General features: G+C 38.7%; 50 protein-coding genes (2 of these 50 cut by a window edge). 10 read left to right on the top strand and 40 right to left on the bottom strand.

What is annotated here, in order from left to right:
* Positions 1-98, top strand: partial view of an HdeD family acid-resistance protein gene (locus H8744_RS12790; protein WP_262435204.1) — the 3' portion only. Its footprint begins 475 nt before the window's first position; 98 of the gene's 573 nt are visible here — the last part of the coding sequence; its start codon lies off the left edge, out of view; the stop codon is at positions 96-98.
* 184 nt (positions 99-282) lie between these two features.
* Here the strand turns inward: H8744_RS12790 and H8744_RS12785 are convergent, their stop codons facing one another.
* Positions 283-885, bottom strand: a complete 603-nt coding sequence (locus tag H8744_RS12785) for a master DNA invertase Mpi family serine-type recombinase (protein ID WP_262435203.1) — start codon at positions 883-885, stop codon at positions 283-285.
* 551 nt (positions 886-1,436) lie between these two features.
* Here H8744_RS12785 and H8744_RS12780 point away from each other — a divergent pair.
* Entirely contained in the window at positions 1,437-3,332 is a 1,896-nt protein-coding gene (locus H8744_RS12780; RefSeq protein WP_262435202.1) for a fimbrillin family protein, read from the top strand.
* Positions 3,333-3,338: 6 nt separating this feature from the next.
* Entirely contained in the window at positions 3,339-5,222 is a 1,884-nt protein-coding gene (locus tag H8744_RS12775) for a fimbrillin family protein (RefSeq protein WP_262435201.1), read from the top strand.
* Positions 5,223-5,306: 84 nt separating this feature from the next.
* Here H8744_RS12775 and H8744_RS12770 read toward each other — a convergent pair whose 3' ends face one another.
* From H8744_RS12770 to H8744_RS12680, 19 genes are all read right to left on the bottom strand, one after another.
* Complete coding sequence (locus tag H8744_RS12770) at positions 5,307-6,260, bottom strand: MraY family glycosyltransferase (RefSeq protein WP_262435200.1); 954 nt, start codon at positions 6,258-6,260, stop codon at positions 5,307-5,309.
* 138 nt (positions 6,261-6,398) lie between these two features.
* Complete coding sequence (locus H8744_RS12765; protein ID WP_262435199.1) at positions 6,399-7,373, bottom strand: NAD-dependent epimerase/dehydratase family protein; 975 nt, start codon at positions 7,371-7,373, stop codon at positions 6,399-6,401.
* Positions 7,370-8,506, bottom strand: a complete 1,137-nt coding sequence (locus H8744_RS12760; RefSeq protein WP_262435198.1) for a glycosyltransferase family 4 protein — start codon at positions 8,504-8,506, stop codon at positions 7,370-7,372. The genes H8744_RS12765 and H8744_RS12760 overlap by 4 nt, the downstream gene beginning before the upstream one ends.
* A gap of 4 nt (positions 8,507-8,510) precedes the next feature.
* Positions 8,511-9,776, bottom strand: coding sequence for a nucleotide sugar dehydrogenase (locus H8744_RS12755; protein WP_262435197.1), 1,266 nt, complete (start codon positions 9,774-9,776; stop codon positions 8,511-8,513).
* Positions 9,777-9,813: 37 nt separating this feature from the next.
* Positions 9,814-10,782: an SDR family oxidoreductase gene (locus H8744_RS12750; protein WP_262435196.1), complete on the bottom strand. Its 969-nt coding sequence runs from the start codon at positions 10,780-10,782 to the stop codon at positions 9,814-9,816.
* Positions 10,783-10,818: 36 nt separating this feature from the next.
* Complete coding sequence (locus H8744_RS12745; RefSeq protein ID WP_262435195.1) at positions 10,819-11,904, bottom strand: glycosyltransferase; 1,086 nt, start codon at positions 11,902-11,904, stop codon at positions 10,819-10,821.
* Positions 11,901-12,632 (bottom strand): DUF2334 domain-containing protein, encoded by a 732-nt coding sequence (locus H8744_RS12740; protein WP_262435194.1) that lies wholly within the window; start codon positions 12,630-12,632, stop codon positions 11,901-11,903. Before H8744_RS12740 ends, H8744_RS12745 begins: the two co-directional genes overlap by 4 nt.
* A 6-nt stretch (positions 12,633-12,638) precedes the next feature.
* Positions 12,639-13,553 carry a glycosyltransferase family 2 protein gene (locus H8744_RS12735; protein WP_262435193.1) on the bottom strand — a complete coding sequence of 305 codons (915 nt, stop codon included), beginning with the start codon at positions 13,551-13,553 and terminating at the stop codon, positions 12,639-12,641.
* A 6-nt stretch (positions 13,554-13,559) separates the two neighbouring features.
* Positions 13,560-14,666 (bottom strand): EpsG family protein, encoded by a 1,107-nt coding sequence (locus H8744_RS12730; protein WP_262435192.1) that lies wholly within the window; start codon positions 14,664-14,666, stop codon positions 13,560-13,562.
* 80 nt (positions 14,667-14,746) lie between these two features.
* Positions 14,747-15,874 (bottom strand): hypothetical protein, encoded by a 1,128-nt coding sequence (locus tag H8744_RS12725; protein WP_262435191.1) that lies wholly within the window; start codon positions 15,872-15,874, stop codon positions 14,747-14,749.
* Positions 15,875-15,905: 31 nt separating this feature from the next.
* A complete protein-coding gene (locus H8744_RS12720) occupies positions 15,906-16,541 on the bottom strand; it encodes an acetyltransferase (protein ID WP_262435190.1) in 636 nt (211 codons plus the stop codon).
* Positions 16,542-16,556: 15 nt separating this feature from the next.
* Positions 16,557-17,570 carry a 3-oxoacyl-ACP synthase III family protein gene (locus H8744_RS12715; protein ID WP_262435189.1) on the bottom strand — a complete coding sequence of 338 codons (1,014 nt, stop codon included), beginning with the start codon at positions 17,568-17,570 and terminating at the stop codon, positions 16,557-16,559.
* 2 nt (positions 17,571-17,572) lie between these two features.
* Positions 17,573-18,334, bottom strand: coding sequence for an SDR family NAD(P)-dependent oxidoreductase (locus H8744_RS12710; RefSeq protein ID WP_262435188.1), 762 nt, complete (start codon positions 18,332-18,334; stop codon positions 17,573-17,575).
* A 3-nt stretch (positions 18,335-18,337) separates the two neighbouring features.
* Positions 18,338-19,390 carry a ketoacyl-ACP synthase III gene (locus tag H8744_RS12705; protein WP_262435187.1) on the bottom strand — a complete coding sequence of 351 codons (1,053 nt, stop codon included), beginning with the start codon at positions 19,388-19,390 and terminating at the stop codon, positions 18,338-18,340.
* On the bottom strand, positions 19,390-19,620 hold the full coding sequence (locus H8744_RS12700) for a hypothetical protein (protein ID WP_262435186.1): 231 nt from the start codon (positions 19,618-19,620) through the stop codon (positions 19,390-19,392). Before H8744_RS12700 ends, H8744_RS12705 begins: the two co-directional genes overlap by 1 nt.
* 3 nt (positions 19,621-19,623) lie before the next feature.
* On the bottom strand, positions 19,624-20,736 hold the full coding sequence (locus H8744_RS12695; RefSeq protein ID WP_262435185.1) for a DegT/DnrJ/EryC1/StrS family aminotransferase: 1,113 nt from the start codon (positions 20,734-20,736) through the stop codon (positions 19,624-19,626).
* A gap of 14 nt (positions 20,737-20,750) precedes the next feature.
* Positions 20,751-22,205, bottom strand: a complete 1,455-nt coding sequence (locus H8744_RS12690) for a lipopolysaccharide biosynthesis protein (protein ID WP_262435184.1) — start codon at positions 22,203-22,205, stop codon at positions 20,751-20,753.
* Between the two features lie 187 nt (positions 22,206-22,392).
* Positions 22,393-22,869, bottom strand: a complete 477-nt coding sequence (locus H8744_RS12685; RefSeq protein WP_262435183.1) for a UpxZ family transcription anti-terminator antagonist — start codon at positions 22,867-22,869, stop codon at positions 22,393-22,395.
* A 43-nt stretch (positions 22,870-22,912) separates the two neighbouring features.
* On the bottom strand, positions 22,913-23,488 hold the full coding sequence (locus H8744_RS12680; RefSeq protein ID WP_369411020.1) for a UpxY family transcription antiterminator: 576 nt from the start codon (positions 23,486-23,488) through the stop codon (positions 22,913-22,915).
* A gap of 1,176 nt (positions 23,489-24,664) precedes the next feature.
* On the opposite strand from H8744_RS12680, the gene H8744_RS12675 reads away from it, so the two are divergent.
* The 3 genes from H8744_RS12675 (at position 24,665) to H8744_RS12665 (ending at position 26,930) form a co-directional block, all read left to right on the top strand.
* Positions 24,665-25,129, top strand: coding sequence for a DUF4494 domain-containing protein (locus tag H8744_RS12675; RefSeq protein WP_262435182.1), 465 nt, complete (start codon positions 24,665-24,667; stop codon positions 25,127-25,129).
* 141 nt (positions 25,130-25,270) lie between these two features.
* Positions 25,271-25,942 (top strand): YggS family pyridoxal phosphate-dependent enzyme, encoded by a 672-nt coding sequence (locus tag H8744_RS12670; protein ID WP_262435181.1) that lies wholly within the window; start codon positions 25,271-25,273, stop codon positions 25,940-25,942.
* A 13-nt stretch (positions 25,943-25,955) separates the two neighbouring features.
* Positions 25,956-26,930: a dihydroorotate dehydrogenase-like protein gene (locus tag H8744_RS12665; protein WP_262435180.1), complete on the top strand. Its 975-nt coding sequence runs from the start codon at positions 25,956-25,958 to the stop codon at positions 26,928-26,930.
* Positions 26,931-27,029: 99 nt separating this feature from the next.
* Here the strand turns inward: H8744_RS12665 and H8744_RS12660 are convergent, their stop codons facing one another.
* On the bottom strand, positions 27,030-28,934 hold the full coding sequence (locus tag H8744_RS12660; protein ID WP_262435179.1) for a polysaccharide biosynthesis protein: 1,905 nt from the start codon (positions 28,932-28,934) through the stop codon (positions 27,030-27,032).
* Positions 28,935-29,127: 193 nt separating this feature from the next.
* Positions 29,128-30,453 (bottom strand): PhoH family protein, encoded by a 1,326-nt coding sequence (locus H8744_RS12655; protein WP_262435178.1) that lies wholly within the window; start codon positions 30,451-30,453, stop codon positions 29,128-29,130.
* Between the two features lie 133 nt (positions 30,454-30,586).
* Between H8744_RS12655 and H8744_RS12650 the strand changes: the two genes are divergently transcribed.
* Entirely contained in the window at positions 30,587-31,885 is a 1,299-nt protein-coding gene (locus H8744_RS12650) for a bifunctional folylpolyglutamate synthase/dihydrofolate synthase (RefSeq protein ID WP_262435177.1), read from the top strand.
* Here the strand turns inward: H8744_RS12650 and H8744_RS12645 are convergent.
* The 8 genes from H8744_RS12645 to dnaN all read right to left on the bottom strand — a co-directional run bounded on the left by H8744_RS12645 (position 31,853) and on the right by dnaN (position 40,815).
* Positions 31,853-32,227, bottom strand: a complete 375-nt coding sequence (locus H8744_RS12645; RefSeq protein WP_262435176.1) for a RidA family protein — start codon at positions 32,225-32,227, stop codon at positions 31,853-31,855. The two genes, H8744_RS12650 and H8744_RS12645, sit on opposite strands and share 33 nt — an antisense overlap.
* 321 nt (positions 32,228-32,548) lie before the next feature.
* A complete protein-coding gene (locus H8744_RS12640; protein WP_262435175.1) occupies positions 32,549-34,255 on the bottom strand; it encodes a serine protease in 1,707 nt (568 codons plus the stop codon).
* A gap of 30 nt (positions 34,256-34,285) precedes the next feature.
* Positions 34,286-35,032 carry a 23S rRNA (guanosine(2251)-2'-O)-methyltransferase RlmB gene (gene rlmB / locus H8744_RS12635; protein ID WP_262435174.1) on the bottom strand — a complete coding sequence of 249 codons (747 nt, stop codon included), beginning with the start codon at positions 35,030-35,032 and terminating at the stop codon, positions 34,286-34,288.
* A 21-nt stretch (positions 35,033-35,053) separates the two neighbouring features.
* A complete protein-coding gene (recN, locus tag H8744_RS12630) occupies positions 35,054-36,715 on the bottom strand; it encodes a DNA repair protein RecN (protein ID WP_262435173.1) in 1,662 nt (553 codons plus the stop codon).
* A gap of 3 nt (positions 36,716-36,718) precedes the next feature.
* A complete protein-coding gene (gene porD / locus H8744_RS12625) occupies positions 36,719-37,645 on the bottom strand; it encodes a type IX secretion system protein PorD (RefSeq protein ID WP_305067500.1) in 927 nt (308 codons plus the stop codon).
* Between the two features lie 38 nt (positions 37,646-37,683).
* Positions 37,684-38,880, bottom strand: a complete 1,197-nt coding sequence (coaBC, locus tag H8744_RS12620) for a bifunctional phosphopantothenoylcysteine decarboxylase/phosphopantothenate--cysteine ligase CoaBC (RefSeq protein ID WP_305067499.1) — start codon at positions 38,878-38,880, stop codon at positions 37,684-37,686.
* Between the two features lie 5 nt (positions 38,881-38,885).
* Positions 38,886-39,665, bottom strand: coding sequence for a 3'-5' exonuclease (locus H8744_RS12615; protein WP_262435170.1), 780 nt, complete (start codon positions 39,663-39,665; stop codon positions 38,886-38,888).
* Positions 39,666-39,690: 25 nt separating this feature from the next.
* Complete coding sequence (dnaN, locus tag H8744_RS12610) at positions 39,691-40,815, bottom strand: DNA polymerase III subunit beta (protein WP_262435169.1); 1,125 nt, start codon at positions 40,813-40,815, stop codon at positions 39,691-39,693.
* A 153-nt stretch (positions 40,816-40,968) separates the two neighbouring features.
* Here dnaN and H8744_RS12605 point away from each other — a divergent pair, with 153 nt between their 5' ends.
* Positions 40,969-41,340, top strand: a complete 372-nt coding sequence (locus tag H8744_RS12605; protein WP_262435168.1) for a DUF3127 domain-containing protein — start codon at positions 40,969-40,971, stop codon at positions 41,338-41,340.
* A gap of 381 nt (positions 41,341-41,721) precedes the next feature.
* Here H8744_RS12605 and H8744_RS12600 read toward each other — a convergent pair whose 3' ends face one another.
* The 5 genes from H8744_RS12600 to H8744_RS12580 all read right to left on the bottom strand — a co-directional run bounded on the left by H8744_RS12600 (position 41,722) and on the right by H8744_RS12580 (position 47,223).
* Positions 41,722-43,356 (bottom strand): DUF3352 domain-containing protein, encoded by a 1,635-nt coding sequence (locus H8744_RS12600; RefSeq protein WP_262435167.1) that lies wholly within the window; start codon positions 43,354-43,356, stop codon positions 41,722-41,724.
* A 65-nt stretch (positions 43,357-43,421) separates the two neighbouring features.
* Positions 43,422-44,177 carry an MBL fold metallo-hydrolase gene (locus tag H8744_RS12595; protein ID WP_262435166.1) on the bottom strand — a complete coding sequence of 252 codons (756 nt, stop codon included), beginning with the start codon at positions 44,175-44,177 and terminating at the stop codon, positions 43,422-43,424.
* A 3-nt stretch (positions 44,178-44,180) separates the two neighbouring features.
* On the bottom strand, positions 44,181-45,182 hold the full coding sequence (murB, locus tag H8744_RS12590) for a UDP-N-acetylmuramate dehydrogenase (protein ID WP_262435165.1): 1,002 nt from the start codon (positions 45,180-45,182) through the stop codon (positions 44,181-44,183).
* A gap of 236 nt (positions 45,183-45,418) precedes the next feature.
* Entirely contained in the window at positions 45,419-46,270 is an 852-nt protein-coding gene (locus tag H8744_RS12585; RefSeq protein ID WP_262435164.1) for a DUF4348 domain-containing protein, read from the bottom strand.
* Entirely contained in the window at positions 46,270-47,223 is a 954-nt protein-coding gene (locus tag H8744_RS12580) for an NAD-dependent epimerase/dehydratase family protein (RefSeq protein ID WP_262435163.1), read from the bottom strand. Before H8744_RS12580 ends, H8744_RS12585 begins: the two co-directional genes overlap by 1 nt.
* A 232-nt stretch (positions 47,224-47,455) precedes the next feature.
* On the opposite strand from H8744_RS12580, the gene kbl reads away from it, so the two are divergent.
* The gene (gene kbl, locus H8744_RS12575) at positions 47,456-48,643 is read left to right on the top strand and encodes a glycine C-acetyltransferase (protein ID WP_262435162.1); all 1,188 of its coding nucleotides are present in this window, start codon (positions 47,456-47,458) and stop codon (positions 48,641-48,643) included.
* Between the two features lie 48 nt (positions 48,644-48,691).
* Entirely contained in the window at positions 48,692-49,099 is a 408-nt protein-coding gene (locus H8744_RS12570; RefSeq protein WP_262435161.1) for a DUF2721 domain-containing protein, read from the top strand.
* Here H8744_RS12570 and H8744_RS12565 read toward each other — a convergent pair.
* From H8744_RS12565 to H8744_RS12545, 5 genes are all read right to left on the bottom strand, one after another.
* A complete protein-coding gene (locus tag H8744_RS12565) occupies positions 49,089-51,338 on the bottom strand; it encodes a sensor histidine kinase (RefSeq protein ID WP_262435160.1) in 2,250 nt (749 codons plus the stop codon). The genes H8744_RS12570 and H8744_RS12565 overlap by 11 nt on opposite strands.
* 8 nt (positions 51,339-51,346) lie before the next feature.
* On the bottom strand, positions 51,347-54,616 hold the full coding sequence (locus H8744_RS12560; protein ID WP_262435159.1) for a TonB-dependent receptor: 3,270 nt from the start codon (positions 54,614-54,616) through the stop codon (positions 51,347-51,349).
* Between the two features lie 215 nt (positions 54,617-54,831).
* A complete protein-coding gene (locus H8744_RS12555) occupies positions 54,832-55,311 on the bottom strand; it encodes a ferritin (RefSeq protein WP_262435158.1) in 480 nt (159 codons plus the stop codon).
* An 89-nt stretch (positions 55,312-55,400) separates the two neighbouring features.
* On the bottom strand, positions 55,401-56,561 hold the full coding sequence (lysA, locus tag H8744_RS12550) for a diaminopimelate decarboxylase (protein WP_262435157.1): 1,161 nt from the start codon (positions 56,559-56,561) through the stop codon (positions 55,401-55,403).
* 76 nt (positions 56,562-56,637) lie between these two features.
* Positions 56,638-57,671, bottom strand: the 3' portion of a protein-coding gene (locus H8744_RS12545; protein ID WP_262435156.1) for an aspartate kinase. The gene runs 286 nt beyond the window's last position; only the last 1,034 of its 1,320 coding nucleotides appear in the window; its start codon lies off the right edge, out of view; the stop codon is at positions 56,638-56,640.

Below are 57,671 nucleotides of genomic sequence, written 5' to 3'. Positions count from 1 at the left end.
ATATGATCTCATTTACTTTCCTTATAATCGGTTTCTTTAGAATCATGCTCTCGTTTGAACTAAAAAATTTGCATAAAAGAGGAAAAGAAGAAGAGTAGACATGTAAGTATACCCAAGTAATATTTAATTTACAGAATCGCCCTTACTATAGTTATGAACTGTACTCCTAAAGTTATGTATCCAGCTTTTTGAGCGCAATTCATCCGGTAGTAAGAGCGATTTTTACTTTCAAAATCATTGGAACACCTTTTTGCCCACCTTATTTAATACCTGATAAAAATATTAATTTACGACTCCCTGCGCTTTTAAAAACCGGAACATAGTAGTTCTGGAAACTCCAAACTCACGAGCCAGCTTTGCATGTTTCTGCCCACCTTTAGCTTGTTTCAAAATATATCTCTTGTTATCATGAAGAACCTGCAATTTAGGATTATCTCCTTTTTTTCTTCCTAATGCTATTCCCTCTTGCTTACGTCTTGCCAATGCTTCTTTGGTACGCATAGAAATCAAGTTACGTTCAATTTCAGCCATCAAACCAAAAGCGAACCCCAGTACTTTACTATTAATATCATTCTGAAATACGTATCCTTCTTTCGTGCTGTATAGCACGACTTGCTTTTTGATACATAAATTCAAGATTGTCATGATTTCCAGTAACGTACGACTTAACCTCGAAATCTCAGTTACAACCAATGTATCCCCAGGTTTCATCTGTTTCAATAGCGGTGCTAATTTTCGTTCTTTTGTGCTTACACTTCCACTCACCGTCTCGGTGTACCATTTATCAATGGTCAGTCCATTTTTTTCAGCAAATCTTAAAATTTCTTCCTTTTGATTCGCTAAAAATTGCTTTTCCGTACTTACTCTTAAATAAGCTATTACCATAAGTTTTTCTATTAAATTGATTAATACAGCGCGAAAAAACAGTAAAAAGGACAATATTCAATCTACTCTGAAAAATCTTTTGTTACTCTATTTCTGCATAAATCAAAATAAAATCATTAAGAATAAAAAGAGCAAATACCTGTTTTTTTTACTATCCTCTGACCCTCTTTTCTGGAAATATATAAAGAATATGATCGCTGATTCTATATTTATAGAGTTTTCTATTTTTATAGTTCTCACTATTTTTTCTATACCTCCACACCATTTTTATTAATAATTTATCATTTAATAATACCAAAAAAAATAACAGTTTTTTCTTAACTATTCAATTTGACGATTAACACCAAACTATGTTTTATTATTACTCCAAAAAGTTCTATAATCAAGATAAAAAATAAAATGATTCACCCATTGATTTAGAATTCTTTCTATAATAAAACAAATGCAAGACTATTATATAACTTTATAAAAACATTATCAATATTGTTTGTTTTTATAAAAAACTACATTTATCTTAGCAGAATATTAAAAACCAATAGATTAATCGTATTATGAAAAACCTTGTTAAATCAATTGTGAGACATAGTCTTGCAATATCAGTTATTACCAGTATTGTATATTCATGTACTAGTAATGTTCAAACTCCTGAAGAAGTACCTTTTACACCTGTTTCTAACAAAATTCCAATCACAATTTCCGGACAAATCCTGCAAGCATCCGTTCATTCACGAACAAATGGCAATTCATTTGAAGATAACGATGCCATCGGACTCTATGTATTGCTGCAACCGGAAACTCTTAGCGGAAAACGTCACGTTGATAATATGAAATTCACTTATTCATCTGTAACAGGTTTTACATCTGAAGAAGATATTTATTATCCCCAAGGCAATGGAGCATGTGACTTTATTAGTTGCTACCCGTATCAAAACGAAGGAATCATTCAGGAAACAAATACAATTAAAGTCAGTGTCTGTCCAGATCAAAACACAGCTAAAGGATACGGTGATTCTGATTTTATGGTTGCCCAAACAAACAACGTAACACCAAGCAAAAAAGCCATCAACCTTCAACATAATCATAAATTATGCCAATTGAATCTCGTCTTACAACTTCAAGAAAAGGAAGACATTGATCTCTTACAGCAGAATGCTTCCATTACCATTAACAATCTAAATACTCAGGGGTTATACAATATAGAAACTGAAATATTCACAAATTTGAGCAATCCACTTACTATTACCCCCAATGGTGATTGGATAAAAGACGAAGAGAATAACCAGCTTAAAGGAAAAAAAGCATTAATAATTCCACAAACAGGCACTAATTGTGAATTAACATTGCAAACAGGAAATAATAAAACATATATAACACATATTCCAGCAGACCTTATACTAGAAAGTGGCACAAGTTGCGAACTCCTATTAATTTATGATTCCAGAGTAGGAATTCAAGGTATAACTTCTTCAATTGGGGACTGGCACCCAGGAAATAGTGGTAATGCCACATTTGAAGAACAAGAAGAAAATAAAGTTATACAAATAGCTAATCTTAACTTCAATAAATCAAATGTTTATACCCTTTCAACATCTCAAAATATAATAATTGGAGAAATATGTAAGGAGTATTTAAGAAATGAATATATCAATTCACAAGCCATCGTTCTCTACACAGAAAAAGAAAAGAATAAAGGTATTATATTACAACTTCTAGGAAATATTGAAAACGTACATGGGGGAAATATAACATGGGATACTGCAAATAATTCATTTACTTATCAAGCTGGAAGCACTGCTCCTATCAAACAAATTTATGTGAACAACGAAGGAAATATAACTTTTGAAGAAGGTGATAAGCTCCAAGACATATCTGTGACAGAAAAAATACTAACAGATATAAGAGGTAATGAAACCATAAGCTATCCAATCGTAAAAATAGGAACACAATATTGGATGAGAGAAAACCTAAGTGCTACTAAATATAATGACGGGGGTGCTATTACTAATAATTCATCACAACTTAAAAATGCCTCTGCGGGATATTGTTATATAAATAAAAATTATTTTTATAACAAGACAAGTGTCATTTCTGGTAAACTAATACCCAAAGGATGGAAAATTCCCAATGAAGCAGAATGGAATTTGTTAAAAAGTTATATTCATGACGAATCAGCTGTACTCAAAGCAAATAAATGGGATTCTTCGTCTGAAATTACCGAGCCAAACAACTTATCTGACTTCAATGGGATAGCAATAGGTAGCTATTATGGAACTTCCGTTCCAGTAATGCTAAAAGGTACATCACAATATGTTTCATATTGGAAAGTAGGAAATACACAAACCAGTCTATCAGATTTTGGTATCACGTTAAACTATCAGTATAATGAAATAAAAGGAGCTAAATATTCAGACTATTGCGCCTATGCCATCCGTTGCATCCAAGAATAAGCCCCTATGAAAACATTTATTATAAAAATTCTCTATAATTGTTTTATGATAGGAAGTTGCCTAATCATCCTCTCTTGTGTGAATAGCATAAATGATGACGAAAAGACTCTTCCTATCATAGGCGATATCCCAATCAAAATATCAGCCAAAAAATTACATACCCAAATCTATAAGGAAGGTTCTGACGATGCTATTGGGATCTACATATTAGTATCTCCTACTCCATTAGACAAAGAGCGGTATATTGAAAATATACGTTTCGACTGTACAAGTTCCGGTTTCACACCAAAGGAAGAAATTTATTATCCGGCAGCAAAAGGCAAATGCGATTTTATCAGTTATTATCCTTATCAAGAGTCAGGTATCATGACCGGTGCAACCAACATGCCAATTACTATCCAAACGGATCAACGGTCATTACATGATTATAATTCGTCTGATTTCATGACAGCTGAGATCAATAATATTACTTCAGGTAAGGCAAATGTAGACTTATCTTATATCCATCGACTTAGCCAGTTATCCATCAGCATAACCCCTTCTTCAGATAGTGATATAAAATCACTCAAAACGAGCAATCCGAGAATCACATTGAATAATGTTCCAACCCAAGCAATTTATGATTTTGATAGCCAAGAAATAACTTCACTCTCTAATCAACAAAGCCTATTTCCTTATGGAGAATGGAGCATTCTCAACGGTAAACTAACAGGAAAAAATTGTATGTTAATGCCACACACCATAGCTGCAAACACAGAATTCATGACGTTGCAAATCAACGATAAAAACTATATCTGTCAACTGGCTAAAAACTACCAGTTAGAAAGTGGAACTGCTTGTGAAATTGAATTATTTTATGATGCAGAGAAAGGAATAAATGGCATCATACCAGAAATAAGCGATTGGAAACAAGGCAACAAAAGCGAGGTCACTCCGGAAGAAAAAGAAGAAAAGACATTTATCGAAATCAATGATTTCAACTTTGAGAAAAGTAACATATATACTATCACTTCGAAAGGAAAAATAGTAGCCGAAGTATGTAAAGAATACCTCTCGGCAAAAGATATACATGCCCAAGCGATTGTGATATATCCGGTAAAAAATGGAATTTGCAATTGGAGCAATGGTACCATACTCCAAATCATAGGAGCCGAAAGCCCTATTCATGGTGGAAATGTATCCTGGAACATTAAAACCCATCAATTAACATACATAGCCGGAAGCCAACCTCCCATCTCTGGTTTTTACATCAGTGATAATTATTCAATCAGCCTCACTGCCCCAACTACTCCTTTGCTTTTATCTATTCGTGAAAAAAAGCTAGCCGATGGCAGGGGAAATGAAACCATCCTCTATCCTATTGTAAAAATAGGTACGCAATACTGGATGAGGGATGACCTGAAAGCAACTATATATACGGATGGAAAAAAAATTACTCTCAAGACACTGTCTAATTCAAGCAAAACAACCGCAGGATATTTTAAAAAGGAGAATAATGTTTTCTACAACAAAAAAGCTGTAATGACCGGTAAATTGGCACCAGTAGGTTGGAAAATCGCTGATGAATCTTCATGGCAACAGTTAAATACATACTTGGAAGGAGATATATCCTCATTGAAAGCCATAAACAAATTATGGGAAGCTTCAGAATGTACAGCAACCAATCTCACAGGATTCAATGCATTGCCCGTGGGACTTTATTCCAAAGGCGCAGATTCAGACATGAGTATTTATGGCTTCGAAAAAAAATATGTAGCCTATTGGAGTATGGGAAATTCCTCAGATACACTATTCGAAAATGGAATTCTTTTACGATTTGACAGCAATGAAATCAAAAGAGCTGCTTATTCGGACTATTGCGGATATTCCATCCGATGTATTCAACAATAAAAATAACAGACGGAATTCTTACAAAAGAAAAACTCCCGATAGCTTATTTTCATAAACGTACCGGGAGTTTGCTTTGCAATATGATTACTTACTGCTTATGTGTAACTTAAAATATTTATTTATAAAGAACACATACAGACAACATAATATAAATATGCTTCCCAACAAATACCAATAATCATATTTTTGAAAAACAAAATATCCAATTATTACTATTGCCTGTATCATCATATAAATAAATGATACAATCGTATGAGGAATTTTTAATTCGTTCGCCATAATCTGGTATAAATGCTTTCTATGAGGTAGACTGATATTCTCACGAAGCATCAAGCGATGTATGATTGTCAATACACTATCGACTCCATAAACAGCAAATAATATAATCCAACTAATATTTTCTGTCTTTATTATTAATCTACCAATTAAAAAAAGAATGACAAAAGCAATACTCACAGAACCTACATCACCTGCAAAGCATTTTGCATATTTCCGAAAATTAAAGAAATTGAAAACCAATACAGAACACATCATTATAAGAATCAAACTTTGTTCCACAAAAGGAACAATCTCAGCATTTATATAAGCCAAGGCACTAAGTATTACCAAAGAATATCCCCCCGTTATTCCATTAATACCATCCATAAAATTATAAGCATTGATGATGCCTGTACAAACAATCAACGCAATTATAGTAGTCCACCATGGTAGTGAAAATAATCCCCACTGATAGAACATCAACGCCATGGCTGCAAAATGAAAAACCAAACGTAAACCTTGCGAAGTGGAATGAATATCATCTATAAAGCTGATAAACGTGATCAAGGTCAAAGCCAATACAAACCACGGATATTCAAAATGGTTCGTCAAACAGTACAATAAAGCACCAAAATAAAAAATTATTCCACCTCCCCGTAAAGTGATCCGGGTATGTGAACTACGTTCGTTAGGCTTATCGATGATATTGCATTTATCAGCAATACGGAAATAAAAAAGTTCTGCCAAAAATAGCAGAACTAGCATAATAAGATAATACATTATTTTTTATAATTCTATACCATAAATATGAAAAAGATAATTCAAGAACTACATTGTGGGTATGTTCAGAGCTGAAGAAGCTAGAAATAATGTAGAAAAACACCTTCTTTGAAAAACAAAAATATTTTATTAATCGGATTAGCTGTTTTGCCTAGTCAAAAAACTACGGATAGTCTTTTCCAATCCTTCTTTAGCAGTAATTGGCATTTTTTCTAATCCTAATGCTCTTTTTATTTTATCATTACATACAACATAATTTTCTGTCAATTTACTAAGTCGCTCTGTATTGAGAGGTAGATGAAACAGTGATCCCATACGAGCAAAACGCTCTATCAACCATGGGTTCACCTTCCAAATATGAGATTTATTGCCCATTATATCACACATCGTGATAATCAGTTCATTGGTAGACATTGTTTCATCATCACTAACATGATAAATTCCACTTTGGACATTTTGAATCAGTAATTCCTCTACAACATAACAAAGATTATCAATTGAAGTAAATGAACGCTGATTTTCAAAAGCCCCTAATGGCCAAGGGATTCCTTTCTTCACAACATTATAAAGTAAATTCAAATTTCCTTTATTTCCAGGCCCATGAATCATAGAGGGACGTAGGATATACACGTCTTTTTTTAATTTGCTATCCGCTAATTGCAACTGGCTCTGAATATATTTTTCAGCAGCAATTTTACTTTCACCATATGGCCCCACAGGAGAAGGTATTACATCCTCCTTTAACATCGCATCAACGACAATATCCGCAGCCGCTTTTACCGAACTAAAGAAAATAAATTTACTCGCAGAAGATTCCAAAAAGAAATCAAATACTTTCTGAGTTAAACCTGTATTAATATCAAAATAACTCTGTGCTGCTGATTGTTTTTTCAGATCATGTGCTTTACCTGCTAAATGAATGATTGCATCAAAACGAGGAAGCTCTTGTAAAGGATACGCGCCAGGCTCAATATCATTCCATGAAAAAGTTTTTTTGATTCCTTCTTTCAGAGGTGCAACAATATCCAAACCATAAAGAGTATGTCGATCTTTTAGAGCTACCACCAAGTTTGAACCTACAAACCCATGAATTCCAGTGATAAGTATCTTCATGGCCAATTACTCTCCAAGTATTTATTATAAATATTAAAAGTCAAATCAATTACTTTGTCTATGGAAAATTCTTTTTCTGCCAGCAGACGAGAATTTCTTCCGAACTCATCTCTCTTTTCAGCATCCATAAGCAATAATTTTATTGCATCTGCTAAAGAATCGGCATCTTTTGCAGGAACCAAGTATCCATTAACTCCATCTTCCACACATTCTCTGCAACCCGGCACATCTGTAGTTATAATGGGACGCCCCACAGAACAAGCTTCTATCAACGATTTCGGTAATCCTTCACGATACGAAGGAAGTATGACTATCGAACTATTCTGATAGATCAACTTCATATTTTTTTGGAAACCGATCCATTCAATATAATCTTTTACAAGGAACTTTTGTAATTCTTCTTCACCTAGAACAGACAAATTCTCCTTATCACAATCACCGGCTAGTATAAATTTAGCTTTTCCCAAAAATTCACTTTCAAGTATTTTTGCTGCCTCAATGAATTCCATCACACCTTTATCAAGTAGAATTCTAGCAGGAAATAAGACTTTTAGCGGAAACTCATCAGATGCTTTGAAGTAAGAATATTCATCTAAATTCACCCCGGATCCCTTAATCAAAAAAATCCGGGAAAAAGGAACCAAGTCAAGTCCTTTTATCAATTCCACATCATCCGGATTCTGGAGAATAAACGAAATATTCTTACTCTTGAAAGCTAACCTGATAAATAGTTTTATTGCTTTCTGCAACCAACCATCACGTCCATCGGTAAAGTTATATCCAAGTCCGCTTATCGCATTTATTATATGATGATTACCCACCATTTTCCCTGCCAGCGAGCCTAACAATGAAGCTTTAAGTGTGATGTGATGGATAATTTCAGGCTTATACCGGTTATAATATCTATACAGTAGAAAGATACATTTTAACTCATGAAAAGGGTTACTGCCGGAACGTTTAAAGGGTATATTTATAAAATGGATTCCTTTTGCCTCCAATTCTTGTCTGCGACCTGTATCTAATGAAAGGAGATAAACCTCATAGTCCTGTTCAAGAGCATGAAGTGCAAGAGGTAACCGATGTGAAATAAAAAACCAATCGACATTGGCTACATAAAATATTTTCCTTTTCATTAGGTTACAACCTGCCATCCACCATTTCCGGCTTCAAGAATCCCTTGACATCGTAGATAATAGATTCTTGTTTAGCCAAACTAACAACATCCATGTCAGTAAATATTTGATGGGAAACCGCTAAAATGACAGCATCATACTTTTCTGCAGGTAATGAATTAACAACGTCTATGCCATATTCCCGTTTCACGATTTCCGGATTTGCCCAAGGATCATATACTGTAATATTCAGATTATACGTTTGCAATGCATTATATATGTCAATAACTTTCGTATTACGCACATCCGGACAATTTTCTTTAAATGTAAATCCCAGAATCAGTATATTGGATTTTAAAACTTGAATGCCTTTCTTCAGCATCAATTTCACCACTTGATTAGCGACATATTCACCCATTCCATCATTCATCCTCCGCCCTGCAAGAATTATTTCAGGATTATATCCATACCCTTGCGCACATTGTGCCAAATAGTATGGATCAACACCAATACAATGTCCTCCTACCAATCCCGGTTTAAATGGAAGAAAATTCCATTTTGTACTGGCGGCATCTAAAACATCTTGTGTATCAATCCCCATACAGTTAAAAATCTTAGATAGCTCATTCACAAAAGCAATATTAATATCTCGTTGTGAATTTTCGATTACCTTTGCAGCTTCGGCAACCTTCATTGTAGGTGCTAAATGAGTACCTGCCGTAATGACAGAAGCATAAACTTCATCCACTCTTTTACCTATTTCAGGAGTGGAACCGGATGTTACTTTCTTTATCTTGTCAACTGTATGTAATTTATCGCCCGGATTGATACGTTCTGGAGAATAACCTGCAAAAAAGTCAACATTAAACTTTAATCCGGAAACCTTTTCTACCACTGGAATACATTCATCTTCCGTCACCCCTGGATAAACAGTTGATTCATATACCACAATATCTCCTTTTGAAATCACTTTTCCAACAGTTGTACTGGCTCCATAGAGCGGAGTAAGATCCGGATTATGATTTTTATCAACAGGGGTAGGTACTGCTACTACATAAAAATTACAATCACGAATTTCCTCAATATCGGTCGTACATTTAAATCCTTTATCAATGGCAGCTTGTAACAAATCATCAGAAACTTCTAAAGTCGCATCATGCCCTGTCATAAGTGCATCAACACGTGTTTGACTCATGTCAAATCCAACTGTTTTATACTTTGTAGAAAACAAACGGGCCAAAGGAAGCCCTACGTAACCGAGACCGATTACGGCAATTTTTACTTCTTGCATGTAATTTGAATAATTTAGTAACGAATAAAATATGAAATCAAATATTCTCCCAATACCATTTTACGGCTTCTTTTAAACCTGTATACATACTGAATTGAGGATTATAATTCAATAATGTTTTAGCCTTATCAATATTTGCCAAAGAATGAGGAATATCACCTATCCGATTTGCTCCATGTACTACTTCAATTTTCGCTATCCTTGGATCAAACTCACTTAAAAATTCTTTTAAGTAATCGACCAATTGATTTAGCGTAGTACGTTCTCCATAAGCAGTATTATAAACCTGATTAACAGCTTCTGGATTATCGGTCGTCATGGCAAGCATGTTCATCTGAATCACGTTGTCAATGTAGGTAAAATCACGACTGTACTCCCCATCACCATTAATTACCGGACTTTCGAGTGCCATCAACTTTTTTACAAATAGAGGAATTACCGCTGCATAAGCACCAAAAGGATCTTGTCTGCGACCAAAAACATTAAAATAACGTAATCCGATTGTTTCAATACCATATGTTTTGGCAAATACGTCGGCATACAATTCATTTACATATTTCGTAATAGCATAGGGCGACAAAGGTCTGCCGATCACATCTTCCACTTTAGGTAGAGACTTGCTATCCCCATAAGTAGAAGAACTGGCTGCATACATAAAGCGTTTCACACCGGCATCGCGGGATGCAATCAGCATGTTCAAGAAACCACCTATATTTACCTCATTTGTCGTGATAGGATCTTTAATAGAACGAGGAACAGAACCAAGAGCTGCTTCATGTAATACATAATCAACACCCTCAACAGCTTTTTGACAATCTGAAAGATTACGAATATCCCCCACTATTAATTTGAAAGTATCGGGATATTTATTAAGCAAGGGAAGAATATTTTCTATTTTACCTGTCGAAAAATTATCAAGACAAACAACTTTATAATTATGAGCTAGTAAATACTCACATAGGTTGGAGCCAATAAAACCAGTTCCCCCTGTTACTAATACTTTCATACTATTCTATTTATAAATTGTATATACCTATTATTTTTACACATTATGGATTGACTTGTATTCACATAAATATTTCTGTGCAGTTATTCTTATATCATATTCCAATGCACGTTGTAAACTCTGACTCTTAATTTTGTTATACAAAGGAATATTATTCAACAAATCATTTATTTTCTGAGCTAAATCAAAAGCATTATTAACTTCAAACACTAACCCAGCACCCTCCACAACCTGTTTTAAACCAGCTACATCAGACGCTATTACAGGCAATCCAGATGCCATCATTTCTAAAGCCGTTAATCCAAAACCTTCCCAATTTGAAGACTGAATGCCAATATCAGAGGAATTCATCAGTTTCACAATATCATCTCTCTTACCTAAAAAATGAATATTGGAAAGTCCCAAATTAGAAGCTAATTCTCTACATGATTCCTGAGTATCACCATCTCCAACAAGTAATAAATGCACACTCTTTAGTACATATTTCATCGATTTTATAAGTGTTTTCTGATCCTTTGCTAATGTGAATCTTGATACCATAATTAAAATCTTAGAATCTTCTGGAATACCAAGTTCTTCATGAGTAAACTTCTCTTTATCAGAGATGATACTATTTAAATCAATTCCATTAGAAATGACTTTAAAACGATTGTCTTCTTTTACTATACCAAGCCATTTTTTTAAAGCAATTTGAGTTTCATCACTAATAGATATTATTCGGTGATAAGGTTTATAAACTATGCGTTCAAGATATTGCAGAAACAAAAAATTCCTTCTTTTATTAAAAGTTGAATGTTCTGTATAGAAAAAAAATGATTGTGAAAATAATGATGCAATCGAAACCCAATAAAGTGATGGAAATAAATGTACATGAACAATGTCATAACCTCTAACACGCTGCATTATATTTATAACTATTAGAGGGTTATAGAAGTTTCTTCTATTTAATGAGTATATTTTAATTCCAGCAAATTTTAATTTATTATAGAAAAAAGAAACATCATTACTGAAAAGTAATAAATCAACACTATTATTTTGCTCTTTTAGTAATGGCAATAAATCTGATAACAATCTTTCAGCACCTCCAATTTCCAATGAAGGTATTATATGAAGTATTTTCATTTACGAATCTTCCTCAAAAAGAAGTAAATATAATTCAACATTTTCTCAAAAAGATCACGATCTTTTAATCCATCAATCGGAACTTCTTCAAATGAAATGAATGAGGCATAATTTTTGGATAGAAAATGTTCTAGTTGCAGAAACTCATTTTCGAACATAGTATTAGGATGGAGACAATAAGTCCAATACCCTCCTAACTTAACATCACGTAAGGAGCCAAACTGTTGTGGAATAAAAATAAAACCATATTTACTATATGGTTTGAAAGCAATTGTATCACTTATTATTCTAATCATTGATTCACTTTCCAATGCTTCAAGAGTGTTTAGATCAAAAGTATGACTAGGTGCAAAAAAATATTTCGGAACTATATTTTTATCAGTTAATATTCTTATGCCCTTCTTAATTTTATCCTTTTGCTTCTCAATACTAACACCTGCAAATTCTGAACGTTCCCATAAAGGATTTATCCCTCCATCTTTTGATATATAAGAATGATCAAAACCATGTAAAGCAATCGTCCAATTCTTATCTTCCCAGCTTTTAACCTTTTCCCAAAAATTATCATCATATTTGTCTATTTTTAAAGCATAATCATTATTAGCCGGGACTATCCCCACCATCGGTTTAATATGATACTTATCCAGCATCTTTTCTATTTTATCCCATTTCACAACATCCATTGTAGGACATGCATCATCTAATCTAATTAAATAAAAACGCTTCATTATATTTTATGTAGTAATATACTTTTTATTCAATCTATTTTCTTTATGGATGCGCAAAAATGTCTTATACCAATTATTATATCCAATAAATATATTTTGTCTATTTATAAAAGCTATCCACAAAAATTTAAAAAAGTATTTTAGCCCAAAACGCATTGAAAAGAATAAATAAGCCATAATAGAATGTCTAAATTTTTTCTTATCATGTTCCTTTAAATACTTATTATATCTAACAGTAACCATATATCTTGACAGCAATATTTCAATATTATTCCTTTTAGTTAAGCTACCTCTTCTGACCGTAGCTATATATATATCAATGGGGACTACCTTAAAGCCCACAGCCTTATATCCAATTAACATTGAAAAATAAGTATCATTTGAAGCTATAACTTCATCAAATTTCAAACATTCTCTTGTAATAAGTTTCCTCGAAATCATCTTAGCACAAGGGCTTTCATATTTTAATCTTATTTCATCCTCAGAAATATTCCCCTTAAGATAATCATCAATCATTTTTGAGAATAACTCCCCTCTGTTTGCTTTTTCCAATGTATCTGAATATACACTATCTATCTTAAAATATATCAATTCCTCTATTGAATCTACATACTGGTATAATACATCAAATGCACCTTTAACAAAAAAGTCATCAGCGTCTAAAAATAAAATCCACTTACCGTTTGCATATTCCAGCCCTACATTTCTCGCTCCTCCTGCAAATCTTGAACAGTCTGAATAATATACCTCTATATTATTATCTCTTGGTTTTATATTCTTTTTCAACAATGTTTTCTCACTGTTATCCACCACTATTACTTGTATTTCGCTAGTATCAGGAATAGAATCAATAGCACGTTGCAATAACTCCGGAATATCTCTATGAGGAATAATTATTGTAAACAATGGATTATCGTTCATTTTAAATTAATCATTAAGTTTATATTGTTTTTCCTGCCAAAAGAAATAATATTTTGCCGTGTTTTCTTTCATTCGATACATATTGGCAGAAAATAGACTGATATGTAAGCACAAGAATACTATTAAAATAAATTCTTTCATTTTACTTACTGACATTTTTTGAAATAAATAAAATAAAGTCAACGTTCCCATTACAAACTGGAATCCATACATATAAAAATTAGGACGGGACATTATTAAACTTTTAAGAAAAATGTAGTGCCATAATACACCTATAAAATAAATATCATAAATTATATAAAAACATCTTTTTTTGAAATACTGTTTTACCTGGTTGCTATATAAAATTATACATACATCAATAATTAATATTATATAAGATCCCACTCCCATAGCCATATCGGAAGTAATATAATCCAGATTGCCCTCCTTTACCTGATCTATATAATGAGAATATCCCATGAATAAAGCTATATTGTCAAATTTCATAATCAAATCTTCTACAATATCTATTTTTAATAGCACAAAAGCAACAAATAGTAAAAGTAATTGAATTAGAATATTTGAAAAATATGACTTGTTTTTCAATAAAGGATAAAATAAAATCAACATGATTGCAGATTTATGAATTGATGAGGCAATTAAAACAACAATTAAGTATTTAAAAAATTTCTGATTTTCAATATACTTTATCCCTAAAAGAAAAACAGTAAACGCTAATTCCTGTCTTATACCATTCATAAAAATCAACCATTGACAACTAGTAATAAAAACAAAAGTTATATAAGGGTATACTCTTCTATCATCTTTAAAAAAATAATAAATGAAAAACAGCTGCATAAATGCCAAGAATCCGAAATAAATTGAATAATGAACGTTTAATTTCGCAAAACAATCTGTTATAACAAAAAAGCCAACATCCGTTGGAAAAGAAAAATCATAATCTTGTAATAATAGATATTTCTCCAGATAAGCCAAATGGTCTATTCCGACCCCATATCTTAATCCAAATATCAATGAATAAAAAAATAGCAAAAAAAATAAAGCCCAATTACTTTCAATACACTTTCCTTTATAAAAACAACGCGAAGAATATCGAGACAATACAATCATTGTAATTAACAATAGAATATATATTAGTAACGTTTGCAGCATTATAAATTTACACAATAATTAAAATATATCAAATCTATTCAGTTAACCTCATCTGTAATTAGAGTTCTCATCATTTTATCACGATTTTCTTTAGAAAGCGCATTTTGTAAAATATTCCTATTTGCATTTTTTTGTTTCATTGTTAAAGGGAAAAGATCCGTCAAAGTGTTTAAATCCTTTTCAAAAGAATAAATATGGCATCCCATATTTTTATAATACTTAAGTAAATTATTGTCTTCTCTTAAAAACACTTTTACTCCATTTAGAAGGAAATAACTAATATTCCCAGCAGCTTCTTGCCTCCTATGCCCCATAATAGCAACCTGGCACATATTTATTTTATTAAAATAATCTTGTGGTGGAAGAAAAGAATCTAATATACATGTTCTATCAGCAAACAAAGAATTAGCTTTGTCTATAATTAAATTCTTATGCTTAATAGCTCCATAACTTAAAGGCAAAACAATATTTGCAATTTCCTTTTTTGAATCAATTTTAAATAATTTAAAAAGTATTGTCAAATGATTACCAGTATATGATGCTGAATGGTTTACAAGAACATTTAAATGAGTAGGTTTATTTACAAGATCAACTAAAGCTATTTTTTCAATATCTGTATAATAAAACAATTTGAATTTTGCTTTTGTCGGAATGAATTCACAGAAAAGCAAATAATCATAATAATTCCAAAAACAGAAATAATTTAATATACGAGCTATTTTTAGTAAATAATTATTATATCCTATTATCCTTTTTAGTATATCTTTTAAAAAATATTCTCTTCCTGAAACATTGTAATCATATAATTTATAATTTTGTTCTAATGCTAAATACGAATATAAATCAGCTCCATAAAATATCCAATACAAATAATCCACCAACTGATTATCTTTCAAGTCAATAGCAAGATTAGCTGCTTTCCTTGACATATAATGAATAAAAAGATTAATAACCCCATCAGTTTTATAAACAGAGCTTATTATTTTTTTTATTTTTGTTTTATGTTGAAAGGGAATAAAATAAACATCATCACTTTCTTTTACTAGTTTTCTATTATTTTCATCAATATCCACAAAATAAACATTCTGAGCAGCATAATAATAATTAAATGTTTCTATCGAACCATTTATAAATTTTTCATCCTGTACCAAATGAATATTCATCATCACTTCAGATAATACTATAACTATTTGTGTATTAAAAATCTATTTTTTTAGCAGGAACCCCGAACACGGTTGTATTGCTTTTGACATTTCTCAATACGACACTACCGGCTCCCACTATCGAATTATCGCCAACCTTAATATGAGGCAGAATGGTTGAACGGGTGTGCAAGGTTACATTATTTCCGATACTGGAAAATCCCCCCATGAATGAATAGGATTCAATGGCACAGAAAGAACCGACAATTGCATCATGCCCGAAATTACAAAAAGGCTGAACGGTGGAAAAATCACCAATTGTCACATTCGCTGATATGGAACAAAATGCGGATATCATCACGCCTTCACCTATTTGTGCATCAGGATGAATGATACTTTTAGAATCTATCAAAGTCATGAAAGCTCCCCCTTTTTGTTTTACTATATTTACATATTTCTTTCGATATATGGGATCTCCCAATGCACAGGTAAAAATATCATCTTCCTCTATCTCATACTCTTCAACGGAACTTAATATCGGAGGATACCCGGAAAAAACATCCAAAGCCTCAACCTTATCATCAAGAAAGCCTTTGATAATAAATTCCTTGCCATAGTTCTCATATAGTTTCAAACTATTGCAATATTCGCGCCCGAACCCTCTGGCACCTATGATTATAAGATTTTTCATTTTAAATACGATGATTTACAACCGCCTGCTATTGACCGTCAAAACGGCTCCTCCCCATGAATACCCTACTCCGAAACCGGCAAGAAGAACCTTACCGTCTAATTTATGCTCACGGGCAGCTTCTTTCAGAGCTATGGGAATTGTAGAGGAAACGGTGTTACCGAATTTGTCAAGGCTATAATAGAATTTGTCCTCCTCGATCTTCAGTTTTCTACGCAGAAAATTCATCATATATTTATTTGCCTGGTGAAAGACAAATAAATCAATATCATTTTGTGCGACATTGTTTTTAACCAATATATCTGCCACCAGAACCGGAACTGTCTCAAGGGTAAAATTAAATATTTCGCTGCCATTCATATAAAGATGATCACTCGAAACCGGATTACCATTCTCATCATAGACGATATCGCGAAACGGTTTGGGATATCTTGCACAACCACTGCGTACGATTAGATTATCTGCTCCTCTCCCATCGGTACCGAGCGAGAAATCACCAATTTCTGCGAATCCATTACCTGATATCAAGGTGGCAGATGCTGCATCCGCAAAAATAGTACGGTTGCCCTTATCTTTGAAGTGAATGTACTTGGTATATGTTTCAGAGGTTAAAAGTAGCACATTGCGAGCAATACCCGCTGCAAGCAAACCTTTAGACAGCGATAAACCATAAACATATCCCGAACACCCCAAATTAAAATCCAATGCTCCACAATGGGTATTCAATCCCAATCTATCCTGAATCATACAGGCAGATGTAGGTAAAAAATAATCCGGACTTTGTGTACATAGCATCACAAAATCAATTTCAGCACACTTTATTTCACTGTGTTCTGCAAAGAGTTTCTCGGCAGCCTTTACAGCCATGTCGGTGGCAGTCTCATCGGGAGCCGAGATGTGACGCTCTGAAATACCGACTTTAGATGCCACCTTTTCAACAGTCCACTCCGGAAACTCAGTAACCAGCTCATGATTGTCCAGAACTCTTCCGGGCAAATAATAGGAAATTGCTTTTATAAATGCCGACATAATTATTGTAATGTAAATCCGCCATCGATCAATAAAGATGATCCGGTAACCCACGACGAAGCATCCGATAAAAGATATATCACAGCATGTGCCACCTCTTCAGGTTTACCGTATCGTTTTAACGGATAACGCATTTTATCGGCTTCAATGGCTTCTTGTGAAACTTTGGCAGCAAGTTCATCCGCCATTGAAGTTTCTATCATCCCGGGACAGACAGAATTTACCCTAATATTTTTAGAAGCTAAATCTATAGCCAAACCTTTTGCCAGACCAACAATTCCCGCTTTTGCCGCACTATAAACAGAATTTCCTGGATAAGAAACGAAAATTCCAGCTATTGAACTGATAAATACAAGCGAAAAGCCTCTTTTATTGTTCTTCTTAAGTTTCAATATCCGATATATCAGCTCCATAGGTTTCACTAAGTTAGTATCTATCACAGGATATGATTTCTCAAATGAGCAGAACTGAAAGGGAAGCGATATTCCAATACCTGCAGAATTAACGATACCGTCCAATTCAGGAAGTTTTGCTACCAAATCTGTGATATCATTCATATTCGTGAGGTCAGCAATAAACTGGCTGTGTCCTTCACCTTCCAATAATGAGAAGGTTTCATCCAGCCTTTGGACATTTCGTCCTGTAATAACCACTTTGGCACCCATCCTTGAACATTCAATGGCAATAGCTCTACCGATGCCCGATGATGCACCGGTCACAAAAATAGTTTTCCCTTCAAGTGAAAACGGATTATAGTTACTCATACCTTATATCTCTATTAAATCAGGACAAACAATTTCATTCGTTTCAAGGTAAACACTCCCCCATGAAAGCCCTACACCGAAACCACAGGCCACCATTTTCAACTTGCCTCCAGACAATCGCCCTCTGATTTGAGTGGTAGCAGTAAGCGGTATTGACGCAGAAGAAGTATTGCCGAAATCGGCCAGGCTGTACGGGACTTGTTCAGCAGTCAATTTCAGTTTCTTCCGTATTTTTTCGTTCATGAAAAGATTTGCCTGGTGAAACAGATAGTAATCTACATTTTCGCGTCCCACATTTGCATATTCCAACAATTTGTTCACACTCTGTGGCGCACGCGAAATACCGAACGTAAATACGTCCATGCCGTCAAGGACGGTTTGAAGTGAGTTTCGACTGATGCCTTCCTCTATTTCCCTGTATTCAAGAGAATCTTTCGTTACAGGATTTCGGCATCCGCCATCGGGAATTATTATTGCTTTATAACCGGAACCATCAGTATTCAAATTCATAAACATAGGGGCAGAATTTTCTTCAAACTGGAAGGCTGTAGCAGTGCCACAAGCCCCGAACAACGGATAGGCACTTTTATCCATGGTCGAAGTATAGGTTGTCGTATCACCGCACAACAGAAGCCCCCGTTTCATTCCCGATGCCGAAATCATCTGTGAAATCGTAGCCAGCCCGTAAACCCAACCAGAACACCCCAGAGATATGTCGATGGCATAAGTGTCAATTCCCAAGCCTAACCTTTCTTGCAAGATACACGATGTGGCCGGCAAAATATAATCGGGAGACTGGGTAACAAAAACCAGGCATTCAATGCTGTCCTTTTCCCACCCTAATTCTGTAATAAGCTTTTCGGCAGCATAGTAGCAAAGATCTGAAGTTGTAGTATTTTTATCAGCTAATCTACGCCGGAAAATACCCGTGGAAGCACTGAACTTCTGGGCTTCATCTTCCTTAAAAAGCGGCAGGCCTGCGTTCTCCTCCATGTTAGCAGGAACGCAGCTTGCTATTCCTTTCAGCGAAACATTTCTAACGGTAAGCAACGCCATTATACCCTCGTTTTAACGATATTAAAAAGATCTTCGATCGTTTGTGAATTACGAATATCTTCCCCTTTCAATTTAACCTCATATTCTTCATCGGCCATCGCAATAATAGAAAGAGCGAGAAGTGAACTCCACTCATTTATTTCGCGGAATTTCGTATCCGGTTTGAAAACAGACATTTCAGTTTCGTCAAATTGTTCAGCAAAATGCTGTACAAAATCTTGTAATTCCATAATTTATTTGTTTTTGATTATTGATAAAATTAAATTCATATCGTCCGGACTAAGAGCATGATGCATTGGCAGGCATATAACGGAATCTGCCACTTTATGGGCAACCGGCAAGTATTCAGGTTTCGCGGATTCCAATCCCCGATAAGTAGAAAACTCACTTATCAACGGATAAAAATATCTCCTGCCTAAAACATTGCTTTCTTTCATTTTGAAGTATAATTCATCACGTGACATGCCATACCGCTCTGCATCCACAAAAATGGGAAAATAAGAATAGTTATGACGGACACCCAGCATATCTTCCATCACATGGATTCCAGGGATCTCACGTAGTGCTTCACGGTATCTAACAGCAACCTGGTGACGGGATTCAATGGCTGCGCTTACCTGCTTCAGATTTAATAATCCGTAAGCAGCACGAACTTCATCCATCTTACCATTAATTCCGGGAGCAATAATGGTAGTCTCACCCGCAAAACCAAAGTTCTTTAAGTAATCAATCCGTTTCTTTGTATTCTCGTCATGACAAACCAAAGCACCACCTTCAATGGTATTATAAACTTTTGTAGCATGAAAGCTCAATGTTGATATATCACCGGCCTCCAATATCGATTTGCCGTTAACTTCCACACCGAATGCATGAGCTGCATCATAAATCACTTTAAGACCATATTTATCAGCTATAGCCTGAATGCGTTCCATATCACAGGGCTTACCATAAACATGGACAGCCATAATTGCCGTTGTTTTAGGTGTGATAGCTGCTTCTATCTTATCCGGATCAATATTGCATGTCATCGGATCAATATCCACGAACACGGGTTTAATGCCATTCCACCACAAGGAGTGAGTGGTAGCAACAAAACTATAAGGAGTAGTTATCACTTCACCCGTAATGCGTAATGCCTGTAAAGCACAAATTAAAGGCAAAGTCCCATTTGTAAAAAGGCTTATATAGGGTACCTTTAAGTATTCGCACAAAGATTTTTCCAATTCCTGATGGTAATAGCCATTATTAGTCAGCCACTTACGATCCCATATATCCTGCATATAAGGTAGGAAATCGTCAAGCGAAGGTAATAATGGAGAAGTAACTGTAATTACTTTGTTTTCCATTCTTATTTGAATCTTTAATAATTTATTTTCTTTTTAAGTGCGGAAGACACTAATTCCCTTATCTCCAAATATTCAGGAAGCTTTACTTTTTGATAAATACAGAAAGCCAAGAGAGTACCTGCTATAATTTGAATGGGAAGGATTAGATAAACGGAAATATCCATTAAAGATATGCTCCACATAAATGCTGCTACAAACAAGGATATCAGAAATGTGGGAAAAATGTCCTTTAGTTGATTCTTTGTTGGGTATTTTATTAACACTGCCGAATAATGACTATTTAAAAAATAGGAGATAAAAGAAATACAAACACTCCCCCAAAGCATGTAATTGATTCCGTAAAAAATACCGATAACAATGGGTGCTATTGCTATTATTTTCTTAATGAGTTCCAATTTCAAAAACAAATCCGAACGTCCTTTCACCTGAAGAATATTCAAGTTAATAGCATGGAGTGGATAAAGCATACCGGCAAAACAAATAATTTGCAAAAAGTAAACGGCAGGTATCCATTTAATACCGATCAAAATAATAATCAAAGGTTTTGCAACGGCAGCAAGTCCCAGCATACATGCGAATGTTACCAACATAGTTACCTTTATTATTTTACGATAAGCCTCTCGCAAACGCTCATCTTCATTCTGAATGGAGCTAAGTACCGGATAACTGACTCGTTGGACTACAGAAGTCAAATTACTGGAAAAAATTGTATTAAACTGCTCGGCACGTGTGTACTGCCCCAATTGAACCGAACTATAAAAACGACCAATCACGATATAATATATATTTTTATAAACTGTGTCTATCAAGCCTGAAAGCAAGAGTTTTGAACCAAAACCAAACAATTTTTTAAAGCTATCGATTGAAAATTCTAGAGCCGGACGCCAACAACTATAAAACCATAAAAAAAACGTATTAACTAACTGACGTGAAACCTGTTGTCCGACCAAACTCCAGACTCCACAACCATAAAAAGCCATGCCAATGCCGATTCCCCCACTAGTTAAAGATGCGATTAGAGAAACTTTCATCTGAGTCTTGAAATCGATTTCTTTTACCATTATAGTCCGCTGAATAATTGCCAGTGCATTGATTATAAGAGTTAATCCAATCACTCTGGTAACTGGTACCAAAAGGGGTTCTTTAAAAAAGTCACTGATCAGAGGAGCAACCAGATAAAGCAAGATATAAATGGCAGTTCCGACTACCAAATTAAAATAAAATACCGTATTATAATCGATTCGTTTTACATTCGTTTTACGGATTAAGGCATTCGAAAAGCCACTGTCAATAATGGAATTAGATATAGCGATAAAGATAGCAATCATAGCCATTATGCCATACTCTTCGGGAGTAAGCAGACGTGCCAAAACCAGACCGACTAAAAATGTAATACCGGAATTAGCTATATTATCGGCAAAACTCCAACTAACACCTTTGACAGCCGTATGTTTTAAGGATTCACCCACCCTTCTATGTCTTTATATATAAAAAAGTAAAAATCGTTCGTATTGATTTTTCAATACCTGCAGAGCCAATCCTCTCATTCTTACCCCATGTATTCAATACTTTGCATAAAACGATGCACCCAGACGTGCTAGTTTAAATCCCTAGCATGTTTTCTGATCGCCAGCTAACACTTATGACAAAAGTAATTTATTCTTTTATTTCTTCAAACGGATACGGATTCTCCTTTAAGTTCTTCAACTCCTCAATAACCTCTGTTTGCTCTAAAGTCAATTCGGCCTTATTCCACCCACTTATAATTTCGTTCAATTCCTTTGCTAACGCTTCATCAAACACCTTACCATAGCAAATAACCAATAGCTGGCACTTCAATAAAGATGCCGGCAAACGATCTAAAATTTTCCAACTGCGATTCAAAACAGATTGTACCTTTGCTTCTTTATCGCCATGATCATATGCGGTAACAGAATATCCCAAAAGAAGAACTATGCAAAGAGAGGCTTCTTCTTCATCAGTACTACCCTGACATTCATAGAGAGCCTCTGTTTGTTGATAAACTTCACTGTTGAGCCGGCAAAATTGATCGGAATAAATAGGCTCATTATCTATACCAAGATAAAGAAGGTCGTGAATGGCACGACGCAAAGTATTAATTTTTACCTGCATAAGGCTATTTAGATTTTATTATTTACAGTTACAATCAAGAGAATCAACGTTCTATAATCGGTTCGACAAGCGAGGGATGTATAAAAGCAGTAGCTACAGCGACAACCCCTTCAATAGATACAACAACACGCCGATCATTCTTTATACGTAAGAACTCACCTTCAATACCTGCAAAAGCTCCTCCGATGACACGAACGCGGTCTCCTTTCCGGAAAGAAACAGTTGATGGTTCAAGATAGACCAATTGTTGATCGTAATTTCCGGCAATTGCCATAAAACTTCGCATTTGTGAGTCAGGTATAATAATCGGCTGACGAGTTTCCTTATCCATTATATACCGGATAGGAAGAGTCATATTCATCGTATCTTTAATTTGATCAATACGATTGCGTGATGAATGTACAAAGACTAAATTGTGAATAACAGGAACCAGTTTGCGAACACGACGCTCATTTCTTACACTATACTCATAATGCATTGGAATGAAGTTCTCAATGCCATTGGCATCAAGATACTCTTTTAATGCAAGTTCGCGACTGTAAGTGATACGAAGGGCATACCACTGTAGCTTCAATCGAGAATTACGAATTGAAATTTGAGAATCAACTAAATCGCTCACTAATGGATATTCTTTGGGGACACCGGAATAAAGAAGTACTTCCCGGTTAAATCATGTAATGCTGATGTAAATCTTAATGCATTCATTTCATTCCAATTCCATCCCCTATCTCAGCAGGACAGTCTTGAAAAATTTTAAGGAGGAAAATTCTGCGCTTTAGAAACAAAATAAATATTACGCATAACTCCCTTTAAACGAAATGTTTAAATATAGAAAGTGTTTCAATAAACGTTCGTTTAATTGTACAGGATTTTTGAAGATTTGAATAAGGCTTATTCTTAAAAAATAATAGTTCCAAGACAAGAATTTAATATTCAATATAAGTAAATGATAATCAATGCCATATGACTCAATTTGATAGCGACTAAAAAAAATATATATAAAAATATTTTGTAGTTTCATTTATAGGCTCTACTTTTGTGCCATTAAACGAACGTTTATTGAAACACTTTCTAAAAGTAACCATCATATTTATATAACAATTTAGCTTTTCAAATACAAGCTTTTTTCTCGGATAAATCCAATAGTCTTCATAATATTTGAAGCATAGATATAATTACATTTCCTTTTTTAGCATTTGTATAAGAATATATGGGACAAACAAATATTTTCATTCATTTTAAGTTAGTTAAATCAAAGACTAATTTAGCCACTCCATTCAGGTACCCTCAAATACAAAAAAATAGAATCAATTTATTTATGAAATATGCTGAAGACTGATACAGTCGTTTATTCTAGGAACTGACTAAAACATTTCCCAAAAGATAATTATAAATCTATTAAATAAAAGTTCAATGTTATCGGAATTAGTATACTAGTATAAGAAATTACAACCAAAACTAATAAGAAAGATTCATCCAAAATCTTATCGATAACGAACTTGGTTAATACCATGTATTTTTTATACTTCAAGTCAAGGATCCAAATAATTCATTGATCAGTTCGTACCAATGTATTGGCATTAACTTCATAAAACCCATATAATCAATAGCTGCATTATCCATTGATTGTAAAATTATTGTTGAAAAGAAATAAATGTTTACCCATCAGATCATAAAATCTTCAATTTATGGATGCAAAAAGATGTTTTTTGAATTATCTTTGTAAGCCTATTACGTAACAATAGAACGTAATAGGCAGATTATAAACTTTTTAATAAATTAAAAACAGAAGAATATGGCAATGCATACTTGGTTTGAATGCAAAATCCGTTATGAGAAACTGATGGAAAACGGAATGAATAAGAAAGTAACCGAACCTTATCTCGTGGATGCACTTAGCTTTACAGAAGCAGAAGCACGAATTATTGAAGAGATGACTCCATTTATCACAGGTGAATTTACCGTATCCGACATAAAACGAGCCAATTACAGCGAACTTTTCCCTAGCGATGAAGAAGCTGCCGACCGTTGGTTTAAGTGCAAACTGATTTTCATCACATTGGATGAAAAAAGTGGTGCTGAAAAAAAATCTTCCACACAGGTACTTGTACAAGCTTCCGACTTACGCGATGCCGTAAAGAAGCTGGATGAAGGAATGAAAGGGACAATGGCTGATTATCAAATCGGATTGGTATCGGAAACACCTTTGATGGATGTTTATCCATATAGTGCAGAACCAAACGATAAACCGGAAGTATAATAAGTAATGATTAGCAAGTTAATGATTAACGATTAACAGACTGCTACCAAGTTGCATGATCATTGATCGTTATCATTAACAAGCCAATTAGTTATTAATCACTCATCCTTTTAAACTAATCATTTGTTAATCAATAAAAACATGTTTGTTGCGGAGAATTTAAAGAATGTATTGGCCCAACTCCCGAAAGGAGTCAGGTTAGTCGCTGTGTCGAAATTCCATCCCAATGAGGCGATAGAAGAAGCATATAGTGCGGGGCAGCGTATTTTCGGAGAGAGCAAAGTACAGGAAATGACTTCCAAATATGAAACCTTACCCAAAGACATTGAATGGCATTTCATCGGACATTTGCAAACGAATAAAATCAAATACATGGCTCCTTATGTGAGCATGATTCATGGTATCGATTCATATAAACTACTAGCAGAAGTAAACAAACAAGCTGAAAAAGTAGGACGTACAATAAAATGTTTGTTACAATTACACATTGCTCAAGAGGAAACGAAATTTGGCTTCAGTGCCGATGAATGCCGCCAAATGCTGGCTACCGATGATTGGAAGTCTCTGAAAAACGTGAAGATATGCGGATTAATGGGTATGGCCAGTAACACCGATAACATTGAACAAATAAAGCTGGAATTCCGTTATTTACATAGCGTATTCAAAGATTTGAAAGCAACCGTTTTTTCTGATTCTGATGCATTTTGTGAATTATCTATGGGAATGTCTCACGACTATCCGCAGGCTATTGCCGAAGGAAGTACAATGGTACGAATAGGTAGTAAAATATTTGGAGAAAGAAACTATAATTAAAATATCATTTATCATGACCGATTTAAAAACTACTTTTGCCGGGCTTCAGCTCAGAAACCCTGTAATCATTAGCAGTTCAGGCCTCACCAATAGTGCCGGAAAAAACAAAAAGTTAGCCGAAGCAGGCGCAGGGGCTATTGTTTTGAAATCACTTTTCGAGGAACAGATTCTCATCGAAGCTGACCATCTTAAAGATCCCGTTTACTCGGAAGGTAACGACTATTTGGCCGATTATATCCGTGAACATAAACTTGCGGAATATATCGAATTAATAAAGGAAAGCAAAAAAGTTTGCGATATCCCCATCATCGCTAGCATCAATTGCTATACAGACACAGAATGGATTGATTTTGCCAAACAGATCGAAGAAGCAGGTGCAGATGCACTGGAAATAAATATTCTAGCTTTGCAATCAGACGTACTTTACAAATATGGTTCATTTGAACAACGGCATATCGATATTTTGAGTCATATCAAACGTGTTGTCAAATTGCCGGTTATTATGAAATTGGGTGATAATCTGACAAATCCTATTGCTTTAATTGATCAGCTTTATGCAAACGGTGCTGCCGCAGTGGTATTATTCAACCGCTTCTATCAGCCGGATATCGACATTGAAAAAATGGTTCACAGTTCAGGGGATGTATTCAGTCATTCTTCCGATCTTTCGAATACACTTCGCTGGATAGGTATTGCCTCTGCTTTGGTTAATAGAATAGATTATGCGGCATCCGGTGGCGTACATAAACCTGAAGCTATAGTAAAAGCAATTTTAGCTGGTGCTTCAGCAGTGGAGGTCTGCAGTGCCATCTATCAGAATACTAATTTATTCATTGGCGAATTGACCCGTTTCCTCAGCACATGGATGGACAACAAAGGATTTAAAAACATCTCACAGTTCAAAGGAAAGCTGAATGCGAAAGATGTACAGGGAATAAACATGTGGGAACGTACCCAATTCTTGAAATATTTTTCCAATAAGCAATAAGCAGGGAAGTAAAAAACGAAGAGTGAAAAGTGAAGGGGCATTAGATGCTTATCATAAAGCATATTACCCTTCACTTTTCACTCTTCGTTTTTTACTTTATTACTGTTTCTTATCTAACGCTTCAAAGCAAGAGTTCTTGCTTACAAATTCGGGAACAATGTCTTTCATTGCTGCTACAATCTTCATCTGATCATAAGAATAACTTACGTCAATCAATTTTTGAATACGGTTTTTCACTTCATCATAATCGTACTCGCGTACAGTAGCAATCATAATTTTTTCGTGATAAGTAGGTTTAGTAAGTTCCTTGATATTGAGCAATTCTTCATAAAGCTTTTCACCATGACGCAAGCCGGTAAATTCAATCTTTACATCTGTACGTCCGGAAAGACTGATCATCCGCTTAGCAAGATCAACAATCTTAACAGGTTTCCCCATATCAAAAATGTAAATTTCCCCACCATTGCCCATGCTTCCTGCTTCAAGCACCAAACGACAAGCTTCAGGTATCGTCATAAAATAACGGATAATCTCAGGATGGGTCACGGTAACAGGACCACCACGTTGGATCTGATCACGGAAACGAGGAATAACAGATCCGTTAGATCCCAAGACATTCCCAAAACGGGTCGTAATAAACTGCACGGTATTGTTACCATCCTTCTGTAATTTCTTAGCCAAGGATTGAACATAGATTTCACAAATCCGCTTGGAACATCCCATTACATTGGTAGGATTCACTGCCTTGTCCGTAGAAATCATAACGAATTTCTCCGCAGCATATTTAACGGCAAGATCAGCCAGGATACGTGTACCCGCCACATTTGCCTGAATGGATTCCGAAACATTATCCTCCATCATTGGAACATGTTTGTAAGCAGCCGCATGGAATATATATTGCGGTTTAAATTCCCGGAAAATAGCTTCTATACGGGTTTGATTGGAAATATCAGCAACAATTGTTTCAGCATCGATATCCCTCCAACGATCTTGCAATTCAAGACGGATATCATGCAGGGGTGTTTCCGCCTGATCAATCAGTATCAATTTATAAGGATTAAAAGAAGCCACCTGACGCATTATTTCACTCCCGATAGAACCGGCTGCTCCGGTTATCATTACACGTTTTCCTTCCAGATGGGAAGCTATCTTATGAATATCGACTTCGATAGGCTCACGCTGCAACAAGTCTTCAATCTGTATCTCTTTCAGTTGGGTACGATTGAGTGCTTGTCCGCCCCATTCACTCAAAGGAGGAGCTGTCAACAATTTCACATTATTAGCCAATAAACGATCTGCCATATCTGTCTTCTTCAATTCATCCATTTTTGCAGGCGAAATGATAAGCGTATGGACATCCCGGTCATTCATATTTTCTATCAACGTATCGTCATTGGGATATACCTTTACTCCCATCATGATTTTATCAATCAACTCAGGCTCATCGGCTATAAATCCACGAAGACGATAATGGTTGCGAAGGTTTACACGTAAAGCTTTAGCAATGTTCACACCCGCCTCTTTAGCACCATAGATAAATACGTTAGTCGTATGACTTCCATCGAAGTTGATGATTTCGAAAAACATTTTTACTACGATTCGCGAACAAGCCATCATGGCGAAGTTAATAACATAAGCCATAAACAACACACTGACCGGTGCTATTTTAATAGTGAAATATGCATCCAGTAATACACTCATTATCATAAGTAACCCATACGAAACGGTAAGGGAAACAAAGATGCGCATTATGTCTACAAATGAAGAAAAACGAAGCACATTGGAGTATGTGCGGAACACCCTGAAGAAGATCAGGTTTGCAATTACTGTCCAAATAATCGTTTTGTCGATTGTAGAGGAATCCAAAAAAATACTACGAAAATCATAACGGAGCGCATATGACAACATACATGATGCTATGATGATAAACACATCAATCAGCAGTATGGTCCAAATGGGCAATACCTTTGCAGAAAGATACCGTTGAAAAAATCTTGGTCTCATTGAATATATAGTTTTTTTGTTTTAGGCGCGACAAAGATACATTATTTTTATCAATTACCGCTTTATTTAACAAAATAATAAATTTTCTTTTGTCCATAATAAAACTATAATACAAAAAAAGGTCACGGAATTGTTCATAAAAAAGCATAGCTGATATGAAAATTCCGCGACCAAAAAGTTCCTATTTATCTCCCTACATCAGGTTGCTTGCCAACTCGCTTAATTGGCTCCTTTCTCCCTTTACGAGGTTGACGTGTGCAAAGAGATTCTGATCCTTCATCCGGTCTATCATATAGACCAAACCATTGGACTGGCTATCCAGATAGGGCTGATCTATCTGCTGAATATCACCGGTAAACACCATCTTTGTCCCCTCACCTGCACGGGTAATAATTGTTTTTATTTCATGCGGTGTCAGATTCTGCGCCTCATCAATAATACAATAAGTTTCACTGAGGCTGCGCCCCCTGATAAAAGCCAATGCTTCTATAACCAATTGTTCACTTTTTTGCAAATCTTCCAACCGCTTTACTTCCGTAGAATTAGCTGCAAACTGCCGTTTTATGACATTCAGATTATCGAACAATGGCTGCATATAAGGAGCAACTTTCTCTTTGGCATCCCCCGGCAGAAAACCTATATCTTTGTTAGAAAGTGATACAATGGGACGTGCCAAAAGGATTTGTTTATAATCAAGAATATTGCCCAGTGCAGCGGCAAGTGCCAATAATGTTTTGCCAGTACCTGCTTTCCCAGTCAGCGCCACCAGTTTTACATTAGGATCATTCAATATCTCAAAAGCAAAACTTTGCTCGGCATTACGAGGCTCAATACCATAATTCTTCGATTTATTTACCCTGGTTACCATATGCGTAAAGGGATTATAACGGGCAAGTACACTGTTCCGATCACTTTTCAGGATGAAACATTCATTGGGACGGATAATGTTCTTGAATTCAAATTCATCGATATCCAACCCCTCACGGGATGAATAAATACGGTCGATCAAAGAAGGAGCAATCCCTTCGAAAACCTCATTGGATTTTTCAAAAATGTCGATATTAACCACTTTATCAGTAATATAATCTTCACAAAGTACCCCAATAGAACGGGCTTTCATACGAAGATTGACATCTTTGGTCACCAAAATTGTTTTTGTTTTAGAATGTTTCCGGGCAAGATAATCGGCAACTGCCAATATCTGATGGTCAGGTTTTCGTGCCGGAAAAGATTCATGCACTACCGGAGAATCCACTTCACCGGCAACAATAAACAAACGTCCCAGCCCTTCACCCAAGAATGCTCCGTTCGTAAACAAGTTATCGTCAGTAATCAAATCAAGCTCACGTACAAACTCGCGTGCATTGTAGTTAATCTGTTCGTTCCCCTTTTTAAACTTATCCAATTCTTCCAGTACGACAATTGGAAGATAAATATCGTTCTCTTGAAAATTCTTCAGGCAATTGTAGTCGTGAAGGATGACGTTTGTGTCCAACACAAAATTTTTCTTAGCTCCCATACTTTTTGTTAGATTTAAATGTTGATATTTGCAATCCGAAAGAGAAATCCGTCACCCATGTGAAAGATTCTCGCACCCAAGATAGCAAATAAATGAGCAATAAAGATTTCTTGCCAGTTAAATATTATAAAAGATGGACTATCAGGACACATTAATGTATTTATATGAGAGTGCGCCTATGTTTCAGCAAATCGGAAGCAGCGCATATAAGGAAGGTTTAGAAACAACAAAAACTCTTGACGAACACTTTGGTCATCCCCATCGGGAATACCGCACCATTCATATTGCGGGGACTAATGGAAAGGGTTCTTGTTCCCATACATTAGCTGCCATTCTGCAATCAGCCGGTTATCGAGTGGGATTGTACACATCTCCCCATCTTGTTGATTTCCGTGAACGTATCCGCATCAACGGAGAAATGATTCCCGAAAGCTATGTTGTGAAATTTGTAGAAAAACACAGAAACTTCTTCGAGCCGCTACATCCTTCATTTTTCGAACTGACAACGGCTATGGCTTTCCGGTATTTCGCGGATCAAAAGATAGACGTGGCCGTGGTCGAAGTGGGACTGGGCGGGCGTTTGGATTGTACCAATATCATCCGTCCCGATTTATGTATTATCACCAATATCAGCTTTGACCATACCCAATTCCTCGGAGACACACTTGCCAAAATAGCTGGTGAAAAGGCCGGCATCATAAAGAAAGACATCCCTGTGGTAATTGGAGAAACTAACGAAGAGACACGGCCTGTTTTCTCGGCCAAAGCGGAAAGTGCGGAAACCTCCATTTTGTTTGCAGAAGATGACAATCTTATTCTTAAAGCAGCATATCAAAAAGAATCATTGGTTTACGAAACACCGGACTATCCACAATTAGAAGGAGATCTGGGAGGCTGTTATCAAATAAAAAATACAAATACAATTCTACATGCATTACCCATATTGAAAAGATTAGGATATCGTATAGAAGAAAAAAATGTTCGCGATGGATTTGCACATGTCAATGAACTCACGGGGCTAATGGGAAGATGGCAAAAACTAAGCACCTCCCCTCTCCTGATCTGTGATACCGGGCATAATATAGGAGGAATTACCTACATCACTCATCAAATCAGTACTATCCCTCACAAACATCTCCATATTATAATAGGAATGGTAAATGATAAAGACATCCGGGGCGTATTGGCCCTCTTGCCTCAAGAAGCTACTTACTATTTTACAAAAGCAAGTGTCAAACGAGCAATGCCTGAAAAAGAATTTCAAAAGATAGCAGGCGAATTCGGGTTACGAGGCGAATCATATCCGGCTGTTATAGACGCTGTACGCGCTGCACAAGAAAAAAGCCTCCCGGAAGATATGATCTTCGTAGGAGGCAGTAGTTTCATTGTTGCAGATTTATTAGCGGGCCGCGATGCACTCGATCTCAACTAATGCGTCTTTCGGCAGAGCTTTTACCGCAAATGCCGAACGAGCCGGAAAAGCACCGTCGAAATAAGTAGCATACACACCGTTCATACCGGCAAACAAAGACATATCCTGCAAGAATACAGTCGTTTTAACAATATCACCCATTGTTAAACCGGCTGTTTCAAGAATGTGCTTGATATTCTCCAAAGATTGGCGAGCCTGGGCTTCAACACCTTCCGGCATCAAGCCTGTAGCAGCATCGATCGGAAGCTGTCCTGATACAAATACCATACCATTGGCTTCGATAGCCTGACTGTAAGGGCCGATTGCGCCCGGAGCTTTTTCGCTGCAAATTACTTTCTTCATTTCTATTTTCTTTTTATAGGTTATATAGAATTCATGCCCCGAAGATAGCAAAAAAAAGTCTCTGAAAAAAATTATTAGAAAAAAAGCAGTATGAGATGCAGTATTCCAGAAATCCCTGCATTTACTATATAGTTACACAAGAGAAAAGAATTATTCAGACTAACTTAAAGATTTAATACCTAAGCTTGACTAAAGGGAGATGAGAGAGAGAGTTTTTTATTAAAATCTCCAAAATGAGAAGCCCCTGTCCTACTCAACATAAGGACAGGGGCTTTCTAAATTATCTCCACACTCTTCCAGAGGGCCTCTGCAAAGCTTTTATTATTTACAATGCTTCTCAATCAGAGAGTCCACACTCGGATCGCCCAAAGATTTAGCCTTGGCAAAATTATCACAAGCTTCTTTCATTTTCTTCAATTGCACCTGGCAAATCCCCAACAGACGATAAGCTTCCGCATAATCAGGATTAATAGAAATGGCATTCTCCAAAATTCCTATTGCTTCGTCGAAACGGTTCACACGCATATTCACTACCGCTTGTTCGGCATAATAAAGCACCTCCTTCGGATTGAGCCTGATGGCTTCGGCGATGTCATCCAATGCCCGTTGATACTGACGTCCTTTGATGGCTGCCTGTTCACGAAGATAGAAAAAGACATCGTTCACCTGACCGTTTACAGCTTTGTAATATGTATCATAATCAAGCATGGCCGGGCGGTATAATCCTGCATTCATATTCATCTGGGCACGTTCCAACAAATACGGGGCATCGGTCGCGGAAACCGGTTGCTGGCAATGAGCAATACAGCTATCCATGACGGCTACTATTTCTTTCGGATCACGTTCAAGCAACTCCATCGTCTTAGCTTCATTGAAGAAACTAGCCGGAGAAGCCAGATTAGTACGGTTTACCTTTTCATAACTGGTAAGTGCAGCCGGATAGTCTTGCTTTGCAAACAATATATCGCCTTCAAGCTGGACATAAACCGGCAAAGAATCCACAGCTTGCGCACTACGTACATATTCCAGTGCTTTATCATATGTCCAGTCCTTATAAGTCGTTTCAGGTTTATCGATCTGATAATTATAAATCAGTTTTGCAATATTATAATAAGCATCATCTTTTTTCTGTGTCACTTTCAGAGCCTGTTCCAGATCGGCAGCCGCTCTATCGTACGATGATTCATCCTTGTTCGTACCAAAAACCAAAGCAGATGCCCGACGGATATATCCTTCCGAGCTATTGGGAAACTGTTTGATATAATCATCCAACATCATCATATATTCATCCTGAGGCACTTGAGAGGAAGCCATGAACAAAGCTACCATAGCTTGATCTTCCGTTTCGGGCAAACCTTTCTTAATACCGATATTGCGTAAAGTAAGATCGTTGAGAGAAAGCGCACTAATGTTCTGTGACATGGCAAAGGCTGCCCCGGCAGCATAACAGATGCTTGTCGTATCTCTACCGGATGATTTCTGCGCCAGACCGAACACCTGACCGTCGGCAGTAGTTACGGGACAACTTACCATTTTGTCTTTCAGAAGCATATCAAGCGTATAATAATGATACTGCTCGCCAATCTTAGCGACTTCTTTCACCTTTCCCAGCGTGCAATTTCGGTCTTTCTGAGTAGAGTATGGTAACAGATAAACTTCAGCACCTACCACTGGAGCCATAGACGCAATTTGTAAAGCAGGTACTTTCTTTTCTGTGATACCCACACGGAATTTAATCACATCATACATATCGTCTGCACCAAGTATGGCATCTACCGGCATTTGTTTCCCTTCCGAATTGATGATTATCGCACGTTCGGCTCCCTTGAAAAGAGAGTAATCCGATAAGGCGATACCATCTTCGGTAACAAAGAAACCATTACCTGTACTCAGCATTTTATCATTTTTATCGTAAGTGACAATGGAAAACACGGCACGTTTAGCCTTCTCCACCCACTTCGGTACTTGTGCCATACTTCCTTGCACTGACAGGCAGATGAATAGTAAAGGTAATAGGAATTTTCTCATAATTTGAATTTTAATTGATCGTTAGAATTATTATAGGTCTGTGTGTCTTTGCTTTACTGCTTCATAAACCAATATCCCGGCAGCCACAGACACATTGAGCGATTCAATACTGCCCAACATCGGTATCTTCACCCATTCATCACAAAGAGCAAGATTGTCATAAGACACCCCTTTATCTTCCGCGCCCATGATGATGCACATCGGACCAGTGTAATCAGCTTTCGTATAATCGTAATCTCCTTTTTCCGTAGCAGCAACAATATGGAAACCACTATCCTTCAGATATTGGAGCGTATTCTTCAAACTTTGTTCCCGGCAAACAGGCAACGTATGCAATGCTCCCGCTGATGTTTTCATAGCATCAGCATTCACCGTCACACTGCCACGGGCGGGAATGATGACAGCATCTACCGCAGCACATTCGCAGGTACGGGCGATAGCCCCGAAATTGCGTACATCCGTTACACCGTCCAGCATTACGAACAGTGGATTTTTTCCCTCTTCAAAAAGAAAAGGTACCAGATCTTCCGTCTTCTGATAAGTGACGGAGGAAAGATAAGCTATCACTCCCTGATGATTCTTATGGGTAATCCGATTGATACGCTCTACCGGTACACGTTGCACCGGGATAAGCGTCCCTTTAAGGACTGCAAACAGTTCTTTGGAAAGATCACTCTGAATATCTTTCTTTATCAGTATTTTATCTATCTCCTTACCAGCTTGTATAGCTTCAATAACGGCACGAACACCAAAAATCATTTCACTTTTATCAACCATAATTTTTTAAGCTTTTCACTCTTAATTCATTTTTAATAGCGCTTTTGCATTACTTAATGCCGCCTCTGTCAAAGTCGCCCCGCTCAGCATATGAGCTATTTCTTCCACCCGCTCTTCATTCGTGAGGCGACAGATATGGCTATTGGTTTCGGTGTCATTATCGCGCTTATATACTTTATAATGGGCACTACCGCGAGCTGCGATCTGTGGCAGATGCGTTATACTGATCACCTGCCGTTCTTGTTCACCCATCTCCTGCATGATATCCGCCATGCGATCGGCTATTTCTCCGGAGACTCCCGTATCGATCTCATCAAAAACAATAGTAGGCAGTTTCACCGCACCGGCTATCATCGCCTTTATGGAAAGCATCACACGTGCAATTTCCCCTCCTGAAGCAACCGATGAAATATTTTGCAACGCTCCGTTCTTATTGGCCGAGAACAGAAAATTGACCGTATCTTCTCCCTGAATGCCCGGTTCTTTCCGCAAGCCCATTTCCACCTTGAAGCGGACATTCGGCATTCCCAATGGCATAAGACGGACTCCCATCTGCTTTTCGACTTCTTCGGCAGCAGCCGTACGTGCTTTAGTCAACAACGCTGCTTGTTTTTTCACCTTATTATATTGTGCATCACGGCTAGCTGTCAATGCAGCAATACGATCGTCAAATGAAGTAATGGCAGATAACTTTTCCTGGTATTCTTCCGTAAGATTAATTAAATCTTCTACAGATTGTACTCGATGCTTTTGCTGCAAAGAATAGATCAGATTCAACCGTTCGTTTACCTCATCCAGACGAACCGGATTGAACTCGATATTTTCACCCTGGCTACTGATTTCGTCCACAATATCCTTTAGTTCGATAAATGCACTGTTCATTCGTTCCGCAAGTTCCCCTGCAGGCTGATAGACTCTCTGCAACGATGAAAGAGAACTTATACTCTCCTTCAGCGAAGAAAGCAATCCTCCTTCGTCCGAAGTAAATGTCTGCTCAATGCGATACAAACCGGCTTTTATCTCTTCGGCATGGCTTAACGTTTCCGACTCTTGCTCCAATCCGTCCTGCTCCCCTCCGGAAAGACGTGCCTCCTCCAATTGCTCTAACTGGAAGCGAATGTAATCTTCATCCGTTTTGCTTTGTTCCGCCTGCCGGATGAGTTCTTCCAATTCTTGATCCAAACGTTTCCAATCTGCATAAAGTTGATGATAGACATTCAATGCCTCTTCGTTTCGGGCCAGAATATCAAGAACGTTCAATTGAAAACCTTCTTTGTTTAATAACAAGTTCTGATGCTGGGAATGAACATCGATCAACATCTCGCCAAGTTCTTTCATCTGCGTCAATGAAGCCGGTGTATCGTTAATGAAAGCGCGGCTTTTGCCGGAGGCTTGCAGTTCACGGCGGAGAATGCACTCTTCTTCATATTCCAGCTCGTTTTCATCGAAAAAGGCATTCATCCCATAGGAGGAGATATCGAAACGGGCCTCGATGATGCACTTTGACGCTCCTTGACGGATAGACTTTACATCGGCACGTTGACCCAACAACAAGCCAATTGCACCCAGAATAATGGATTTTCCGGCACCAGTCTCACCCGTAATGACAGAAAACCCTGTATCAAAGCGGATATCCAACTTCTCGATCAGAGCATAATTCTGAATATACAATGAACGTAGCATAAGTTACTTTGATTTAATCTTGTCCCACTCTGTCTTTTGCGAGGGGTTAATGTTAGAAACAATCTCATATACTTCTTCTCTTTCACTCTGAGCAGCCGGAGATTTTCCTCCATAGATATTGATCAGTTCATCTTTTTTGATCTCTGTAAAAATGACAGGTAATGAGGACATCGGCTTATTATCACGTGCTTGTTTCAAACTGCTCAACGAGGCAGTAATGGCAGCGCGGGCACGGGTAGCATTCGTTGCCATCTCATCCATGCCTTTGCGATGATAGTCGTACATCATCTGCCGTAGCGGACTCATTCCCGGATCGAGATAGTCGGAGATCACGGCATAACGGTTGCGGCTGTCGTCAAAAGCTTTCCACCCTTTTTCATTAAGAGTCTGTGCCGCAGTAACGATATTTTCAACCGAACGCAACACCTCTGTTCCGCCTTCCGGTGCCATCGTATCCATATCCATGCCAATGATCAGATAAGCATAATAGGCAATAACGGCCGTAAGGTTATTGTCAATCTGGTTGTCACGCAATTCCAACGGATCGAATTCCCTGTAATTGAACTCGACATCGGCATCTTTAAAGCTAAAAACGGTACTTTGATAGCCCGATTGATAAACAGGACGTGTGGACTGCACAATGAGTTCGCACCCCCACCTGCCTTCATTCTCGTCATAACTCTTCACGGTGAAATTTATGGAGCAACGGATGCGTTCGTTTATCTCATATTGCGCCTGCGTCCAATGACGTTCGTTGATAAACTCCATCATGGCCGTTTCGAATGTCTTGAATATTTCGACATTCGTACCCTGCACCTGAGCATAGTTCACTGTGACTTTACAATCAAGTTCCTGAGCTGAAAGCAGCAAAGGCGACAAACAACAGGCTGCAAACGCACATACCACCTTTTTAAAGGCTTTGCTTGTCATCACTCTCGCAAATTGTTGCATTCCTCTCTTCACTTTCATCATTTCATCTCCTCTGCTAATCGGTCAATAATATCTTTTGCAACTTCTGTTTTCGACTTCAAGGGATAATCTATCCGTTGTTGACGGTCTATGATGCTTATTTTATTTGTATCGCAACGGAAACCTGCACCGGAATCGTTCAACGAATTCAAAACGATGAAATCGAAATTCTTACGTTCCAGTTTCCCCTGGGCATTCTCCTGCTCGTTGTCAGTCTCAAGGGCAAAGCCGACCAACTTCTGACCGGATGTCTTCATCCGTCCCAATGTTGCAGCTATGTCTTTGGTCGGCTTGAGTTTAAGCACCAAGTCGTCTTTCTCCCTTTTTATCTTATGATCTGCTGTTGTTTCGGGCGTGAAATCCGCAACCGCAGCACACAATATAGCGGCATCAGCCTGCTTGAAATTCATTTCGGCTTGTTCTGCCATTTCCGCTGCGCTCTCCACATTGATACGGTGAATGCGCGAATGAACCGCTTGCAACTGTACCGGCCCCGTAACAAGCGTGACCTCCGCCCCACGGGCAGCACACTCTTCTGCCAAGGCAAAGCCCATCTTACCGGAAGAGTAATTACCGACAAAACGGACAGGATCGATCTTTTCATATGTAGGCCCGGCAGTTATCAGCACTTTTTTACCGGCCAGATCACCACCGGCAGAGAAATACTCTATCAGGTGACGAATGATGTTTTCGGGCTCTTCCATGCGCCCTTTTCCCACCAGATGGCTTGCCAAGAACCCCGTACCCGGCTCGATGACATGATTACCATAGGACCGCAATGTTTCAAGATTCTTCTGTGTCGAAGGATGAGCATACATGTCAAGATCCATTGCCGGAGCCACGAACACAGGTGCTTTGGCGGACAGGTAGGTGGTTATCAGCATATTGTCTGCAATCCCATTCGCCATTTTGCCAATTGTCGAAGCAGTTGCCGGAGCAATAAGCATGGCATCCGCCCACAGTCCCAGATCGACATGGCTGTTCCAAGTACCGTCACGTTGCGCAAAAAATTCACTGATGACCGGCTTACTGGTCAATGCAGACAAGGTAATGGGAGTTATGAACTCTTTTCCCGCTGGGGTGATAACTACCTGCACTTCGGCCCCCTGCTTTATCAATCCGCGGATGATATAGCATGCTTTATACGCGGCAATGCTGCCTGTTATTCCAAGAACGATTTTTTTACCTCTCAGCAACATTTTTACTTCGTTATCAGATTACTCATCTCCCTCAACCGGATTTTCGTCAACATCGCTTTGGTATTTAGTGTAAAATCACTGTTGAGTATCCAACTGTAATACCCGGGGTCTTTCTTCAACACTTCTCCAACCGACTGGCCCTTGTATTTACCAAAGTTGAAAAGCTCCACACCGTTATCATCATAAACCATCCGCCCGGCAAAATCTACGTTCTTCGTAAAGCTCGAATAATCAGCTAGGAAAGCAATGTCGTTCTGTAGCTCTTCATAACGGTCAAGCTGCGCTTTCAACACCTCGTACGTAGCCCGTGTATCCGCCTCGGCCGTATGTGCATCTTCCAGATTCTTCTCACAGTAGAACTTGTATGCCGCGGAAAGTGTGCGCTGCTCCATTTTATGGAAAATCACCTGAACATCCACAAACTTACGTTTACTGATATCGATGTCCACACCGGCACGGAGAAACTCCTCCACCAATACCGGAATATCAAAACGGTTGGAATTGAACCCTGCCAGATCGCACCCCTCGATGTCACGAGCTATCGACTTGGCTACTTCCTTAAAAGCCGGACAGTCGGCTACGTCTTCATCATAAATGCCATGTACGGCAGAAGAGGCTTCGGGAATATGCATTTCCGGATTAACGCGGAGCGTTTTAGCTTCTTCATTACCATTAGGAAACACTTTAAGATAACAGATTTCTACAATACGGTCTGTGTTAATATTTGTACCTGTCGTTTCAAGATCGAAAAAAACGATGGGATTTTTAAGGTTTAAATTCATCCTTTAATTAGTTGAAAGTTGAAAATTAATCGTTTAGCATCATCGGCATCAAGAGCATTAACAGGTCTTCATTTTCCTCTTGCTCGACAGGAACGACAACACCTGCACGAGAAGGATCGGCCAATTCGATCACAATCTCATCAGACGAGATATTGTTGAGGATATCGATCAGGAATGTAGACTTAAAACCAATGCTCATCGGAGTACCTGAATACTGGCAAACCTGAGTCTCCTCGGCAGAAGTGGAGAAATCGATATCCTGTGCGGAAACCACAATTTCATTCTCCTGGATACGAAGCTTTATCAAACTGCTGGCTTGTGAAGAGAAGATAGACACACGGCGCAAGGCACCTAAAAGTTGCTGGCGGTCTACCGTCACCTTATGCGGGTTGTTCTGCGGGATCACTGAATTATAATTCGGATAACGGCCTTCGATCAAACGGCATACCATACGATAGCTTTCAAGCATGAATACGGCATTACGTTCGTCAAATTCGACAACAACCATTCCCGATTCTTTTGGCAGCAGATTCTTGAGCAGATTGGCCGGCTTTTTAGGCAAAATAAACGCAGCACGTTCATTACCACGGGCAGCCAATGTCTTACAACGTACCAACTTATGGCCGTCGGAAGCAACCATTGTAATATCTTCCGTTGTAATATCGAAGTAAATACCGTTCATCACGGGACGGAGTTCATCATCGGCAGTAGCAAACACACTCCGATTAATACCTCCCAACAACACCTGCGCATCCATTTCCACACGTACAGCATTGTCACCCAGCGTAGCCGATTGCGGGAATTCATCTGCATTCTGCCCCATCAGGCTATATTTTCCGTTTTGATATTGAACAGTGATTTCGTAAGTTTTCGTGTTTACATCGAACATCAACGGTTGTTCGGGAATTTCTTTCAAAGCGTCCAGCAAAGTCTTGGCAGTCACGGCAAAGCGCCCGTTTTCGTCTCCTTCGTTCACTTCAACAGAAGTCACCATCGTCGTCTCACTATCCGAAACGGTTACAGACAAAGTTCCATCTTCCAATTCGAAAAGGAAACAATCTAATATTGGCAGTGCATTTTTGGAATTAATCACACGGCTGACAGCCTGTAAATGGCTTGAAAGTGCAGTACTTGAAACGATAAATTTCATATATTTCTGAATGTTTTAATTTTAATTTTTATAATGCACAAAGTTACGCAAAAAGATTGGGGTGAGCCAACAAAACGAAAGAAAAAACACGGGGGCGTGCTGCACATATTACTAAAAAATTGTAACTTCGCCGCAGAATTAAAATTTATCGAAATGGAATTTACAGGAAAAGTTATCGCAATCCTCCAGCCCAGAGGTGGAGTATCGAAGACCGGCAACGAGTGGAAATCACAGGAGTATGTTATCGAAAATCATGATCAATACCCGCGCAAAATGTGTTTTGACGTATTTGGTGCCGACAAAATAGACCAGTTCAACATTCAGATGGGAGAAGAGTTGACCGTGTCATTCGACATCGATGCACGCCAATGGCAAGACCGTTGGTTCAACAGTATCCGTGCATGGAAAGTCGAACGGGTCAGCGCAGCCGCTCCTATGGCTCCAGGTTCCCCGGTTCCTCCACCGGCTCCAACTGCCGCACCGGAATTCATCGCCGGCGATGCAAAAGACGATCTGCCGTTCTAAAGAGCAACCATTTATATTCCTGACAACATCGGCAAAACAGAACCGATTTCTGATTGTCGGCAATGCACAGGTATGACTAACAATCGGTATAACTGACGGAAACAGGAATCTTCTTCTGTTTCCGTTTTTTTATAAAGCATCCAGTGGGGGTATAAGACAAATTTTCCATCCGAGGAAAACAAATTTCCCTCGGAGGATAATCATTTTTCCTACGGGGATTGTTCATCCTGATCATCGAAAATGCACATGTCTTTATTTTAATATATATTTTATTGGTTCAAACTACCGTTCAAACTCCTTTTCGAGTTTCCTTCTTACCTTCTGATATACATCTCATTGCAAAGGAAGTGACCGTTCAAAGTACCGTTCAAGTTTTTACAGCTACTTTTCGTCTTCCAACGGCTTATATTGCAAGACGATATTCGGGTAAATCACGCCATCCAAGCAAGTAAATTGAGTCGAAAGAGTAAAATAGCGGAAGAAATCGGGATTGCGAAAGAAATAACCAGGAATAAGCCGGACATAATTCTCAGGCTGAGAGAGTACCTTACCCAAATCGGCCACAAGCATAAAATTATACATATCGGACAGACCGAATACGCTTGCTTTATAATCAACGTCTTCTTCAATAGTCTCTTTTTTCTCTAAATGATGAATGTAGAGAGTAAGACTTTCGGCATCGGACGACAACAGTAAATGATCTTTATATATACATGCATATGTATACAGTGAAGATTGAGTAATTCCCGTCAATTGGGCAAACAGCGTGTTGCGCGGCAATACATACAACATATAAGCCCGGGAAGGGGTATAACAAAATGCGACTGCAGGAACCGGAGGAGCATCTTTTTCATCCGGAGCGCTGTCAATCAAGATTTTAAGTTGGTGTTCGGACTGAATGGCATCCCATACAGGCAGGCTTGCTATAGCTGCCGGACAATCCGCTGTGTCATTACGTAAAAAAAGACAAGTCATAATATCATGCCGCCCATTTTCTTTTACATATTCGATGAATGCCTCATCACGTTCTTTAATATAATTAGAATAGGTCGCACGAGCATATTCCTGACTAGAGGTAAAGTCAAGCATTGCTTCAAGGTCACTTACCGAACGTCGACTGAAAAAGAAAGTAGACAGAGGCAACATATCACCCGGAAAGCCTTCTACCGGTTTTTGCTTGCGAAGCATGTTCATAAACGTCATACAGGTATCCGTGTCGTGACTTATCCCCGTAAAATAGACAACATCCCTGTCCAGCTTCATGTCAAACTCAGTCCATCCTCCTAACGAAGCATGCGAACGAATCCCATCGGTCAGTTTTCCCATGTCAAGCGATTGCATACGTGTGTAAATCGTAGCAGCCGCATTACTCTTCTTCGCCGCATGTACATTGGAAAAGAAAGGATCTTTCAATAAAGATTTACCGGACAAACGGGCATCGATAACCTGTTCAATCAACTTTTTCTGATAACTTACCACCAGAAAATCAGAAGTAAAATAACATGCCAGAAAATCATTATCAGGGAGTGGGTAGATACGTATCTCTTCTCCTTTGTATTCAAAAAGCTTGGAGGGAAATGAACTTGAACAATATTTCTTTATAAAATTTTCGACTAACACATAATCTCCGGAACCAAGCGTACAATAAAGTATTTGGTTACGGTCGTTATCCGGCTCATGAAAACTGAACAACATCTTATTCATCTGCCGGCTAAGCCCGTGCGGAGTTTCCTCGAGAAGAGCATTGAAATGTAATTTCAAATACGAAAACAACTTTGATATGTAAAGAAAGTGCCCTTCTTTACTACAGTCCAATTCACCGATTTCTTGTACCAGCCCCGCCATGTCATCCGTCTCAAAAACAGCTGTAGCTGTAGGCGGGACCAATGAATAGAGTTCAAATTCTTTCTGATTTTTCGCAGCCGAAAGTCTAAAGAACGAAAACACAACGAAACCTGTACACAAAAGCGCAACAGAGGTAGTGATCGCAATCTTTATTACGGTACGAAGTTTCATAATATATTGTTGTTTATCGGCTCTGGGCAAAAGTAACAAATTCCACAAAGAAACCAAAATTTCTGCTAAAATATTTCTAATCCATCCCAAGCGAAATGCACGTTCGGGGGCAAGAGCTTTTCTACTTCAGCCTGCAACCCGACATGATGACTCATGTGAATGAAATACGTCTCATTTGCTCCGATTCTCCGTGCTGCCATGAGAGCTTCTGTCAAACTCTGATGGGTAGGATGAGGAGTTATGCGAAGCGCATTCATCACCAGAACATCAAGATCACGTAATTGTTCATAAGATTCTTCAGGCATGGCCAACATATCTGTGACATAGCCGATATTCCCGATACGATACCCCAAAATAGGCAACCGTCCGTGCATCACCCGCAAAGGTGTCACCGGAGTATTATTTATGGAAAAAGTACGGTTCACATCGATCTCCCGCAAAGGGATGTTGGGCACTCCCGGATAGCTATGCTCCACAAAACAATAAGGCATCCGGCTACGTAGTTTTTCGGCCGTATACGATTCTGAATAAATGGGGATTTCTCCAAAACGGCAGAATGGTCGCAAATCATCCAGACCGCCTATATGGTCGTAATGTTCATGGGTTATCAAAACACCGTCGATTTTCCTAAAAGGCAGGTCAAGCATTTGTTCACGAAAATCGGGACCACAATCAATCAGTATCCGCGCATCATCCGTTTCCACCAAAGCCGAAGCACGCAAACGCCGGTCTCTCGGATCGGCAGACGTACAAACCGGACAGGTGCATCCTATTTCCGGTACCCCGGTAGAGGTACCGCTTCCTAATATTCTTATTTTCATAAATCAAACAATATTTACTTCAGGATGAATGTCAATACCGAATTTGTCACGGACGGAAGCACGAACCGCATCCGAAAGGGCAATAACGTCACTCCCCTTCGCTCCCCCGCGATTGACCAGCACCAAAGCCTGTTTATCATGTACTGCCGCAGGTCCGAGCGCTTTTCCTTTCCAACCGCACTGGTCGATCATCCAACCGGCAGGAATCTTTACCGTGCCGTTTGCTAGCTCATAAAAAGGTATACGCGGATATTCCTGTTGCAACGCTTCAAACTGCACACGGGGTACAATGGGGTTCATAAAGAAACTGCCGGCATTGCCTGTTACTTTCGGATCGGGAAGCTTACTCTCACGGATACCTATAATGACACGACGCATGACGGGTAGAGTCACTGCTGGGTAGTTCTCTAATTCCTGGCGAATGCTTCCATAATCCAATGTATAACTTTCTTTTTTGCTTAACCGGAAACATACATATGTGATAAAGACCTCTTTCATCTCCGGTTGCTTGAATATGCTCTTACGATAAGCATATCCACATTCATCCACGGAATAAACACGCTCCTCCCCGCGGATGTTCACCGTCTCAACTGATGTAATCAGATCTTTTACTTCCACACCATAAGCTCCGATATTCTGTACTGCGCTGGCTCCTACTTCACCGGGGATCAATGAAAGATTCTCAACACCATACCAGTCATGCTCCACACAATAAGATACGAAATCATCCCATTGGACTCCCGCACCGACACGTAACAGCACCTCTTCATCATTTTCCGAAAGAACTTCTATCCCCCCGATCAGTGAATGCAAAACCGTACCCGGATAGTCTTTTGTAAAAAGCAAATTACTTCCTCCTCCTATGTGGAGATAAGGCATAGTAATCAATTCTCTGGCAATCAATTCGTGGAGTTCTTCCACAGACCGGTATTCTAAAAAACAGGCAGCTTTAACATCAATGCCAAACGTATTGTGAGATAAAAGGGAATAATCTTCTTTTTTCATAATTCAGTTTATTTACTATCTGACTTTGTAGCGCACAAATTTAATCAATTTATTCTTCTGCTCCCATGAGTGCTAAGGTGAATTCGTAGACAAAACGACAAAAGCCTATCAAACGAAGATGCCATCTTGCTGGTAAGCAAGCATTTACTTTGTTTACCACCTCATAAAAAAATAAATAAAATACAACATCATACTTTTTAATAAAGAAGATAGTAAAAATGAAAGGAAGGCAGCGATCATATGCTAACATCCTCAAACTTGTAGAGTTCCCAATTGCCGGTAACATCTCTTCTGAAATAAAGGATATTAGAAAGTCCATTGCCAATCCCTTTTAAAGCAAGGATTTTATGAGAAGAGTCATCGGCATTCTTCTGTCCGTAATTGATATTCGACAAGCGGTCAGTCGGAAGTGAAGGTTTGAAAGCAAACCATTGATTCAAATCGAGTGTGGTTTCGAGTACGGCAAAATCATCATCCGGATCAGTCGTGACAAATGCCAAAGGTTGCGACACACGATGGCACTGAAATAAACTGTCCGTAGCAAACCGTCCAAAAAACTCCAGAAAATCCTCGTTCTCATTTTTTTCAATAGGTCGCAGATTGATGGCTTCCAATATCCATGCCCCCTTAATACGCTCAAAGTAGTATTTTTTCATCATGTGCGTCCGGATATATATCCATTCCACTTGCACGGAGGTCAAAGCGGTATCACCCACCAAATCCATATCTTCCTCCCGGTCGAATAGAAGAGTGTAATAGCTCTGCTTAGTAAACAGATCATCATGCTTCCAATATTTTTTTTCTATTTTCGAGGCTTCATTCCGGTTGTAATAGGACAACGGAAACTTAACACGTTGCCGCTGCAACGCATCATCGGAAGCAAAATTGTAAATAAAGTCATCAAAAGACTCATCCGCCTCTATAGGTACCGGTTCTTCCGGTGCTTTAATCTGGTGGAGTGTATCGGTCCGATGCCGAACCGAATCCACCTCGTTCGTAATAGCTGCAAAGGGGTTTATATCCGCCTTCTTGTTTCCACAGGAAGCTAGAAAAGCAAATAAGACAACCCCCGCTATAAGTTTTCTCATTATTTCAGTTTAGCTCTTAATTTCTCAAGCATATCCACCGTCATACTTTCCAGGTCATATTCCGGTTCCCACCCCCACTCTTTACGAGCGCAGGTGTCATCCAAGCTATCCGGCCAACTGTCAGCGATACGCTGCTTTAACGGGTCTACATCATAAACCATCTTGAAGTCGGGCACATGCTTGCGTATGGCTTCATAAATAGTCTCCGGATCAAAGCTCATGGAGGCGATATTGAAAGCATTGCGATGAACCAGCTTTTCAGGATCGGCTTCCATCAATGAGATGGCAGCATTCAATGCATCCGGCATGTACATCATATCCATAAGCGTACCTTTGGCAATAGGACATACAAACGTTTCACCTTTCACGGCAGAATAATATATATCAACTGCGTAATCCGTCGTTCCACCTCCCGGAGGAGTCACATTCGAGATAATTCCCGGGAAACGAACGGCACGGGTATCCACACCATATTTATTATGATAGTAGTCGCTCAGAAGTTCGGTAGTCACTTTCGTAACACCATACATCGTACGCGGACGCTGGATGGTATCCTGCGGAGTCTTCGTATGCGGGGTATCGGCTCCGAACGAACCGATGGAACTAGGGGTAAATACAGCACAACCGTGAATACGGGCCGTTTCCAGCACATTCCACAAACCGTCTATACCGATCTTCCACGCCAATTTGGGTTTCGACTCTGCTACAACAGACAACAAGGCAGCAAGGTTGTAGATCGTATCGATATTATACTCTTTTACCACAGATTCGATCATTCCCGCATCCGTCACATCAACGATCGCTGAAGGTCCCGATTCTTTCAATTCTCCTTTAGGCTCAGCACCCGGAATATATCCGGCCACTACATGTGTGTTCCCATAGCGTTTCCGCAATTCCATCGTGAGCTCCGATCCAATTTGTCCGGTGGCTCCAATTACCAAAATATTCTTCATTCTTCTAACTTGTGATTATAAGTTAACGAGTTATAAGATTAAACATCAGGTTACTAGCTATAAAACTACGAGCATTTTTGCCATTCTGAAAGATGCTCACAGTCCATAGCGTATATCCTTCAGCTAAATCCGCACAAAGTAAGCACTTTTTTTTTAATTTTTATATCAAAAAGATATTGTTTATTCCAATAAAAATCATGTCCTTTGCATAGAAACTAAAATCCAAAACGCTATGTACGGTAAAATGAAAGAACACCTCAGCAATACGCTTGCTGAAATTAAGGAAGCCGGACTCTATAAAGAAGAGCGACTGATTGAAAGTGCACAACAAGCTGCCATTAAAGTGAAAGGAAAAGAAGTGCTGAACTTTTGTGCGAATAACTACCTGGGACTCTCCAACAATCCCCGTTTGATAGAGGGTGCCAAGAAGATGATGGATCACCGTGGATACGGTATGTCTTCCGTCCGGTTTATCTGCGGAACACAGGATATCCACAAAGAACTCGAAGCTGCCATCTCTGACTATTTCCGAACAGAAGACACAATCCTGTATGCAGCTTGTTTCGATGCCAACGGTGGCGTTTTCGAACCGCTGTTCACCGAAGAGGATGCCATTATCTCCGATTCACTGAACCATGCTTCTATCATCGACGGTGTGCGCCTTTGCAAAGCAAAACGCTACCGCTATGCCAACGCCAACATGGAAGAACTGGAAAAATGCTTGCAAGAAGCACAAGCCCAGCGTTTCCGCATCGTTGTGACGGATGGCGTATTCTCAATGGACGGCAACGTGGCTCCGATGGATAAGATTTGCGCATTGGCAGAAAAGTATGATGCATTGGTCATGGTGGACGAATCGCACTCCGCAGGTGTTGTAGGCCCGACAGGACATGGCGTAAGCGAACTTTATAAGACATACGGACGTGTAGACCTTTACACGGGTACATTGGGTAAGGCATTCGGTGGTGCTATGGGTGGTTTTACCACAGGTCCCAAAGAAATTATCGACTTGTTGCGTCAACGCAGCCGTCCCTACCTGTTCTCCAATTCCGTAGCTCCTGCGGTTATTGGCGCCAGCATCGAAGTATTCAAAATGTTGAAAGAAAGCAATGCCCTTCATGACAAGTTGGTAGAAAACGTAAACTATTTCCGTGACAAGATGATTGCTGCCGGATTCGACATCAAACCGACCCAGAGCGCAATCTGTGCCGTAATGCTTTACGATGCAAAACTATCTCAGATTTATGCAGCCCGAATGCTTGAAGAGGGTATCTATGTAACCGGTTTCTACTACCCGGTGGTTCCGAAAGATCAGGCACGTATCCGCGTACAAATCTCTGCCGGACACGAAAAAGAACATCTTGACAAGTGTATCGAGGCTTTCATTAAAGTCGGTAAAGAATTAGGTGTATTGAAATAAACTTTTCAGGTTCTTTCATTGTTATAATAGCATTTAGCATGAATAACAATGGAAGAACTTACACTCACGACACCCGCCCTACTCTTTTCGGCAGTATCACTAATCTTACTGGCATATACAAACCGATTTCTATCGTATGCACAACTGGTTCGCCAATTGCGCGACCGTTACATGGAAGATCCTACGGATATCACTGTCGCCCAAATTGAAAATCTCCGCAAGCGCCTTAATTTAACCCGGACGATGCAGGGGCTCGGTATAGCAAGTCTTTTTTTCTGCGTGGTAAGTATGTTTCTTATTTATATCGGACTGCAATTGCTCTCTGCCTATATTTTCGGTCTGGCATTACTTCTTCTGATCGGCTCTTTGGGAGTTTCATTCCGGGAAATTCAAATATCCACCCGTTCGTTGGAAATCTACCTGAGCATCATGGAAAAAGGAAAATTCAAGAAATGACGTGACAAGGTAAAACTACCGTAAAACGGCTCCCCTTGCCAAGTTCCGACCATAGCTCAATGCTCCCGTGAGATTTCTCAACGATGACTTGACAAATGGAGAGCCCCAATCCTGTCCCCTGAGCAAACTCATTTTGCTTGTAAAAGCGGCTAAAGATAATGTGTTGTTCTTCCTTGGGAATTCCGATACCGGAATCCTCCACATAGATACGTACCTGATTTTCCTCAGGAACAAAACAATATCCCAATTTGATATATCCTTCCTTTGTAAATTTAGAAGCATTATTCAGGAAATTAGTCAATACCTGGGTCAACCGGTCATTATCCACTTCTATTTCCATAGGAGTGTCATCCCTCTCTTCAATAAATTCCAGATACGAAGGAATCAGCACTTTATGGGTCATATAAACTTTATCGACCAGTCCGGCTACATTACACTTCTCCATCTGAAACGTCATATTTCCAGATTCCATACGTGACAATTCGAGGATATCATTAATCAGTTTCAATAGCAATTCGCTATTTCGATTGATCGTATCTATGTATTCCGTTTTATCGGCTTCATCCAACTCATCTTCCATTGCCAGTATGTTTGAGAAGCCGACAATAGCATTAAGAGGAGTACGTATTTCATGGCTCATGTTTGCAAGAAACGATTGCTTCAATTCCGCCTTCTCTGCTAATCGGCGTGCATCTTCCAACTCCTGTTCCCGGTCTTTGATCTCTTGTATATTCAACAAAAGACCGGCCGTCTTAAGTTGTCCGTTAGCTAACTGCGTCGTGGTATATCGAAATTCCCACCATTGATATCCCTGACCATTAAAATCGCATTTGAGCCGCACAATCTTCTTTTTTGCCAACGCCAGATTTTTCTTGTTTATTTTGAATAACTCTTGATGGTCAGGATGAATATAATTTCTCAATTCATCGATATCGACTTTGCGCGTTTTTTTACCTAACCATTTCCAATAAGCATTTTCGAGAACAATGAGGTCATCCTGTAATTTCCATGCAAAAGTATTTCCACCTTCGATCGACAAGGCTAGTGTCTCTTTTTCATCCTCCAAAGCATAAAGAGCCATCTTCTTCCGCTTTTGTTCACGCCAATAAAGAAATGCCAGTGCGCTGATTATACTTCCCAACAAAACGACAATGAATACAATCAACGTCATCCATAATCCATTATACCGTTCTTTAAATGGCATGTTTATAATTTCATACTTTGCCGGAATAGCTTTTTTTGAAATATGCAATTGTTGCATTACATTCCAATCTATTTGATAAACCTTTTTACTTTCCCGAACGGGTATTGCTCCCGGTGAAGTACCATGCAAAATACCTACCGCTTCCCCTACTTCTTCACTTATTTGCACATTTAATGGAGTAATATATCCCCCCAATAATTTCTCTCCGTACCCAAATGCTTCATTTATCGCAGTTATACTGGGGCTGGCACATATATTACCAATATTTACAGTCGTAAAATCCCGCTTCAGTTGTACATAACACCTGTTTTCAACATATTTGCTAAGCAGCCAGATGAAACCACCGGGAGAAGCATCTACTACACGTGCCCGAATAGATTCAAAGTAAACATATCCCTCTTTTCTCATCGAATCCCTTTTCTGACGTTTAAACTCAAGATGAGCTAATCCAACTACTTTCCGACCTCTGAATTGCTCTTTCATATCGGCACGTATGGCCTGATCAAGATATGTATAATCAAGTATAGTGAAAAGCATTATATTCTTTCCAAGCAATTCCAGCCCGACATCCAACGTTTTATTGTAATCTATTTTATCATGAAAACCCGTCACATTGGGGTATTGCTTGATCAGTTCCCAATTCGGATAATTCACACCGGCAAAAACCACCGGGATTTGTTTTGGTAACGGATGCCCGCATTTTAGCAAAGAGTAAGTAGCCTGATCTTCATTAACTAAAATAATTTCGGGTTTCCAATCCCCTAAAGAATCAAGCAACATTCTCATTCTGTCCAGTTCTTCCTGTTCCTGATGACTTTCACAATCAAGATAGACTGTCCGTATATCCGCTTCAATCCCTTTATCCTTGAATGCTTTTTTTATCAGAATATTAAAATCAGGATATGCCGCATAACTATATTCGTAAGAATGGATTACCAATACCCGATGTTCTTCTTTCTCTGTACACCCGGAATTGATTAACACCAATAGTTGGAGTGTCATCAGATATATGAGGTTTAAATATATTTTATTCATAGACTTCATCAATTGAAAATATAACGTAAGCCAAACTGTATTTGCCAGCAGTTATCCGAAATACGATTAGGTATAAAGGTCTCCGCAGGCAAAGTCGGCACACCGTTATCCATTTGTGTCACCATCGTATAAACCGGTTCATTCGCATCACTCATTCCTCTGAAATTCAACAGTTTATTAGTACGTACACTCTTCGTGACTCCCCAAGAACTGTTCAACAGATTTCCAATATTCATCATATCCACAGTAAACTGCAATGTATTCATCGTCTTCCCAACCTTGACACGAAAATCCTGAGCCAGGCGAAGATCAAAGCGGTTCACCCAAGGCAAAAAAGCACCATTTGTCTCGGCATATTCTCCTTTATGTTCTTTCAAATAAGTATCCTGATCAATAAAAGCCCAAAAAGCATCTTGCTGCTCGGACGCAGTAAACGTCCGATCACCTACTTTTAAATCCTGAAAATTAAGCTCCGTTCGATCAACAGGAATATATAGCAAATCATAAACGTATCCGTCTCTATTCATATCATTACCATATAAATAGGAATATGAGTCGTATCGCTGTCCCGAATAGAAAAGTGAAATCATCGTTGCATAATTACGGGCATACCTGACAGCGTAAGAAACTTCCGCTATCATCCGATGAGGGGATTGGACATACTTTGAATTATGCAAAGTCAGATAATTGGCACCTTGTACAGAAGGTTCCTGTCGCCATGCACCATCAATCTGATTACTCGAATTATTCGAAAGTGAACGCGAACGGGTGTAAGTGTATGATGCCATAAGATTCAAATCTTTTACAGGCATCATATTCAGTACGGCATTCAAAGTATAACTATAACCTTTTCCTGTATTGGTCATCAACATGGCATCCGTAATCTCCTGATAGATATACTTTTCTGTTTTCCCGGGATAAAGAGCCCTATTATCGTTACCGGAAAAAACAGACATCTTCGGATCATCACGACCTATAACATTCATGTTTTTTTGCAAAATTGCATTGATATCTTTGATATAAATCCCTTCAAAGGTCATGTCCGCTTTGAAAGGTAAAGGCAACTGCCAGTCCAGTGCTAATGAAGTTTTCCAAACTTGAGGCATTTTGAACTTACGGTCAATTGTAATAATACTGTTTACAGCTCCCGGTTCCGTGAGAAAACGATCCGGAAAACGAGGCGCGATTTCCTGAAGAATTTGTTGTGGAGTACGAATCCCCCCCGCTAACGCAGCAAGTAGAGGATCTCCAAGTTTTGTAGTCGAAACGCTGGTTTGCAACATACCACTCCCTTCTTGCATTTTCGACAAGAATATCAAAGGAAAACGTCCGGTAAAGATACCTGTACCTCCCCGAAGCTTCAAGCGATTATTACCCAGCAAATCGTAATTAATCCCGATGCGAGGTGAAATCAATGGGGTTGCCTTCGGCCAATATGCCGTACTCAATTGAACACCGTTAAAATTATAACCTGTTATGGATGGATTTTCATACCGTTTATTCACATAAAAAGGAATATCCATACGCACTCCATAAACCAATTTCAGGCGAGAATTCACGTTATAATCATCCTGTACATACAAAGAAAACTGCTCATAATGCACCTCCGAAAGTGCCCGATCTTCTCCGGTAAGTGAGTATGTCAATGCAAAAGCAGTGGGTGCAGCCCGATTGACAAAATCATCACAACTGGCATAACGGTAATAGCCAGCACCATAACGCATGTAGCAATTAGAGACATACTGTGATTCGAAACTAATACCACCCGTCAATTGATGATTGCCTGCCTGCGCTGAAAAATGATCTGAAACGCTCCATACCCGCTCTTTAATCCCGTTTCCCCACGCATGTTGATCATAACCCGCATTCATAAATGGACGATCTATACCCTGCTCATCCGGTTTCATTATATCTACCGTGGGAAAATCTCCTTTACACTCCCGTTTGTTACCATCGTTAAAGGTATAACTCACTAGCAACTTATTATTCATCGAATGTCCCAAATGACTATTTAATTCCATAGTCAATGAACTGACATTATTGGACTGCTTCCACGTTGAATTACGAAAAGCCATGGAATAACGCCCCACAGGACTTCCGTTTACATCCAATGCCGCACCTACTACATTGTTATCTTTCTGTTGTGAAGTATAATTGTAGCGAAACATCAATCTGTTCCTATCCGAAATATTCCAATCGACACGTGCCATGGCACGATAAATGTTCATCCCCCCGCTGAAGTCAGTCCAAGAACCTGTATCATACCCATACATCCCTTTCAGATCTTGTGAGAAACAACGCATATCCGCATCCGTCACACGTGACACCCGATTTTCGACATCTTCATTTCCATCTGTCGAAAGTTTCCATTTATGGATAGGTGCCGGCTGGTTTTCATATTCGCCATTGACAAAAAAGAAAAGTTTATTTTTCAGAATCGGGCCACCCAAAGTAAATCCGTATATATTTCTTTTTTCTTCGGCTCTTTCACCAAGGTCTTCGCCATTTACCCGGTTTCCTCTCAAATGTTCGTTTTTAACATAAATATATGCCGAACCCCGAAGTTGGTTGGTTCCACTCTTTGTGACAGCGTTGACTGATGCACCGATGAAATTGGTCTGCCGGACATCATAAGGTGCTATACTTACTTGTACCTCCTCCAATGCGTCTAACGAAACAGGATTTCCACCCCCAGGCAAAACAGCACCATCCAATCCCATACTATAATTAAAATTAGCTCCATCAATGCTGTAATTATTCATCCGTTGGTCACGACCTCCGAAACCATTTCCATTCGCATAGGGAGATAACTTTGTGATATCACTGAAACTTCTGTTTATATTCGGAAGCGTCAGCATATCATCGGATGTAATGTGCGTAGATGCACCCGTTTTTTCACTGGCATATCTCGTCCGAACAGCTACTATAACCACTTCATCCAACTCGACAGATGGTTGTAGCGTAACATTACAGGAATATGTCTCAGCAAGCTGTAAATAGACATCAGCTATAGCGGCACTACCGTACCCTACATAAGATATTTCAATGCGATATGGACCGCCAGTCCGCAGTCCCTGTAAATAATAATTTCCATGAGTATTGGTTATCGTCCCATAGTGTGTTCCGGATGTTTCATGTATGGCAGTTATTGTAGCACCGGATAAAGGCTCTTCATTTTCATCAAGTACCAAACCACTTATAGCGGACGTCGTCACCTGTGACATGGCAAAAGTGCAACATGACAATAAGAGACAAAGGTTAACTAAGAATTTGCTCATGTCTTATTTATATTGTTTAATAAATGAACCTCCTCAGAGAGGTTTTGCTTTTCATATTCAGCATATGATGTTTGCCTGTTTGCTTATTTAGACTCCACAAAAATAAAAAATATAATATTACCAAAGGCCTTTTTTGTGGCAAATAACATAAAAAAAATCCCAGATGTAAACATCCGGGATTTTTTTGTATTTTGGATAATAATATCACCAAGTTATCAACGCTGGCCCAATTGCGAATCGAGGAAGAATATTCCAGCTTCACCGGCTTTCTTGATTCTATCAACCACCTCCAAAGCAGTAGCTTCTTCTTCCACCTGCTCACGAACAAATCCCCAAAGGAAATCTTGAGTCGCTTTATCTTTTTCCGCATGTGCCAAATCGACCAGATTGTCAATCAATTTGGATATATGACGTTCATGTTCATACACATGTTCGAATACTTCCAATGGAGTACCCCAACCGGTTGGAACTACGTCGATCTTATCTATTTTAGCAGTTCCATTACGTTTGATAATATAATCCGCCATCGTATAGGCGTGTTCCAGCTCTTCCTGAGACTGTTTCTTCATCCAATGGGCAAATCCGCTAAATCCCTCTTTAGCAAAATGAAAGGACATGGACAAGTACAAATTAGCAGACCACATTTCTGCTATAATCTGTTCATTAATTGCATTCTGTAATTTCTCTGAAATCATAATCGTTTGTATTTATTATATTGAGATAATTAAACTAATAACAAAAATAAGTTCCAGTTGTTCGATCATGAATATCTCTTTAAACTTAATTATATCAACTCTTCCGATGTATACCCCTTCGGTAATTCACGGCAATTATAGCCGGAAGCCATAATCTCTCCATAAGCACCTGCCGAACGAAGCGCTATCAAGTCTCCACGGTGAACTTTATTCAAATCGATCGCCTTACCGAACACGTCAGAAGATTCACAAATCGGACCTACGACGTCATATGCTTGTACAGGCTCTTCAGAAGTTATGTTCTCCATCTTATGGTAAGCCTGATAGAGGGCCGGACGGAGCAGATCTGTCATTCCGGCATCGAGAATAGCAAACTTCTTATTGGTTCCTTGCTTTACATAGAGAACTTTAGATATAAGCGTTCCACATTGTCCGACAACGGAACGTCCCAGTTCAAAATGTAAAGTCTGATAAGGCCGGAGCTTCAATTGTCCTGCAAAAGTAGCAAAATAGGCTTTAAAATCCGGGATCGCCTGACGGTTCGGGTGTTGATAGTCAATTCCCAAACCACCACCGACATTGATATGTTTCACAAAAATCTGGCGGGCTTCCAATTTGTCCTGCAATTCATTGACACGGTTGCAAAGGGCTATAAAATCACCCATATCGAGTATCTGCGAGCCGATATGGAAATGCAAGCCAATAAAATTTACATGATTCATTTCCTTGGCTGCATCGATCACCCCGTCCATGTCTTCCATACTGATACCAAACTTGTTTTCAGACAATCCGGTAGTAATCTTGGCATGTGTATGCGCTCCCACATCGGGATTGATACGAAATGCCACATTCGCCACTTTACCTTTGGAGGCAGCCAACTCATTTATTATTTCAAGTTCGGGAACTGACTCGACATTGAAACAGAAAATATCATAATCAAGCCCTAATTCAATCTCCCAATCTGCTTTACCCACTCCGGCAAAAACAATCTTTTGAGCAAGAAAACCTGCTTTAATGGCTGCACGTATCTCACCGCCACTCACACAATCGGCTCCCAATCCGCCTTCACGAATAATTGAAAGAACCTTCGGATTAGCATTTGCCTTCACAGCATAATGCACGTCAAAACGTCCATACCGGGCTACTTCTTTATTGATGACAGCCAGCGTGTCCCGAAGCACCTTGATATCGTAATAATAAAAAGGAGTCCGCAACTCACGGAACTTATCAATAGGGAATATTCCTTTCATAAACTATGCTATGTTTAAAAGTCTGTTTAAATTTCACTCCTGGTAAAAGCGCTCCAAATGTTTTGATGGTAATTTCTTACTTTCCATTGAATAACATATCACTCAGTGATTGCAACGCTGCTTTCTTGTCGCACTCGCGAATAAGGAAAGAAATGTTGTAATTGCTACCGCCGAATGAAATCATACGTACCGGGATTTCACGCATAGCATCGAGTGCTTTTGCTTCAAATCCGATATTCTCCCATTCCAGGTCACCGACCACACAGATAATACACATATTCTTATCAACAGTGACCGTACCGTACTTCTTAAGGTCATCCAGGATTTCGTTCAAATGTTTAGTGTTATCGATAGAAACCGATACGCCCACTTCAGATGTACAAATCATATCGATGGATGTCTGGTAACTTTCGAATATCTCGAATACCTTACGCAAGAAGCCGTGCGCCAACAACATACGGCTGGATTTGATCTTTATGGCAGTGATGTTTTCTTTAGCAGCCACAGCTTTGATCTTGCCCTTCTCCGAATCATTTGAAATAAGAGTTCCCGGAGCTTCCGGATCCATCGTATTCAACAGACGAACAGGAATATTTGCATATTTGGCAGGCTGGATGCAAGTAGGATGCAGGATTTTAGCACCGAAATAGGCCAGCTCGGCAGCTTCCTCGAATTGCAACTGCCGCACCGGAGCTGTTTTGTCCACAATACGCGGGTCATTGTTATGCATACCATCAATATCCGTCCATATCTGGATTTCAGAAGCATTGACGGCAGCACCGATCAAGGATGCTGTATAGTCGCTGCCTCCACGTTGGAGATTGTCAATCTCACCATAAGCATTCCGGCAGATAAAGCCTTGTGTAATATAGATTTCGGCATCCGGATAAAGCTCTAACTGTGCAAGCAATTTCTCCTTAATATAGATAGGATCGGGTTCTGCATTTTTATCAGTACGCATGTATTCTAAAGCCGGAAGCAATACGGACTTCACTCCACACTCCTGGAGGTAGAAATTTACCATAGCGGTAGAAATCAGTTCACCCTGTGCCAGCACCACTTTCTCCTCAAACAAGGTAAAGAGATCTTTCGTATACGAACGAATGTAGT

It is taken from the genome of Jilunia laotingensis (assembly GCF_014385165.1).
Lineage (GTDB): Bacteria > Bacteroidota > Bacteroidia > Bacteroidales > Bacteroidaceae > Bacteroides > Bacteroides laotingensis.
Note: the sequence above shows the minus strand (reverse complement) of the source record. Positions and strands in the feature narration are given on the sequence as shown.

Excerpts from the sequence above, each read along its gene's own strand:
- H8744_RS12785 (WP_262435203.1), bottom strand. The coding sequence starts at position 885 with ATGGTAATAGCTTATTTAAGAGTAAGTACGGAAAAGCAATTTTTAGCG.
- H8744_RS12780 (WP_262435202.1), top strand. The coding sequence starts at position 1,437 with ATGAAAAACCTTGTTAAATCAATTGTGAGACATAGTCTTGCAATATCA.
- H8744_RS12775 (WP_262435201.1), top strand. The coding sequence starts at position 3,339 with ATGAAAACATTTATTATAAAAATTCTCTATAATTGTTTTATGATAGGA.
- H8744_RS12770 (WP_262435200.1), bottom strand. The coding sequence starts at position 6,260 with ATGTATTATCTTATTATGCTAGTTCTGCTATTTTTGGCAGAACTTTTT.
- H8744_RS12765 (WP_262435199.1), bottom strand. The coding sequence starts at position 7,373 with ATGAAGATACTTATCACTGGAATTCATGGGTTTGTAGGTTCAAACTTG.
- H8744_RS12760 (WP_262435198.1), bottom strand. The coding sequence starts at position 8,506 with ATGAAAAGGAAAATATTTTATGTAGCCAATGTCGATTGGTTTTTTATT.
- H8744_RS12755 (WP_262435197.1), bottom strand. The coding sequence starts at position 9,776 with ATGCAAGAAGTAAAAATTGCCGTAATCGGTCTCGGTTACGTAGGGCTT.
- H8744_RS12750 (WP_262435196.1), bottom strand. The coding sequence starts at position 10,782 with ATGAAAGTATTAGTAACAGGGGGAACTGGTTTTATTGGCTCCAACCTA.
- H8744_RS12745 (WP_262435195.1), bottom strand. The coding sequence starts at position 11,904 with ATGAAAATACTTCATATAATACCTTCATTGGAAATTGGAGGTGCTGAA.
- H8744_RS12740 (WP_262435194.1), bottom strand. The coding sequence starts at position 12,632 with ATGAAGCGTTTTTATTTAATTAGATTAGATGATGCATGTCCTACAATG.
- H8744_RS12735 (WP_262435193.1), bottom strand. The coding sequence starts at position 13,553 with ATGAACGATAATCCATTGTTTACAATAATTATTCCTCATAGAGATATT.
- H8744_RS12730 (WP_262435192.1), bottom strand. The coding sequence starts at position 14,666 with ATGATTGTATTGTCTCGATATTCTTCGCGTTGTTTTTATAAAGGAAAG.
- H8744_RS12725 (WP_262435191.1), bottom strand. The coding sequence starts at position 15,874 with ATGATGAATATTCATTTGGTACAGGATGAAAAATTTATAAATGGTTCG.
- H8744_RS12720 (WP_262435190.1), bottom strand. The coding sequence starts at position 16,541 with ATGAAAAATCTTATAATCATAGGTGCCAGAGGGTTCGGGCGCGAATAT.
- H8744_RS12715 (WP_262435189.1), bottom strand. The coding sequence starts at position 17,570 with ATGTCGGCATTTATAAAAGCAATTTCCTATTATTTGCCCGGAAGAGTT.
- H8744_RS12710 (WP_262435188.1), bottom strand. The coding sequence starts at position 18,334 with ATGAGTAACTATAATCCGTTTTCACTTGAAGGGAAAACTATTTTTGTG.
- H8744_RS12705 (WP_262435187.1), bottom strand. The coding sequence starts at position 19,390 with ATGGCGTTGCTTACCGTTAGAAATGTTTCGCTGAAAGGAATAGCAAGC.
- H8744_RS12700 (WP_262435186.1), bottom strand. The coding sequence starts at position 19,620 with ATGGAATTACAAGATTTTGTACAGCATTTTGCTGAACAATTTGACGAA.
- H8744_RS12695 (WP_262435185.1), bottom strand. The coding sequence starts at position 20,736 with ATGGAAAACAAAGTAATTACAGTTACTTCTCCATTATTACCTTCGCTT.
- H8744_RS12685 (WP_262435183.1), bottom strand. The coding sequence starts at position 22,869 with ATGCAGGTAAAAATTAATACTTTGCGTCGTGCCATTCACGACCTTCTT.
- H8744_RS12675 (WP_262435182.1), top strand. The coding sequence starts at position 24,665 with ATGGCAATGCATACTTGGTTTGAATGCAAAATCCGTTATGAGAAACTG.
- H8744_RS12670 (WP_262435181.1), top strand. The coding sequence starts at position 25,271 with ATGTTTGTTGCGGAGAATTTAAAGAATGTATTGGCCCAACTCCCGAAA.
- H8744_RS12665 (WP_262435180.1), top strand. The coding sequence starts at position 25,956 with ATGACCGATTTAAAAACTACTTTTGCCGGGCTTCAGCTCAGAAACCCT.
- H8744_RS12660 (WP_262435179.1), bottom strand. The coding sequence starts at position 28,934 with ATGAGACCAAGATTTTTTCAACGGTATCTTTCTGCAAAGGTATTGCCC.
- H8744_RS12655 (WP_262435178.1), bottom strand. The coding sequence starts at position 30,453 with ATGGGAGCTAAGAAAAATTTTGTGTTGGACACAAACGTCATCCTTCAC.
- H8744_RS12650 (WP_262435177.1), top strand. The coding sequence starts at position 30,587 with ATGGACTATCAGGACACATTAATGTATTTATATGAGAGTGCGCCTATG.
- H8744_RS12645 (WP_262435176.1), bottom strand. The coding sequence starts at position 32,227 with ATGAAGAAAGTAATTTGCAGCGAAAAAGCTCCGGGCGCAATCGGCCCT.
- H8744_RS12640 (WP_262435175.1), bottom strand. The coding sequence starts at position 34,255 with ATGAGAAAATTCCTATTACCTTTACTATTCATCTGCCTGTCAGTGCAA.
- rlmB (WP_262435174.1), bottom strand. The coding sequence starts at position 35,032 with ATGGTTGATAAAAGTGAAATGATTTTTGGTGTTCGTGCCGTTATTGAA.
- recN (WP_262435173.1), bottom strand. The coding sequence starts at position 36,715 with ATGCTACGTTCATTGTATATTCAGAATTATGCTCTGATCGAGAAGTTG.
- porD (WP_305067500.1), bottom strand. The coding sequence starts at position 37,645 with ATGACAAGCAAAGCCTTTAAAAAGGTGGTATGTGCGTTTGCAGCCTGT.
- H8744_RS12615 (WP_262435170.1), bottom strand. The coding sequence starts at position 39,665 with ATGAATTTAAACCTTAAAAATCCCATCGTTTTTTTCGATCTTGAAACG.
- dnaN (WP_262435169.1), bottom strand. The coding sequence starts at position 40,815 with ATGAAATTTATCGTTTCAAGTACTGCACTTTCAAGCCATTTACAGGCT.
- H8744_RS12605 (WP_262435168.1), top strand. The coding sequence starts at position 40,969 with ATGGAATTTACAGGAAAAGTTATCGCAATCCTCCAGCCCAGAGGTGGA.
- H8744_RS12600 (WP_262435167.1), bottom strand. The coding sequence starts at position 43,356 with ATGAAACTTCGTACCGTAATAAAGATTGCGATCACTACCTCTGTTGCG.
- H8744_RS12595 (WP_262435166.1), bottom strand. The coding sequence starts at position 44,177 with ATGAAAATAAGAATATTAGGAAGCGGTACCTCTACCGGGGTACCGGAA.
- murB (WP_262435165.1), bottom strand. The coding sequence starts at position 45,182 with ATGAAAAAAGAAGATTATTCCCTTTTATCTCACAATACGTTTGGCATT.
- H8744_RS12585 (WP_262435164.1), bottom strand. The coding sequence starts at position 46,270 with ATGAGAAAACTTATAGCGGGGGTTGTCTTATTTGCTTTTCTAGCTTCC.
- H8744_RS12580 (WP_262435163.1), bottom strand. The coding sequence starts at position 47,223 with ATGAAGAATATTTTGGTAATTGGAGCCACCGGACAAATTGGATCGGAG.
- kbl (WP_262435162.1), top strand. The coding sequence starts at position 47,456 with ATGTACGGTAAAATGAAAGAACACCTCAGCAATACGCTTGCTGAAATT.
- H8744_RS12570 (WP_262435161.1), top strand. The coding sequence starts at position 48,692 with ATGGAAGAACTTACACTCACGACACCCGCCCTACTCTTTTCGGCAGTA.
- H8744_RS12565 (WP_262435160.1), bottom strand. The coding sequence starts at position 51,338 with ATGAATAAAATATATTTAAACCTCATATATCTGATGACACTCCAACTA.
- H8744_RS12560 (WP_262435159.1), bottom strand. The coding sequence starts at position 54,616 with ATGAGCAAATTCTTAGTTAACCTTTGTCTCTTATTGTCATGTTGCACT.
- H8744_RS12555 (WP_262435158.1), bottom strand. The coding sequence starts at position 55,311 with ATGATTTCAGAGAAATTACAGAATGCAATTAATGAACAGATTATAGCA.
- lysA (WP_262435157.1), bottom strand. The coding sequence starts at position 56,561 with ATGAAAGGAATATTCCCTATTGATAAGTTCCGTGAGTTGCGGACTCCT.